This window comes from Rhizobium sp. GW821-FHT14E12 (genome assembly GCF_058803745.1).
In genome coordinates this window covers 278,785-323,426 of sequence record NZ_JBXAPH010000006.1, presented here as the reverse complement: position 1 = coordinate 323,426, position 44,642 = coordinate 278,785, and the positions used below count along the sequence as shown (strand labels likewise).

The window sequence follows — 44,642 nt, the reverse complement described above, 5'->3', positions numbered from 1 at the left end:
GCTTCCGGCAAACCAAAGATCGTCGCCATCGTCGCAACCATGCGAAAGCTTCTTACCATCCTCAATGCCATCATCCGAGATCAAAAACCATGGCAATCAGCTTGACCAACAAGACAGTCGCTCTCCCCGCAAGCGGGGCGAGGGGACGATTTGCCAAATGCGGAGCCCATGCATGCCCCAATCCCTCTTCCTCATTACCCTCGTTGTCGACGACTACGATCACGCCAAGACTTTCTATTGCGATTGCCTCGGCTTCGACTGCCTGCAGGATGAAGTGCAGCCCGAAGACAAGCGCTGGATCGTGGTAAAGCCGAAGGGTGGTGAGGGTGCGGCGTTGCTGCTGGCGCAAGCTGCCGATGATGGGCAACGGGCGGCCATCGGTAACCAGACTGGCGGCCGTGTCGGCTTCTTTCTCAACACCGATGATTTCGCCCGTGATCACGCGGCGATGGTCGCAAAAGGTGTCCGTTTTCTCGAGGAGCCGCGCCATGAGGTTTACGGCACCGTCGCGGTCTTCGCCGATCCCTACGGCAACACCTGGGATCTGATCCAGCATTCTACCTGATGCGGGATACCGATTCGAATGGTTGCGTCGGCGAAAATTGCGATTCTGTGTAGCAAATGCCGCTGACAGCAGCTTTCAGTCCAACCCGGACTCTGGGCTGCCGCAAAAATCTCTCGCGAATAGAATACCCGACTTTTGCGAATGATATTTACGACAAGGAACGGCTCTTTGTCTGCCGGGTAGCCTCTGCAATCCAAAAGAGCGCGAACAACGGCAGCGGAAGTAGTTTCTGGACAGCGACCCATGCGTCAATATTCAAAATCACCGCTGAAATGCAGGAAATGATCACGATGCTGAAAGCGCATGCGGATAATCCAAAATATGTCTGTTGCCATTGCACAATTGACATAGGTGATCGCTGTTCGAAGAGGATGTTTTGAATGCTTGTGATCTGCATAGCCAACATTGCGAACATGATGGCGGCTGGTAGGAACATGAGCGAACGCCGAACCCTGACAGAATTACTTGTCACCCCGAACAGTGAATGATCCAATTTGTACAGCATATAGGCGATGCCGCCGTTCAGGGCCAAGATAATGATTGAACGCCAGAGGATACTCCAAAACACATGGACAAATCTGGCCATTCTTCTCCCCCATCGCGAAACTCCCGACTAAAGCGACTGTTTTGCATTTGATATTTGCGATGTCGCAAATTGATGACGTTCATAAGCTTTCGCAATGATTGCAATTGAGGCAATCTCATTGTCTTGGAGCGGGTTGGTGGTATTTGCTACACAATTCCGGAAAATTGTGTAGCTGTTTTCGAATAAGATCACGTCTAATCGAATCCGCCACATATCCTCTTGATCCCCGCCTGTCCGCCGTGCATAAGCCGCTCGAAACCAAGGGTCGAGCGCCGCTCGACCAGGCCCTCCACAAGCCTTTCGAGGACGACATGACCGAATTCAAGCCGCTCGTATTCTCCGGCGTCCAGCCGACCGGCAATCTCCATCTCGGCAATTATCTCGGCGCGATCCGTAAGTTCGTGGCGCTGCAAGAGAAGAGCGACTGCATGTATTGCGTCGTCGACATGCATGCGCTCACCGCCCAGCTTGTGCATGAGGACATGCGGAGCCAGACGCGGTCGATCACCGCCGCCTTCCTTGCCGCCGGCATCGATCCGGAAAAGCATATCGTCTTCAATCAGTCGACCGTGCCGGGCCATGCCGAACTCGCCTGGATTTTCAATTGCGTCGCCCGCATCGGCTGGATGAACCGCATGACGCAGTTCAAGGACAAGGCCGGCAAGGACCGCGAGCAGGCCTCCCTCGGCCTCTATGCCTATCCAAGCCTGATGGCCGCCGATATTCTGCTTTATCGCGCCACGCATGTGCCTGTTGGTGACGACCAGAAGCAGCATCTGGAATTGACCCGCGATATCGCCATGAAGTTCAATCTGGACTTCATGGAGCACATTCGCCGCTCGGGCTACGGCATCGACATCACGGTCGGCGACGAGCCGGTGCATGCCTATTTCCCGATGGTCGAGCCGCTGATCGACGGCCCGGCGCCGCGCGTCATGTCCTTGCGCGATGGCACCAAGAAGATGTCGAAGTCGGACGCCTCCGACCTGTCGCGCATCAACCTGCTCGACGACGAGGAAAACATCTCGAAGAAGATCCGCAAGGCCAAGACCGATCCGGATGGCTTGCCGAGCGAGATTGCCGGTCTCGCCGGACGCCCGGAGGCCGACAATCTCGTTGGCATCTATGCCGCCCTTGCCGACAAGTCGAAGGCGGACGTGCTCTCGGAATTCGGCGGTCAGCAGTTCTCCGTCTTCAAGCCGGCCCTGGTCGATCTCGCCGTCAATGTGCTGTCGCCGATCACCGGCGAGATGCGCCGCCTGATGGCTGATCCCGGCCATATCGATGCCGTCCTGCGCGATGGCGGCGCCCGCGCCCGCGCCCGCGCCGAGGTGACGATGAACCAGGTCCGCGACATCGTCGGCTTCATCTACTGACCATCTTATGAAGGCAGCCCCCGTTGAGAAACGGGGGCTTGCAAAACGCCGCCTTCAGGTGTCAGAGTTGCCGCATGGTATCAAAACGTCTCTCACGGCTCGAAGGTCATCGCCGCAAGTTCATGGCGGTCATCGACGGCACGCCTGAATGCCAGCGTGCCGTCCATTATGCCGGCCGGCGGGCCAAGAATTCCAATGGCGGCCTTGTGCTTCTCTATGTGATCCCCGAGGGCGATTTCCAGCAATGGTTGGGTGTCGAGGAGATCATGCGGGCGGAAGCGCGCGAGGAGGCTGAGGCAACGACGGCAAAGGCGGCGCAGATCGTGCGCGAGAATATCGGCATCGATCCGGAGATCGTCATTCGCGAAGGGTCGGCCGCCGATGAGATCAATGCGATGATCGAGGAAGACCGGGATATCGCGCTTCTCGTTCTGGCCGCCGGCTCAGCCAAGGAAGGACCGGGGCCGCTGGTGTCTTCGATCGCGGGGCGTGCTGCTGCCTTTCCGATCCCGGTGACGGTGCTGCCGGATACATTGACGAACGAGGAAATCGACGCTCTAAGCTGAGTTGGCAAGGGCTATTTCTTGAGGCCTGGTCTCTTGATTAGAGCGGCCAAAAAGCCTATCTTCTTTTGAAGTATTCTAAAGTCGGCGCAGGGCTCTAGCCCGCCGCATGGAGATCAAGATGTTCATTCAGACCGAAGCGACGCCGAACCCCGCGACCTTGAAGTTCCTGCCGGGCAAGGTGGTGATGGAAAGCGGCACGGCCGAATTCCGCAGTGCCGACGAGGCGGAAGTCTCGCCGCTTGCCGCTCGCCTGTTCGACATTCCCGGCGTCAGCGGCGTCTATTTCGGCTATGATTTCATCTCCGTCTCCAAGGACGACCAGGAATGGCAGCATCTGAAGCCCGCCATTCTTGGCTCGATCATGGAGCATTTCATGTCCGGCAAGCCGGTCATGGGCGCAGCATCGGTCCTTTCCGAAGCGCAGGATGCCAGCGGCGAGTTCTTTGATGAAGGCGACGCGACGATCGTGCTGACGATCAAGGAACTGCTCGAGACCCGTGTTCGTCCGGCCGTTGCCCAGGATGGCGGCGACATCACTTTCCGCGGTTTCCGTGATGGCAAGGTCTACCTCAACATGAAGGGATCCTGCGCCGGTTGCCCGTCGTCCACGGCGACGTTGAAGCATGGCATCCAGAACTTGCTGCGCCATTTCGTTCCGGAAGTTCAGGAAGTCGAAGCCGTTTAATCTTCGCATTTCGGAAAAACAAACATGATTGTACTGGCGCTCGACACGGCAGGTGTGGATTGCGCTGCCGCGGTGTATGATAGCGGCAGTGATTCTGTGATGGGGGAGGTCACGGAGACGATCGGGCGGGGGCATGCCGAGCATTTGATGGATGTTGTCGACGCGGCGCTGGCGAAAGCCGATATAGCGCTCGCAGCGGTCGAACGCATCGTCGTGACCGTCGGTCCCGGCTCTTTCACCGGCATCCGCATCGGCGTCGCCGCCGCTCGGGGTTTCGCGCTCTCCCTCAACATTCCCGCCATCGGCGTCACGACCCTAGAGGTCATGGCCGCTAGCGCGCGGGAGCAGAATCCGGGTCAATCGGTTCTGGCCGCCATCGACGCCAAGCGCGAGGAGATCTATCTCCAGTCCTTCGACGCCGATGGCCGCCCGCTGGACGAGGCCCGTGCCGTGACAATCGATGAAGCGCTCGTGATCGCTGGCGCCTTCGACGGTATCGTCACCGGTACGGCCGTCGCCCGGCTCAGCGATGCGCCGCCCGCGGAGCGGCCCGACGCATTTCCGATTGCCGTCGTTGCCCGGCTGGGCGCTGCCAAACCTGTCAGCGACAAGCCGAAACCGCTTTATCTTCGCGGACCCGATGCCAGACCGCAGGCCGGATACGCTGTTGCCAGGCTATAGACATGCTCGAATCTTATCTAACCTTGAAAGCCGAATACGAGATCGTCCCGATGCAGCTGCGGGATTGCATTGAAGTAGCCGCCCTGCATGGCGAGCGCTTTGCGCGGGTCTGGAGCGATACCGAGTTCGAGGATCTGCTGTCGCAGGACACGACCTTCGGCTTCGTCGCCCGGCAGACCAATGCCATCCTGAAGAAGCCGCTTCCGGGCTTCGTGCTGGCGCGGCATATGGCTGATGAGGCCGAGATCCTGACGATTGCCGTCAGCGCCAAGCTCGGACGCACCGGCCTCGGCTGGCGGCTGATGCAGGCGGCGTTGCGTGAGGCGCGCAATCGCGGTGGCGAAACCATGTTTCTTGAGGTCGACGGCGTCAATCAGCCGGCCATCGGGCTCTACCGCAAGCTCGGTTTCGAGACGGTCGGCGAGCGCAAGGCTTATTATGTCGATGAAAACGGCGCGAAATCGACGGCGCTTGTCATGCGGCGCGTTCTTCGCTAGTCCGTTGTCATAGACGAAGTGACCGAAGACCGTATTCCATGACCGATGCCGTAAAATCTCTGGAAGAGCTTTGCGCCGAGCGCGGCATGCGTATGACGGAGCAGCGCAAGGTTATTGCCCGCATCATTGAAAGTTCCGAGGATCATCCCGACGTCGAGGAGCTGTACCGCCGCTCCGTCAAAGTGGATGCGAAGATCTCGATTTCGACGGTCTATCGCACGGTGAAGCTTTTCGAGGACGCCGGCCTTCTCGCCCGTCATGATTTCCGCGACGGTCGCTCGCGTTACGAGACCGTGCCGGAAGAGCATCATGATCACCTGATCGATCTGAAGAGCGGCGAGGTGATCGAGTTTCACTCGCCGGAGATCGAGGCGCTACAGGAGCGCATCGCCCGCGAACATGGTTTCAAGCTCGTCGACCACCGGCTGGAACTCTATGGTATCCCGCTGAAAAAGGACGAACGCTGACGTGATGACTGTCGTGCCGGAGCAAAAGATTTGGTGACCTGGCTGCGCGTCGGCTGTGCCGCCATCGTTATCTTTGCCGTCAGTCTCGTCATGCTGCCGTTGCAGATCCTCTGCCTGCGCTTCGACTGGAAGCTCAGGCGCTATCTGCCGCGCTACTGGCACCGCATCGTCTGCTATTGGCTGGGCGTCCGTATCCATGTCGTCGGGCAGCCGGAAAGCCGCCGGCCCTTGATGCTTGCCGCCAACCATTCGTCCTGGCTGGATATCCTCGTGCTGTCCGCCGTTGCCGATGTCGCCTTCATCGCCAAGTCGGAAGTGCGGGACTGGCCGATCTTCGGCCAGTTCGCCCAGTGGCAGAAGAGCGTCTTCATCGAGCGCGAGCAGAAGCGCAAGACCGGCGATCAGGTGAACGAGATCGCCGAGCGCATGGCCAATGGCGAGATCATGGTGCTGTTTCCCGAAGGCACGACCTCAGACGGCAACCGCCTGCTGGAGGTCAAATCCTCGCTGTTTGGCGCTGCCGCCGCCGCCCTGCCGAAAACGCCGGATGCGGTCGTGCATGTCCAGCCGGTGGCGGTCGCCTATACCCGCATTCACGGCATCGCCATGGGCCGCTACTATCGCCCGATCGCTGCCTGGCCCGGCGATATCGAACTGGTGCCGCATCTGAAGGACATCGTCGCCTGTGGCGCCATCGATGTCGACGTCTGTTTCGGCGAGGCTGTGGAGTATCGCGCCGACACCAAGCGCAAGGATGTCAGCGCCACGATCGCGCGGCGCATCCGCACCATGCTCGCAAGCCGGCTGCTCGGCCGCGAGATTGCCTGATATCCGGGCGATTCCAACTTTTTGATTTTCTCGGCGAGCAAAAGCCACTACATAGCGGCCATGACCAAGGACAGCTTAACTCTCGACGCCCCGGAGCCGACCGCCCTGCAGCTCGGCATCCGCGATGGCTCCAACAGCCGCAAGGTTTTCATCAAGACCTACGGCTGTCAGATGAACGTCTATGACTCGACGCGGATGAGCGATGCGCTCGCCCGCGATGGCTATGAGCCGACTGAGGACATGGAAGAGGCGGACCTCGTTCTATTGAATACCTGTCATATCCGCGAGAAGGCGGCCGAAAAGGTCTATTCCGCGCTCGGTCGTCTGCGCGATATGAAGAAGCGCAAGGCTGCCGACGGCCGCGAGATGATGATCGGCGTGACGGGCTGCGTCGCCCAGGCCGAAGGCGAGGAAATTCTTCGCCGCGCGCCTGCCGTCGATGTTGTCATCGGCCCGCAGACCTACCACCGCCTGCCGGACGCGCTGCGTCGCGCCAAGGAAGGCCATCGCGTCGTCGATACGGAATATGCGCTCGAGGACAAGTTCGAACATCTGCCGACGCCCGAGAGGTCGAAAATCCGCGCTCGCGGCGTTACCGCGTTCCTGACGGTGCAGGAAGGCTGCGACAAATTCTGCACTTTTTGCGTTGTGCCCTACACGCGCGGCTCCGAAGTCTCCCGTTCGGTCGCCCAGATCGTCGAAGAGGCTGAAAAACTTGTGGATGGCGGGGTGCGCGAAATCACGCTGCTCGGCCAGAATGTTAACGCCTGGCACGGCGCCGGCCCCAATGGCGAGGCCTGGAGCCTTGGCGATCTGCTGTACCGGCTGTCGGACATTCCGGGTCTTGCCCGGCTGCGCTACACCACCAGCCACCCCCGCGACATGGACGACCGGCTGATCTCGGCGCATCGCGATCTGCGCACGCTGATGCCCTATCTGCATCTGCCGGTACAGTCCGGCTCCAACCGTATTCTGAAGGCGATGAACCGCCGGCATACGGCGGCCGAATATTTTGCCCTGATCGAGAAAATCCGCGCTGCACGGCCGGATATCGCCCTTTCCGGCGATTTCATCGTCGGTTTCCCGGGGGAGACAGAACAGGATTTTGCGGATACACTCCGTCTGGTGGAGGAGGTGAACTATGCGCAAGCCTTCTCGTTCAAATATTCGACGCGTCCGGGTACGCCCGGCGCGGAGCTGAAAGACCAGGTGCCGGAAGAGATCAAGGCGGAACGGCTTGAACGGTTGCAGGCGTTGCTATTGAAGCAGCAGCACGCTTTCGCGGATGCCTGTGTCGGCAAAGTGGTCGATGTGCTCCTGGAAAAGCCTGGCCGGATGCCGGGACAGTTGATAGGTCGCTCTCCCTGGCTTCAGTCTGTGAATATTGATGCAAAAGCATCGCAAATCGGTGACATTATAAACGTACGAATCACCGGGACCAGCACCAACAGCCTTTTTGCTGAGTTGCTCTAGGTTTCGGACGGCACAAGGAGCCACACCGCTTGAACGGACAGGAATTGGTTTCTTCATCATCGCGCCAGCCCCGCATCGCGAGCGACGCCAATCACTTCATCCTGACGTTCGAGAATAATCGGTTCGCCAGCGAACTTTTCGGACAGTTCGATCAGAATCTGAAGCTGCTCGAGGAGCGTCTCGGTATCGACGCCCGCGCCCGCGGCAACTCCGTCGTCATCACCGGCGATGTCTCGGCCACCAACCAGGCGCGCCGCACCCTCGATTATCTCTATGACAAGCTGCAGAAAGGTGGGAATGTGGAGCGCTCCGACGTGGAAGGGGCAATCCGTATGGCGGTTGCCGCCGACGACCAACTGACGTTGCCGACCATGGAGAAAAAAGCCAAGTTGACGATGGCGCAGATTTCGACGCGCAAGAAGACGATCATTGCGCGCACGCCGACACAGGATGCCTATATGCGGGCGCTGGAGCGTTCCGAGATGGTCTTCGGCGTCGGCCCGGCCGGCACCGGCAAGACCTATCTCGCCGTTGCCCACGCCTGCCAGCTTCTGGAGCGCGGCGCCGTCGAGAAGATCATCCTGTCCCGCCCGGCCGTCGAAGCCGGCGAGCGTCTTGGCTTCCTGCCCGGCGACATGAAGGAAAAGGTCGACCCCTATCTCCGTCCGCTCTATGACGCGCTCTACGACATGATGCCGGCCGACAAGGTCGAACGTGCCATTACCGCCGGCGTCATCGAAATTGCGCCGCTCGCCTTCATGCGCGGCCGCACGCTCGCCAACGCCGTCGTCATTCTCGATGAGGCGCAGAACACGACCGCTATGCAGATGAAGATGTTCCTGACCCGCCTCGGCGACAATGGGCGCATGATCATCACCGGCGACCCGAGCCAGGTCGACCTGCCGCGCGGCATCAAGTCAGGCCTGGTAGAAGCCCTGGATCTGTTGACCGGCGTCGAGGGCATCACCATCGTCCGCTTCAAGGACGTTGACGTCGTCCGCCATCCGCTGGTGGCGCGCATCGTCAGGGCCTATGACGCGACCTATGCCGTCCCGGCTGTGGGTGGTGAGGCCGATCCGCAGATCTGATGGCCGAACTCGATATACAGATCAGCGTCGAGGAGGGCGATTGGCCCTCCGAAGACGTCTTGCAGGCTTTGGCCGAGCGCGTTCTTGGCGTAGCCGCCGCCTATCTCAAAAAAAATGAGAAGCAGCCTTTTCCGAAAACGGCGCCGGAGCTGTCGCTCGTCTTTACCGACGATGCCGCGATCCGTGAGATCAATGCGGAATGGCGCGAGCAGGACAAGGCGACCAACGTCTTGTCTTTCCCCGCTTTTCCGCTGGTTCCCGGCGGCAAGCCCGGCCCGATGCTCGGCGATATCATCATCGCCAGGGAGACGGTGGAGCGCGAGGCGGTCGAGCTGGAAAAGAGTTTTGACGACCATCTGACGCATTTGATGGTGCATGGTTTCTTGCATCTCTTCGGCTACGACCATATGAATAATAGCGAAGCCGAAAGAATGGAGGGGCTAGAGACTCGCATTTTGGCTGGTCTTGGCCTATCTGATCCCTATGCGGGGCAGGACCCCATTTGACTTGAACCCTGTCTGATCAGGAACAATGAGCGACTTTACGACAAGACCGGCCTCCGAGGCCAAAGACGGCGCCGACACCGCCTCCTCCGATGAGGCAGGCAGTAGTAGCAACGGCAAGCGATCGCAATCTTCCTTCTGGGCACGCGCAGCGCGCATTCTACGTCCGGCTCAAGGGTCGGCACGACTGCGCGAGGATCTTGCCGACGCGTTGATGACCAGCGCAACGGATGACGATGCCTTTTCGCCGGACGAGCGGGCGATGCTGCACAACATCCTCCGCTTTCGCGAAGTGCGGGTCGAGGACGTCATGGTGCCACGCGCCGATATCGAGGCGGTCGACCAGAATATCACCATCGGCGAGCTGATGATCCTGTTCGAGGAGAGCGGCCGCTCGCGCATGCCGGTCTATGCCGAAACGCTGGATGATCCGCGCGGCATGGTGCATATCCGCGATCTGCTCTCCTATGTCGCAAAGCAGGCGCGCAACAAGCGCCGCGCCGGCAATGGCAAGACTGCCGCAGCCGCATCAGCCGCGACCCCGACCGAAAAGCCGGCACGCTCGGCCAAGCCGAATTTTGACCTTTCGCGCGTCGATCTTCAGAAGACGCTGGCCGAAGCCGGCATCATCAGGAAGATCCTCTTCGTGCCGCCCTCGATGCTTGCCTCGGATCTTCTGCGGCGCATGCAGGTCAACCGCACGCAGATGGCTCTCGTCATCGACGAATATGGCGGCACCGACGGTCTTGCATCGCATGAAGACATTGTCGAAATGGTTGTCGGCGATATCGACGACGAACATGATGACGACGAGGTGATGTTCAAGCGCGTCTCCGAAGACGTCTTCGTCGCCGATGCTCGTGTCGAACTGGAGGAGATCGCCGCGGCGATCGGCTCCGATTTCGATATCAGCGAGCAGGTGGACGAGGTGGATACGCTGGGCGGATTGATCTTCTCCGCGCTCGGCCGCATTCCTGTGCGTGGCGAGGTCGTGCAGGCGCTGCCGGGCTTCGAGTTTCATATTCTCGACGCCGATCCGCGCCGCATCAAAAAGGTCCGCATCACCCGCAAGCGTCATGCCGTGCGCCGTCGTCCGGCCAAAGCGGACGGCGAGGGAGGCGGCCTCGACCGCGATCTGCCGTCGCCGGACGCGCTTTCCGAGGGATCTTCGGTCGAACGGAACGCCGCCAGCCAATAGAGCGGCGCTTCAACAGGACAAATCGCTGCTTTTTTGAAAGACTGCGGCCAATTGATTCGCAGTTTGACGGAGCGCGCGCATGGAACGGCTTTCGGGCAAGGTGATCCTCGTCTGGGGTTTCAAACGCGCGCTGCTTGCCATTCTCGCCGGAGCCATCGGTGTCCTGGCGCTGCCGCCCTTCGGCTTCTTCGCGGCGATGTTCGTATCCTTCACGCTGCTAGTCTGGCTACTGGACGGCGCCGCGGCTGGCCCTGACAGCGGCTTTCTTGGCCGTCTGTGGCCGGCTTTTATCACCGGCTGGCTATTCGGCTTCGGTTATTTCGTCGCCGGTCTCTGGTGGCTCGGCCATGCGCTTCTGATCGACGCCGATCAATTCGCCTGGGCATTGCCGCTGGCGATCCTCGGCCTGCCTGCCTTCCTGGCGATCTTTTACGGTGTGGCGGCAGCGCTTGCCCGCCTGCTCTGGTCCGACGGCATGGGACGTATTGCCGCACTCGCCTTCGGTTTTGGCCTGCTGGAATGGCTGCGTAGTTTCCTTTTCACCGGTTTTCCCTGGAATGCCATCGGTTACGGCGCCATGCCCATACCGCTGATGATGCAATCGGCGCATGTGATCGGCGTGCTCGGCGTCACCGTGCTTGCCGTCTTCGTTTTCGCCGCCCCGGCCTTGCTGGGAACGCGCCAGGGCCGAGTACCGGGGATCGGGTTGGCGGTGCTCATCGCCGCCGCGCATTTCGGTTACGGCTATTATGCGCTCAACCTGCCGGCGCTGCCGCCGGTGGCCGGCAAGGCGGCTCCGGTGGTGCGTATCGTGCAACCGGCGATCGACCAGGAAGCCAAGATGGATACGACCGCCGACCGCAACGCCATCTTCGACAAGCATCTTTCGCTTTCGGTCCAGCCGCCTGTGAATGGCGGCAAGCGGCCCGATATCATCGTCTGGCCGGAAACCGCCATACCCTTCATTCTGACCGATAATCAGGATGCGCTCACCCGCATCGCGGACCAGCTCGACGACGACCAGATCCTGATCACCGGCGCGGTTCGGGTCGAGGATATGGGGCCGGGCGTCGAGCCGCGCTATTACAATTCCGTCTACGTCATCGACGGTCGGGGCCAGATCATCGGCGCCTCCGACAAGACCCATCTCGTTCCTTTCGGCGAGTATGTGCCCTTCGAAAATATCCTTGGCTATCTCGGTATCGAGAATGTCGTTGAGCTGCCCGGCGGCTTTTCTGCCGCCGCGAGCCGGCAGTTGTTGACGCTGCCTGATGGCATCAAACTCTACCCGCTGATCTGCTACGAGATCATCTTTCCGAATGAGATGACGCCGGAAATCCGGCAGGCGGATGCCATTCTGAACGTCACGAACGATGCCTGGTTCGGGGATACGCCCGGTCCCTACCAGCACTTCCTGCAGGCGCGGGTGAGAGCGGTCGAGCAGGGCTTACCGCTGATTCGTAGCGCGAACACCGGTGTTTCAGCCTATGTCGACGCTCACGGACGTTTGATTTCTGGAATCGATTTTAATGAGCAGGGGTTCGTCGACTCCACTATGGGTGGTGCAACCGTATCGCGAATCGACGATAGCGTACGGAAAGCCTATTTCTGGTTGATCATCGGGATAATCGGTATGATCGCTGTGATTTCACGCATGGGTTTTATTTCAAGGGCGAATTGACCAAAAAACCCTAAAATTGCATAGTGCATGCCGAACGCTGTTTTGCACGTAGATTAGAAGCCGGGTGGGCGTCGGCTGCAACGTGGCGTTAATAGGGGCGGTTAAGGGCACCGGGTGACAGGACCTGTATTCAACCTATGTTAGGGTAATGAGATGATTGAGAATAAAAAGAAGCCTAACCCGATCGACATTCATGTCGGTAGCCGCATTCGCCTCCGCCGCACCATGCTGGGCATGAGCCAGGAAAAGCTCGGCGAGAGCCTCGGAATTACATTCCAGCAGATCCAGAAATACGAGAAGGGCACCAACCGCGTTGGCGCCAGCCGCCTTCAGAATATTTCCAGCATTCTTAACGTTCCCGTTTCCTTCTTCTTCGAGGATGCGCCCGGCGATCACACGACGACCGCCGGCGGTTTGGCCGAGGCCTCCAGCTCCAACTATGTGGTTGATTTCCTGTCGTCCTCCGAAGGCCTGCAGCTGAACCGCGCCTTCGTGAAGATTTCCGACGGCAAGGTACGCCGCAAGGTCGTCGAACTTGTCAAAGCTCTCGCGGCCGAGGCCGACGCCGAGTAGTCGTTTCGACGCAGCGCCATGATAGCAATGTCGAAAGGCGGCCATTTTGGTCGCCTTTTGCGTGTTTGGCGGAAAAATTTATCACGTTCACCGGGATATAAAGATATATTTATGTCCTTCTGTGGCTTGTTTTTCGGCCCCGACACGAATATCAAAAGAGGAGATTTGTTCTTTGAGGGGAATCCCGCATGCGCGCGAATTATCTGTTTACCAGCGAGTCTGTTGCCGAAGGTCACCCGGATAAAGTTTGTGACCGTATCTCCGATGAAATCGTCGATCTGGTCTACCGCGAAGCTGCAAAGACCGGCATCAACCCCTGGGGCGTACGCATCGCCTGCGAGACCCTTGCCACCACCAACCGTGTCGTCATCGCCGGCGAGGTTCGCCTGCCGCCGAGCCTGATGAAGAAAGACAAGGACGGCAACGACGTCATCAACCCCTCGAAGTTCAAGGCTGCCGCTCGCCGCGCCATCAAGGATATCGGCTACGAGCAGGACGGCTTCCACTGGAAGAAGGCACGCATCGACGTGCTCCTGCATTCGCAGTCCGCCGACATCGCCCAGGGCGTCGACAGCGCCTCCGACCAGCAGGGCGACGAGGGTGCCGGCGACCAGGGCATCATGTTCGGCTATGCCTGCCGCGAAACCCCGGATCTCATGCCGGCGCCGATCTATTATTCGCACAAGATCCTGCAGCTGCTCGCGACCGCCCGCAAGAAGGGCGACGGCGATGTTGCCAAGCTCGGTCCGGACGCCAAGAGCCAGGTGACCGTCCGCTACGTCGACGGCAAGCCGTTCGAGGCAACCTCGATCGTGCTGTCCACCCAGCACCTCGACGAGAGCTGGGATTCGAAGAAGGTCCGCGCCGTCGTCGAACCCTATATCCGCGAAGCGCTCGGCGAGCTGAAGATCGCGCATGATTGCAAGTGGTACATCAACCCGACCGGCAAGTTCGTCATCGGCGGCCCGGACGGTGATGCCGGCCTGACCGGCCGCAAGATCATCGTCGACACCTACGGCGGCGCAGCCCCGCACGGCGGCGGTGCCTTCTCCGGCAAGGACACGACCAAGGTCGACCGTTCCGCCGCCTATGCCGCGCGCTATCTGGCAAAGAACGTCGTTGCTGCCAGCCTTGCCGATCGTTGCACGATCCAGCTTTCCTACGCCATCGGCGTTGCCCAGCCGCTGTCGATCTATGTCGACCTGCACGGCACCGGCAACGGCGTGACCGAGGATCAGGTCGAAGAAGCGATCCGCAAGAACATGGATCTTTCGCCGACCGGTATTCGTCGCCATCTCGACCTCAACAAGCCGATCTACGCCAAGACCTCGGCCTACGGCCATTTCGGCCGCAAGGCGGGCCGTGACGGCTCGTTCTCCTGGGAGCGAACGGATCTCGTCAAGGCGCTGAAGGAATCCGTGAAGATTCGGGAAGCTGCATGATCGATACGGAGCGCCGGTCGCGGGCGACGGAAGCATTCTTTGGCCGGCGCAAGGGTAAAGCCTTGCGCGGCCAGCAGGCCGAAAAGCTTGAAACGCTGCTGCCGCGGTATATCGTCGACCTCTCAACACCGGCGCCTCAGCCGCTGAATGACCTGTTTCCGGAACAGACCGAGCGTCTGCGCCTGGAAATCGGTTTCGGCGGCGGCGAGCACCTGATCCACAGGGCGCTCGAACAATCGACGACCGGCTTCATCGGCGTCGAGCCTTTCGTCAATTCCATGCAGAAGCTGCTTGCCAGCATCGATGAGACCGGCGCCAGCAATATCCGCGTCTATAACGACGACGCGACGCAGCTACTGGACTGGCTGCCGGATGCCTGTCTCGACCAGATCGATCTGCTCTATCCCGATCCCTGGCCGAAGAAGAAACACTGGAAGCGCCGCTTCGTTTCGCAGGTGAACCTCGAACGCTTCCACCGTGTCCTGAAGCCCGGCGCGCGCTTCTGCTTCGCCTCCGACATCGACACCTATGTCAACTGGACGCTACAGCATTGCCACGCCCATGGCGGCTTTGAATGGACGGCGCAGAATGCCGCCGACTGGCTGACGCCCTATGAGGGCTGGCCGAGCACACGCTATGAGGCGAAAGCCCGGCGTGAAGGGCGGTCTTCCGCCTATCTGACGTTCAAGAAGGTTTGAGCGGCCGTTTCGGGGTCGCCGGAGATTGATCTCCAGACATTCAGGCTCTCATGCCGCATCGGGCCTGACGCAGCCCTGCCGGGCTGCGCGCATCGAAGTTGCGAAAGTCGCGGCGATTTCGTTCCGCCGCCTCGTCTTACCGGCGCTTAATGCAGGCTGACCGTCTTCAACTCGTCCTCGGCTGCCTTGTAAAAGGTGCTGGACCGGTTGTCGGTCAGAAGAATCGGGGTGCCGTCGGCGCCGAAGAGCGCCCAGAGGTCGACATCGGGATCGATATCGGAAGGCGCTTCCGGGAAGCAGCGGGATACTTCTTCGGAGCGAATTTTCCGGATATAGGCAACCTCACCGCTGCCCAGATGGGCAAGTTCGGATTGGGTCAGGCGGGCAGTGGCTTCTCTCATAAGCATGTTCGTACCTCCAGTATGAGGGACCAACGGCAATCAGCCGTTGTCCTACTGTGAGACCGAAATGTTAATTTTCTTTACCATACGCGCCGGCTCCGGCCGAATGAGGTCGACGGAGAGCAGTCCGTTCTTCAAAACGGCGCCAAGCACCTGCATGCCGTCCGCCAGAACGAAGACGCGTTGGAATTGCCGGGCCGCAATGCCGCGATAGAGATAATCGCGTTCTTCCTGCTCCACCTGCCGGCCGCGGATGAGAAGCTGGTTTTCTTCCGTGGTGATGTCGAGTTCGTCTTCGGAGAAGCCGGCAACCGCAAGCGTGATGCGCAGGCGTTCGGGCTCGCCCGAAATACGATCGGGGCGCATGCGTTCGATATTGTAGGGGGGGTAACCATCGCTGGTCTTGGAAATCCGCTCCAGCGTCTTTTCCATGGTATCGAAGCCCAGAAGAAGAGGGCTGGCAAAAGGCGTCGTCCGGCTCATCGTCAAGTCCTTGGGTAGCAAGCGACCTTTCCGGACCTGATCGTCAGCACCCGGCTGCCGCTAATATGGGGGCATGGGGAGGGGAGTGCAAGACGGCCCGGCTTCGCAGCTGCGAAATCAGTTTCGCTCAGGAAACGTCAGGCGTCATTCCGCCCTTGTGGCTGCTTGACAAAGCTCCGGCGGGCTCGCATCAAGTCATGCCGATCTGCACCGGAGGGAAGCCACAGACATGACCGAGCCCAGAAAAATCATCATCGATACCGATCCCGGCCAGGATGACGCCGCCGCGATCTTGCTTGCCTTCGGAAGCCGCGAGGAGCTCGACGTGCTCGGCATCACGACGGTTGCCGGCAACGTGCCGCTGGCGCTGACAAGCCGCAATGCCCGTATCGTCTGCGAGCTCTGCAATCGCCGCGACGTCAAAGTCTTTGCTGGCGCCGATGCGCCGATCAAGCGCAAGCTGGTCACCGCCGAGCATGTGCATGGCAAGACCGGCCTTGACGGTCCCGAACTGCCCGAACCGACCATGCCGCTCCAGCCGGGTCATGCCGTCGACTTCATCATCGAGACGCTGCGCAGCGAGCCCGAAGGGGCGGTCACACTCTGCACGCTCGGTCCGCTCACCAATATCGCACTTGCCTTTCAGAAGGCCCCCGATGTCGTTGGCCGTGTTCGCGAGCTGGTGATGATGGGCGGCGGCTTCTTCGAGGGTGGCAACATCACGCCGGCCGCCGAGTTCAACATCTATGTCGATCCGGAAGCCGCCGATGTCGTCTTCCGCTCCGGCGTGCCGATCGTCATGATGCCGCTTGATGTCACCCATCAGCTGCTCACCCGCAAGGATCGCGTTGCGCGCATCGCTGCGATCGGCTCGGCGCCGGCCAAGGCCATGGTCGAGATGCTGGAATTCTTCGAGCGCTTCGACATCGAGAAATACGGCTCCGACGGTGGCCCACTGCACGACCCGACCGTCATTGCCTATCTGCTGAAGCCGGAACTCTTCAAGGGTCGCGATTGCAATGTCGAGATAGAAATCACTTCGGAACTGACGGTTGGTATGACCGTCGTCGATTGGTGGCACGTCACCGACCGCAAGCACAACGCCAAGGTCATGCGCAACGTCGACGCCGACGGTTTCTTCGCGCTGCTGACGGAGCGTTTCGCGCGCATCTGACAGCCGCATCTGCTGCATAAATGCAAAAGGCCGCCGGGATGAACCGGCGGCCTTTTGCATTTCTCTTTGGTTGGCTCAGAACTCTTCCCAGTCGTCCCGCGCCAGCGCATTGGCGCCCTGCGTCTGGGGCTGTGTCTTGCGGGCAGGCGGAGCCGGGGGTGCGCGACGGGTAGGTGCGGGTGCTGATGCTGTTGCGCGCATCTGCTGGGCCGTGGCACGCAGCGCTGTGGCGTTGTCCTGGCCGCTATGCGACGTGCTGAAGCGGGCGACAAGCGCCCTCAGCGTCTGCGCCTCGTCGTTCAGTGCCACGCTGGCGGCAGTGGTTTCCTCCACCATCGCCGCGTTCTGCTGCGTCACCTGGTCCATCTGGTTGACCGCCGAGTTGATTTCCTTCAGCCCGACTGCCTGCTCGCTGGCCGACGCCGAGATCTGGCGGATCAGGCCGTTGATCTGCATGACCTGCTCGGCGATTTTGTGCAGCGCATTGCCGGTGTGGCCGACAAGATCGACCCCTTCCTTCACCTGGCCGGCCGAGGTGTTGATCAGGGTCTTGATTTCCTTGGCGGCGTTGGCGGATCTCTGCGCCAGTTCACGCACCTCCTGCGCCACGACGGCAAAACCCCTGCCGGCCTCGCCGGCGCGGGCGGCTTCGACACCGGCGTTCAGCGCCAGCAGATTGGTCTGGAAGGCGATCTCGTCGATGACGCTGATGATGCGCGAGACCTCCTGCGACGATTGCTCGATGCCTCGCATGGAGGCGATCGCCTTCTGCACGATCTCGCCGGAGCGTCCTGCATCCTCGGACGCCGCGTTGACGCTGTTTGCCGCCGTGCGGGCATTGTCGGCGCTGGAATTGACCTGGGCGGTCAGCTGGTTGAGCGCGGCTGCGGTCTGTTCCAGGCTCGCCGCCTGCTGTTCGGTGCGGCGGGCAAGGTCGGAGGCGCTGTTGCTGATTTCGCCGGTGCCGTTACCAATATTGCCGACGCCGAGGTTCATCGTGTGCACGGTCTCTTCGAGGCTTGCCAGCGCCTCGTTGAAATCCTGTTTCAGGCTGGCATATTCGCCCGGAAACTCCTCGGCGATGCGATGGCCGAGATTACCCTTGGAAAGCTCCGCCAGGCTCTGGCCGAGAATGGTGACGATGCGCCGCTGCAGCGCGACAGTTTCGCCGCGTTCCGTCTCCGAACGATAGCGCTCGCCTTCCGCGGCGCGGCGCTGGTCGTCGGCCTCTGTTTCCAATCGCTTTGCATCGGCAAGCCCAAAGCGGAAGCCCTCGAGCGCCTTGGCGACCGAGCCGATCTCGTCGGTGCCGGTCTGGCCAGTGACGGGTTCGCCATAGTTGCCGGCGCTGAGGCTGTTGACGCTGGCAACCAATCCGCCGAGCGGCTTCTGCACGAAGCGGCGGACGGCGGCATAGAGGGCCAGCATGACGGCGGCAAGCACCAGGATGCCGCCAATGATCATCATGTAGGTCTGATCGCGCACGGGTGCTTCGATCGCGCTATGCGGCACATCGACGAGAACGACCCAGGTAGCGTTGAGGCCCGGCACGGCGAAGGGATAGACCACCCGGTCGAATGCCTCCCCACTGCCATCGGCAAGGTTCTTCAGCAGGCCCGCCGTCGACGAGGTCAGCGCGGCCTTGATGGCCTCGGAGCCATCGCCGTTATACTCCTTCATCAGCAGTTCCTTGCTCGGGGCCACCAGCCACTTGTTATCCTGCGAAACCAGGAGGACGCGGCCCGAGCCGAAGGGGTGCAGGCTCTGCAGCTTGGTGGACAGAGAGGCGAGCGAAATATCGACGCCGGAAACGCCGATCATCTTGCCACCGGACATGACCGGATAGGCGATTGAGATCATGGTCGTCGGAACTTCGGTGCCCTCGGCCATGTAGGGCGGCGTGATCGCGCCCTTGCTGCTGTCGGCGGCGAGCTTCCACCAGGCGGCGGTGTAGTCGTTGTCGAAGGTGGAGTACAGGATACCGCCATCCTTGGTCTTCGACCAATAGGGTGTAAACGCGCCCTTGTCGTTGACGCCTTGATCCTTGTTGCCGGCAAGCTCCGTCGTCTTGCCGTCGAATGTGCCGAGCTGCTCGCAGAACCAGCTGCCGAAGGCGAAGGCGTTCTGCTCGACATTGGCCTTGAGGATATTGATGACGCCCTTGCGGTCGAAGGTGTGGCCCTCGTGGCCACGGCCGATCACGGCCGCCATCGAGCGGGCGGCGCTGGCGAGTTCACCGACATTGGCGGCGATCTCGTTGGAGATGGACTTGGCCTCGCTATTGGCCTGGTCCATCGTCAGCGTCTGGACGCGATCGCGTGTCTGGGAAATCAGCAGGAAATTGGAGACGAACAGGACAAGCGCAATCGCCAGCCCGGTGACCAGGATGAGCTTGGCCGCAAGCGACTTCATACGAAAAATGGACATCATTTCCTCGAGAGCGATGCGTCGGATGCACATTATCCGAATGCAAGGTCGGCACAGGATGGCCCTGTCATGGGGCCGCCGGGAAAATGCCTGCCGCCGCGAGACGATGATACACGGCAGACGAGAGGAGGATGATGGCGAAGCGGAAAATTTTAATTAACTTGCTTTGCTGAAATATCCCGTTTTCAGGCGGAATCGCCTGCAAACGGGATAGTCAGCACGGTGGGTCTCAAAGACGCGCGGCGACGTCGCTTGCAACCGGAATGGCAGGCTGGGCGCCGGGCTGAAGGCAGGCAAGCGAACCGGCGACGGCGGCGCGGCGCAGGCTCGTGTGAAAATCCAAACCCTGGTCGAGGCTGGCGGCGAAATAACCGCAGAAGGTGTCGCCGGCGCCGACGGTATCGACCGGCTCGATGACGAGGCCCTTGGCGCGCGAAAGCTCGCCATTGCGGATGGCGATGACGCCGTCGCCGCCGAGCGTGACGATCAATGTCTGCCCGGTCTCAGTATGCAGGCGGGTGAGCGCCGCCTCACGATCGCTGGCCGACATATTGTCTTGGCCGGCGAGCAGCTCGAACTCGGTTTCGTTGGCGATGACGATATCAGCGAGGCGCCCGAGGCGTGCTGCTTCGGGGATGAGCGGCGCAAGATTGAGAACCGTGCGAACGCCCTTCGCCTTTGCGGCTGTAAGCGCCGTTTCGACGGCCGCGACCGGGATTTCGAATTGCAGCATCAGCGTATCGCTGGGGCTCAGTGCATCGACGACAGCAGTTGCGTCTTCGGCCGTCTTCGTGCCGTTGGCGCCGGGGACGACCGCGATCATGTTCTCGCCGTCACCGCCGACCAGGATCAGTGCCGTGCCGGTCGGCTCGGAAACATGAGCAACGGTGGAAAGATCGGTGCCGGCAGCATCGAGCAGGGCAAGGGCAGGCTCGGCGAAACCATCATTGCCGACGGCGCCGGTCATACGCACCGTCGAGCCGGCGCGGCGCGCGGCCAGCGCCTGGTTGGCGCCCTTGCCGCCAGCGGCGGTGGAAAAGCCGTTGCCGGCCACCGTCTCGCCCGGCTTCGGCAGACGGTCGGTAGTGGCGATGAGGTCCATGTTGATGGAGCCGAAAATGGTGATCATGGGATGTCCTGCCCTGCTTGCTGGTCTTGCACGCTCCCATCCAAGAATTGCTTCATCCTTTGGCAGGGCACGCATTGATTTGGCGCGACACTGCCCGAAGCGGTCAGTCCTCGTCAACCACCCTTAGCTTGAGTTGGCCGGTGCGATTGTCGATAGGTTTCGGCCGGTCCTCGGCGGCGGGCTTTGCCGGCTCGGCGGCGGTCTCGAATTCCAGCGCTTCTATCCGCTCGCCGCGCCGCGCCAGCTTGTCGGCGGAGGTTACGATCATATCGACATCCTTCTGCGCCATGGCGAAATGCCCCTGCAGCTTGCGCACCCGCTCGTCGAGGCGGGAAAGATCGTCCATCAGATGCGCCACTTCACCCTGGATCACATGCGCCTGCTCGCGCATGCGCTGGTCCTTCAGTACCGCCTGGATGACCTGGATCGACAGCATCAGCAGCGACGGCGAGACGATGACGATGCGCGAGCGTTGCGCCTTCTGCACGATCGCCTCGAAATTCTCGTGTATCTCGGCAAATATCGATTCGGAGGGGACGAAGAGGAAAGCGGTATCCTGCGTCTCCCCCTGGATGAGGTATTTCTCGGCGATATCGCGGATATGCACTTCGAGATCCCGGCGGAACTGCTGCGCGGCGATCTTGCCTTGCTCCGGGCTTGTCGCGGTGGCGTTGCGGATGGCGTTCCAGGCTTCCAGCGGAAATTTGGCATCGATGACCAGCGGCGGTGAGCCGTTCGGCATACGGATGGTGCAGTCCGGCCGCGAGCCGTTCGACAGCGTCGGCTGGAAGGCATAGGCGCCCATCGGCAACCCGTCGGCGATGATCGTCTCCATGCGTGCCTGGCCGAAGGCGCCGCGCGTCTGCTTGTTGGAGAGGATTGCTTGAAGCCCGACAACATCCTTCGCCAGCGACTGGATATTGGTCTGTGCCGCATCGATGACGGCGAGCCGCTCCTGCAGGCGGCGCAGGTTCTCATGTGTCGAGCGCGTCTGTTCGCCGATCGTCGCCGTCACCCGCTGCGACATGCCGTCGAGCCGCTGACCAATAGCTTGATTGAGCTCCGCCTGCCGCGAGCCGAACACCTCGGTCATGGCGGCGAGCCGCCCCTGCATCTCCGACTGCGCTCTGAGGATCGCCGCCATGTTATGCTCGGCATCCTCGGCTCGCAGCATATCCTCCTCCGACTGCCGCCCTCTGCCGTTCATGACAAGAACGATGACAATGATCAGAAGAAAAATAACAAGGCCGGTCAGAGCCGGGACCGCGGGAATTGCTTGGCCGAGCAGGGTAAAGGACATGATATCGTATATACTCGTGGAACTCTTGCCGGCACCATAACAAAACCGCGAAGAATATCCAGATCAAAACGTGAACAAAATTTCAAGCCGGCTGTGTCGACCCGGAACTCGGATCGTTGAAAAAACACGCTTCGACTGCCAACTAGATAATTCCATCGCACCAAAAGATGCGTTATGGGAAACGTCATGACGATCAAGCCACTCATCATTTTGCCCGATCCGCTGCTCCGCCAGGCCTCCAAGCCCATCGAGCGCGTCGATACCGAAATTCTGCGCCTTGCCGACGACATGCTGGAAACCATGTACGATGCGCCGGGCATCGGCCTTGCCGCCGTCCAGATCGGCGTTGCCCGCCGCATGCTGGTGATCGATGTGGCGCGCGAAGGCGAGGACAAACAGCCGCTGGTCTTCATCAATCCCGAGGTCGTCGCCTCGTCCGACGAGCGCTCGGTCTACGAGGAAGGCTGTCTCTCCATTCCGGACTATTACGCCGAAGTCGAGCGTCCGGCCCGCGTCACGGTCAAGCATATCGACCGCGATGGCAAGGAACAGGTCATCGAAGCCGACGGCCTGCTCGCCACCTGCCTGCAACACGAGATCGACCACCTGAACGGCGTGCTGTTCATCGACTATATCTCGCGTCTGAAGCGCGAGATGGTGATCAAGAAGTTCACCAAGGCGGCCAAGTCGAAGGCGCTCTGAGGCGAACGTTGAAAAATGGCCCCGGCGCGCCTATGATATCAGTGATATCATAATGGAGGTGCCGAATGAGCGACCTTTTGATTCGCGATATTTCCGATGCGATGAAGCAGGATATTGCCGAGCGGGCAAAGCAGACGGGTCGCAGCCTGTCGGAGGAAGCAAAGGTGTTGCTTCGTAAAGCTCTGTTGACTGACAATGATAACCACCGCGGTGGACTATCAGCTTGGGAGGCGCTGCGTCCGATCTTCTTTGACGAGAGTGATCCTGAGGCGGGTGAGGAATTTGCGCGCATTATGGACGAGATCGAAGCGGAACGGAAAAAGGATTTCGGCCGGCCGGTCGAAGAATTTGAATGATCGTTCTCGATACGAATGTCGTCTCGGAGCTGACTAAGCCTGAGACAAACCAGCAAGTCAAAGCATGGATGTTGGCTCAGCCTGAAACGGATGTTTACCTGTGTGATGTGGTCGTGATGGAGCTGTCGTACGGGGCAGAGCGCTTCCATCTTCGAACGAATTCCAGTCGCTATATCGAGATTTTCAACGCGCTTCTGGGTGCGTTCAGAGGCAAAATAGTGAGCTTCGATCATCGTTGCGCGATCGAAACAGGCCGCATCCGTGCGCGCTGGGAACGCGCAGGCCACCAGATTTCCGTTCGGGACGCCATGATCGCCGCCATTTGTCTTGCGCATGGCGCGACACTGGCGACGCGGAACACAAAAGATTTCGAAGGGCTTGATCTTAAGCTCGTAAACCCGTTTGAAGGCGGCTCGGCATGATCCCAAAAAGTGTGAAGCGGTTTTTAGACAAGATCATGCCAAACTAGATACCTCTTAGCCGGACGGATCGCATGTCGCTCAGCATCATCTTTATGGGAACGCCCGAATTTTCCGTGCCGACGTTGCGGTCGCTGATCGATGCCGGTCATAAGATCAGGGCCGTCTACACGCAGCCGCCGCGTCCCGGTGGCCGGCGTGGGCTCGATCTGCAGAAGTCGCCGGTGCATCAGGCGGCGGAGCTGTTGGGCCTGCCGGTGTGCACGCCGGTCAATTTCAAGGGTCCCGACGAGCGCCAGCGTTTTCGCGAGCTCGATGCCGATGTGGCCGTGGTGGTCGCTTACGGCCTGCTGCTGCCCGAGGCAATCCTCACCGGCACGCGGCTCGGCTGCTACAACGGCCATGCCTCGTTGCTGCCGCGCTGGCGCGGGGCCGCGCCCATCCAGCGGGCGATCATGGCCGGCGACAGGAAGACCGGCATGATGGTGATGAAGATGGACAAGGGCCTCGATACCGGCCCGGTCGCCCTGACCCGCGAAGTCGAGATCGGCGATACCATGACTGCCGGCGAGCTGCACGACAAACTGATGCTAGCCGGCGCCAAGGCGATGGCCGAGGCGATGAACAAGCTGGAATATGATGAGCTGCCGCTGACGGAGCAGCCTGCCGAGGGCGTTCTCTATGCCGCCAAGATCGACAAGGGCGAGACCCGCATTGATTTCAGTAAGCCGGCCGCCGATGTTCATAATCACATTCGCGGCCTGTCGCCCTTTCCTGGCGCCTGGTTCGAAATGGAAATCACCGGCAAGCCGGAGCGTGTGAAGGTGCTTGGGTCTGAACTCGCCGAGGGCGAGGGCGCGTCTGGCAAAGTGCTGACCGACGATCTGGTGATTGCCTGCGGCTCCGGCGCCGTCAGGCTGACGAAGTTGCAGAAGGCCGGTGGCAAGCCGATGGCGGCGGCTGATTTCCTGCGCGGCACGCCAGTCGCGGCGGGCACAATGCTGGCGACGGGATCCATCTGATGCCGCGTTACCGCATGACCGTCGAATATGACGGCATCCCCTATGTCGGCTGGCAGCGTCAGGACAACGGTCCTTCCGTACAGGGCGCGATCGAGCGTGCCATCCTGTCCTTGACGGGGGAGAAGGTTTCCATTCGCGGCGCGGGACGCACCGATTCCGGCGTGCATGCCATGGGACAGGTGACCCATGCCGATCTTTCCAGGGAATGGAAGCCGCACACGCTGCGCAATGCGCTCAACGCCCATCTGCGGCTTGCCGGCGACCGTGTTGCCATTCTGAATGTCACGGAAGTCGATGCCAGCTTCGACGCCCGCTTCTCGGCGGTCCGCCGGCACTATCTCTACCGCATTATCGTCCGCCGGGCGCCGCTGGCGCTGGAGGCCGGGCGTGCCTGGTGGGTGCCGAAGGATATGGATCACGAGGTCATGCATGCTGCGGCGCAGACATTGGTCGGGCTGCACGATTTCACGACATTCCGCTCGGTGCATTGCCAGGCCAACAGCCCGGTACGCACGCTCGACCGGCTGGACGTGACGCGTAATGGGGAGTTGATCGAGATCCGCGCCACGGCGCAGAGCTTCCTGCACAACCAGATCCGCTCCTTTGCCGGAACGCTGAAGCTTGCGGGTGAGGGTAAGTGGACGCCGGACGACGTCCGTGCCGCATTGGAGGCGCGCGACCGCAAGGCCTGCGGCCCCGTCGCCCCGCCGGACGGGCTCTATTTCATGCAGGTGGATTATCGCGACGATGCCGGTTCCGCGCCGCCGATCCTCGACGACGAATCCGACGATTCGTGAGGTACCCCAGCTAGGTCTGGGGGAGTGATACATTATGTCGCGCGCATACTTGTCACAGCACAATCGATGGCTTATAGCCCTGCCCGGGAGGATCGATAGCCGAATGATATGAGGCAGGATTAGCGATGCCCAATAATCCCAAGAGCAGCAAGACGCGACCCGAACGCTCTCCCACTATTGAGATGAGCCGGCGGCAACTTCTTGGATCCGCAGCCGCCAGCGCCGCTGCTTTCAGCCTTCCCGCACTGCCCAGCTGGGCTGCCCCTGCCGAGAGGGCAGTGGATGTTCTCCTTGTCGGCGGTGGCATCATGAGCGCGACGCTCGGTGTTCTCCTGACCGAGCTGGAGCCGTCCTGGACGATCGAAATGATCGAGCGGCTCGACGACGTCGCATTGGAAAGCTCCAACGGCTGGAACAATGCCGGGACCGGCCATTCGGCTCTCGCTGAACTCAACTACACGCCCCAGGACGAAAACGGTGTCGTCCACATCAGCAAGGCGGTCGAGATCAACGAATCCTTCCAGATCTCCCGCCAGTTCTTTGCTCATCAAGTGGATGTGGGTGTTCTGAAAAACCCGCGTTCCTTCATCAATTCGACGCCCCACATGAGCTTTGTCTGGGGCGACAAGAACACGGACTTCCTGGAAAAGCGTCATCAGGCGCTGAAGGCAAGCCCGCTCTTTTCCGGCATGAAATTCTCGCGCGATCATGACGAGATCGCGAAATGGGTTCCGCTGATGATGGAAGGCCGTGATCGTTCGCAGAACATCGCGGCGACATGGTGCCCGCTCGGAACCGACGTGAACTTCGGCGAGATCACCAGGCAATATGTCGCGCATCTCAAGAGCCAGTCGACCTTCAAACTGCACACCTCTTCGGAAGTGCACGCGATCGAGCGCAACGAAGACGGCACCTGGCGCGTCACCTACGCCAATACCAAGGACGGTTCCGGCAAGGGCACGATCAACGCGAAGTTCCTCTTCCTCGGTGCCGGCGGCGCCGCACTGCCATTGCTCCAGATGTCGGGCATTCCCGAAGGTGACGATTATGCTGGCTTCCCCGTCGGCGGCTCGTTCCTCGTCTGCGACAATCCCGATGTGACAAGCCTGCATCTGGCAAAGGCCTATGGCCAGGCGTCAACCGGTGCGCCGCCCATGTCCGTGCCGCATCTCGACACGCGCATGCTGGACGGAAAGCGGGTGGTTCTGTTCGGACCCTTCGCCACCTTCTCCACCAAGTTCCTGAAAGAGGGATCCTACCTCGACCTGCCGGCTTCGGTGACGCTCGACAATATCTGGCCGATGATCCGGGTGGCCCTGGATGAGTTCAGCCTTGTCGAATACTTGGCAGGCCAGCTGATGCTGTCCGACGAGGACCGCCTGGCGGCGCTGCGCGAATATTTCCCGCATGCCAAGGCTGAGGATTGGCGCCTGTGGCAGGCCGGCCAGCGTGTTCAGATCATCAAGCGCGACGAGGAAAAAGGTGGCGTCCTGAAGCTCGGGACCGAAATCGTTGCGTCGAAAGACGGCAGCATCGCCGCGCTGCTCGGCGCTTCGCCCGGAGCATCCACCGCGCCGCCCATCATGCTCGATCTGCTCAAGAAGGTATTCGCCGATCGGCTCGCGACGGCCGAATGGCAGGAAAAGATCCACAAGATCGTTCCGAGCTATGGCGTGAAGCTGAATGAGACCCCACAGGTGCTTGCCGACGAATGGGCCGCAACGGCCGATCGGCTACAGCTGGCTATCGCTTCGCCGGCCATCGATCCGTCTGTGCTCGCAAACCCGGATGGAACGAGCACTCCGAAGGGTACAGTCAAGCAGGTTCCGGATATGGCGCTCTGATTGTGCTTTGGCACGATCAGCTCTGAAGACCGTCTGTGGAATTAGGTCGCGACGCCGTAGCGCTTTGAAAGAGCGCTACGGCTCTTTTTATTTGCTGGTATCGCTTGAGGGACGGCTTTTGCCGTCGTCGTGCACCTCTCCATGCCCATGGAAATAATGCGCTGCCCTCTGCTGGGACCAATCAGTGTCAGCCCGGCGGATAGATGCCGAGGAAGCGCTGCAGAAAATCGGTCAGCAGCATCGTCGGGATCAGCAGCACCAGCGTCAAGGTGCCGATGAAGAGCGGATGCGTGCCGCAGATCATCCTCAGCATGCGGGCGAGCGAAAAGACGATCGCCATCATCAGCCCCAGCCACAGGATAGCCACCAGCCCGCTGGAACCGGGGATGAAGGCAAGCAGCGCGATCAAGAGGGCATTCAGATAGGACGTCGGCAGGCCGAGCCAGTTGACGACGACAACAATAGGCGCGAATTTGTCGCCGAAGCGAAAAATCATCAGCAGCACGCCGGCGAGAACCAGCGGCGTCAGCCAGCTTGCCGCCTCGACCAGCGCCAGGCGCAGGAAGAAGGCCATGCCGGTCGAGGTTTCCGGCGGCATGGCGGTGAGATAGGCCTGCTGCCACCAGAGCCAGGAAATACCGATCGACGGCAGGCTCCAGAGGATCGCCCAGAAGGAGCGCAGCATGCCACGGTCCGATATGTCGAGATATTGGAAGCCGCGCGCGTCCATGCGCAGCAGAAGCCACAGGCCTGCCAGATAATATTGGACTTCCTTAAAGCTCGGCATTCGCAAACCAGCGCTGGATGAAAGTCTCGTAGATCTCGGTCAGGGTTTCGAGATCCGCGACAGCCACCCGTTCGTCGACCATATGCATGGTCTGGCCGACAAGGCCGAACTCCACCACGGGGCAATAGTCCTTGATATAGCGGGCATCCGAGGTGCCGCCGGTGGTCGAAAGCTTCGGCGTATGGCCCGTGACGTTTTCGACTGCCGAGGAGAGCGAGGCGATCAGCGCGTTGTTGCGTGTCAGGAATACCTGGCTCGGGCGCTCTGACCAGGTGATGTCATACTTAGTCGGCTTACGACCGGGGCGCAGTGTCTGGTCGGCAGCAGCGGCGTCGAGGCGTGCGAGGATCTCCGCCTTCAGGGTCTCGACGGTCCATGTGTCGTTGAAGCGGATGTTGAAGGCAGCGGTCGCCTTGGCGGGAATGACGTTGGTGGCGGCATTGCCGACATCGATCGTCGTCACTTCAAGGTTCGATGGTTGGAAATTGTCGGTGCCAGCGTCGAAAGGCGGGTCGAGCAGCGCCTCGGTCAATTTGACGATGCTGCGCACCGGATTATCGGCGAGGTGCGGATAGGCCGCGTGGCCCTGTACGCCATGAACGGTGATGAAGCCGGAGATAGAACCACGACGGCCGATCTTGATCATGTCGCCGAGCTGATCGGGATTGGTCGGCTCGCCCACGAGCGAAGCGTCCCATTGCTCGCCGCGCTCGGCCGCCCATTGCAGCAGCTTGACCGTGCCGTTGATAGCAGGGCCTTCCTCGTCGCCGGTGATCAGAAAGGAGATGGAGCCGGCAGGCGGCCCGTGCTTTTCGATATGGCGGGCGACGGCGGCGGCAAAGCAGGCGATGCCACCCTTCATGTCGACCGCGCCGCGGCCGAAAAGTTCGCCACCGGCGATATCGGCGGCAAAGGGCGGATGGCTCCAGGAAGCAGCGTCGCCGATGGGCACGACGTCGGTGTGGCCGGCGAACATCAGATGCGGCCCCTCGGTGCCGAGACGGGCATAGAGGTTCTCGATATCGGGCGTGCCCGGCTCGCTGGCCGTCATGCGCTCCACCTTGAAGCCAAGCGGCAGTAGCAGGTCGGCGAGCGCGGTGAGCGCGCCGCCTTCGGCCGGCGTCACGGAGGCGCAGCGGATCAGGGTTTGCAGATTGGCGACGGGATCGGTGGCGGTCATCGGAGGCTACTTATCCGGGGAGAGATGGCAAGGCGATGGCGAGGCTATGGCAACTGATGGGCCATTATTGTCTGAAAATTTCCGCCGTGGTTCCAGCCGATCATATGGGGCTGTTAGCCAACCGGGGAAGGGGAGCGCGACCCGGAAGGTGCGCTCCCGGAACCATTAATCGCGCAGCAGCTCGTTGATGCCGGTCTTGGAGCGGGTCTTTTCATCGACGCGCTTGACGATGACGGCGCAATAGAGGCTCGGAGCCGGTTGACCATTTGCCATGATGTTGCTGTTCGGCAGCGCGCCGGCAACGACGACGGAGTAGGGCGGCACTTCGCCATAGGTGATCTCGCCGGTGGCGCGGTCGACGATCTTGGTCGACTTGCCGATGAAGACGCCCATGCCGAGCACCGAGCCTTCGCGGATGATGCAGCCTTCGACCACTTCCGAACGGGCGCCGATGAAGCAATTGTCCTCGATGATCGTCGGACCGGCCTGCATCGGCTCCAGCACGCCGCCGATGCCGACGCCGCCCGAAAGATGCACATGCTTGCCGATCTGCGCGCAGGAGCCAACGGTCGCCCAGGTATCGACCATGGTGCCTTCGCCGACATAGGCGCCGAGATTGACGAAGGACGGCATCAGGATGGCGTTCGGGGCGATGTAGGCGGAGCGGCGGACGACGGCGTTCGGCACGGCGCGGAAGCCTGCCTCGCGGAAGCGATTCTCACCCCAGCCTTCGAACTTCGACGGCACCTTGTCCCACCAGGTCGAGCCGGCGGGGCCGCCGTCGACGATCTGCATGTCGTTCAGGCGGAAGGAGAGCAACACGGCTTTCTTGAGCCACTGGTTAACGGTCCAGTTGCCGTCGGAACCACGCTCGGCCACGCGCACCTTGCCGCTATCGAGCAGGTTCAGCGCGGTTTCCACGGCGTCGCGAACTTCGCCGCGTGTCGAGACGTTCACATTGTCGCGATTTTCAAAGGCCGCCTCGATGGCGTTTTCGAGAGAGGCGAGATCGGTGGCGCTCATGAGAATTCCTTAAACTTCAATGGCTATCGTTGCGATCGGAGGGGTGTCCGCAGATACGGTTGATTGGTCCTACAGCATGGGCCTGAAAAATGGAATGATTTTTCGGTGCGGATTGAGCTTGGATTCAAGGCGTTAGAGGGGCATATGCGATACTCGGCCGCTCGCGCTGCGGTGTATGGCGGCCCTTGAAGGATCGATCGAAAGGCATTGGAAATGAGCAAGGCGAAGAATGGCAGGCTGAGGCGCAAGGATGGGGTTTGGGATCCCTTGAAGACGAGCTCGGCCGACAAGCAGCGGGCTGAATCCGTTCCGAAGACACCGCAGTCGATGTCGCCGTCCTATCGTCTCGCCTATGCCGATGAGGATTTTCTCTGCCGCGAGGAGCTGCGGCCGATCCGCCTTCAGCTCGAACTCCTGAAGACCGAGATGTCTCTCACCGAGCGCGGCATCAAGTCGACGGTGGTGATGTTCGGCGGTGCTCGCATTCCGGCCCCCGGCACCAGCGCCTGGGCGGCGCGCAACGAGGTGCAGCGCGCCAATCTCGAAGCCGCTTCCGTCTATTACGAGGAAGCGCGCAAATTCGCGCGTCTGTGCTCGCGCTATTCCGCTGGCTTCGATTTCCATGAATATGTCGTGGTCACCGGCGGCGGCCCCGGCGTCATGGAGGCGGGCAATCGCGGTGCGTCGGAAGAGGGTGCCCCCTCCATCGGCCTCAACATCGTGCTGCCGCACGAGCAGGCGCCGAATGTCTATGTGACGCCGGAGCTCAGCTTCAATTTCCATTACTTCGCGATCCGCAAGATGCATTTCATGGTGCGCGCCAAGGCGATCGCCGTGTTTCCGGGCGGGTTCGGCACGCTGGACGAGCTGTTCGAATGCCTGACGCTGATCCAGACCGGCCGCATGGAGCGCCTGCCGCTGATCCTGTTCGGCGAAAAATTCTGGCGCGACATCATCAATTTCGATGCGCTCGCCGAATTCGGCACCATCGCGCCCGACGACGTCAAGCTGATCAGCTTCGTCGATACGGCCGAGGACGCCTGGAAGATCGTATCGGATTTCTACGAGCACGATAACGGACACTGACGAGAAAAGCCCGCCTTTCGGCGGGCTTTTCGGTTCAATGGTCAATCATACCCGATCGGATGTTCAGAGCAGCGGGCGGTCCGGCATGTCGTCCAGCGAGATCACGCCGTCATGGTTGCGGTCCATGCGGTCGAAGAACTTGTTGGCGGCGTCTTCGGCTTCCTGCTTGCTGATCTGACCGTTTTCGTCCTTGTCGATGCGGTGGAACAGCATCATGCCACGCATCAATCCGGCTTCATGCATGAAGCGGCCATGATGTCCGTGATGACGCGGGCCGTTGTCGCCCTTGTTGTCGTCGTTTTGAGCCTGGTCGCCCTTGGTCTGATCGTTCTGGGCCTGGTTGTTGGTCTGATCGTCGTTGGTCTTGGCGTGCGCGTCCTTCCACTCCTTGATGCGCTCCTGACGATAGGCGCGCACTTCACCGGGGGTGATCTGGCCGTCGTGATTGGTGTCGATCTGATCGAAGATCTTGTCGACGCCGGCCTTGACTTCGTCCCTGGTGATTTTCGTGTCGCCAGGCTGGCCGAACTGCTTCAGCATGCGAACATAGGCGATTTCCGGCGAAAAGCGCGGTCCATCGCGACCATCCCTGCCGTCGTGGCCCCGTTGCGCCGCAAAGCTTACCTGCGCGGCAGCGCCGACCATAAGGGCTGCGGAAAGGCCCGCCAGAAGAAGTTTTTTCCCGTTCATCGTTTTTCCTTTCGTGTCGAGGAATGGTCAAACGATACGGCTGGCGGTCAGAAACGACCAATTAAACATCTGTAAGGCGGATGAAACTTTCGTAACCCGATCCTAATAAATCCTTAAACCAAAGTTTTGAGGAAGGCCGTGAGATCGTCGGTCACATAGTCGATGTGCTCGTCTTCGCCGGTGGTCTTTTCCCACCATTCGACAACGGTGCCCTCGAGGTTCTGCGGCACGAGCAGGACCGTCTTCATGCCGAGCGCCTTCGGCACGGTGAGATTGCGCGGCAGGTCTTCGAACATGGCTGCCCGCTTCGTATCCACCCGGTTAAGGCTCATGAATTTGTCATAGGTGCTGCCGGCCGGTTTCGGCACGTAGTCGGCGGCGACGATGTCGAAGATATCGTCGAAGTGATCGAGGATGCCGAGGGCGCCGGCGGTCGCCTGCGCATGGCTGACGCTGCCATTGGTGAAGATGAACTTGCGCCCCGGCAGCGCCTTGATGGCGGCGGCCAGTTCCGGCTGCGGCATCAGCGCCGAATAGTCGATCGCATGCGCCTTCTCCAGGAAGTCGTTGGGGTCGATGCGATGATGGATCATCAGACCCTGCAGGGTGGTGCCGTGCTCGAGATAGTACTGTTTCTGCAGCTTGCGCGCCTCGTCTCGTTCCATCTGCAGGAGCGCTGAGACATAGGCGGTCATGTTCTTGTCGATCTGCGCGAACAGATCGACATGATGCGGATAGAGCGTATTGTCGAGGTCGAACACCCAGTCACGGATATCGGAGAAATCAGCGGGCGTGGGCTGCGTTTTTGTCTGGGTCATGCCGGCCTTATGGCATGCGGTAGCACCCGAGGAAAAGCAAAATATGATTCCGGCATAGAGGGGCAAGATTGCGGACATTGCCGGGCATTCCAATGCAGGCTATGGTTTTGCAGGTTGATTTTCGGGGCCTTGCGCTAGTTGTCAGGTGGAAGAGGAGCCCCTGTTGCCGGGCGCAAGGGGCAGGATGTGCCCGATCGGGCTTTTGCGGAGGGGGATGAGATGAGTCAGGTGGAAAAGGCGGAGGAGTTCGCGCAGCTGCACAAGAAGGGTGATCCGCTGGTCCTCTTCAACATATGGGATGCCGGCTCGGCCAAGGCGGTGACCGAGGCGGGCGCCAAGGCGCTGGCGACGGGCAGCTGGTCGGTCGCCGCCGCCAATGGTTTCGGTGACGGCGAGGCCGTGCCGCTGTCGCTGCTGGCGGTCATCACCCGCCTGATTTCAGTAACAAGTCCCCTGCCGGTCTCCGTCGATTTCGAGGGCGGCTATGCCTTGGAGCCCGATGCTGTCGCCGCCAATGTCGAAAAGATCATGGATCACGGCGCCATCGGCATCAATTTTGAGGATCAGGTGATCGGCGGTCGCGGCGTTCACCCGATCGAGACGCAGGTGCCCCGCATCCGCGCCATCCGCGAGATGGCCACCCGGCGGGAAATTCCGCTTTTCATCAACGCCCGTACCGATCTGTTCCTGCAGGAAAGTGATACGGCGCATCACCAGCTGTTGCTTGACGAGGCCTATCGCCGGGCTGACGCTTTTGCCGAGGCCGGAGCCAGTGGCTTCTTCGCGCCGGGCCTTGTCGACGCGGAGCTGATCGAAGCGCTCTGCGATCGTTCGCCCCTGCCGGTCAACATCATGGTGCGCCCGGCGACCCCCGATAATATCACCATGGCTGGCCTCGGCGTCAGCCGCATCAGCTATGGCCCCGCACCCTACCGTACAGTGATGGGAATGCTGAAGAGCGAGGCCGAAGCCTTGTATCAGCAGGACTGATCATCAGAGTTCAGCTGTGGTTGCCAGCACGCGCGCGAGGAAATTCTGCACAATAGCCGAGCGCTCGTCTCGGCGTGTCGCAAGCGTCAGCCGTGCCATGGGGCCATCGCCTGCGATGGGAATATAGCTGACGCCCGGAACCCGGATCTGCGCCACCGCCGATGGCACCACCGAAACGCCGAGTTCCACTGCGATCAGATTGGCGATCGACGTGATTTGCGGCGCGATCTGCCCCAGGATCGGTTCGAAGCCTGCCCGTCGGCAGGCGGCAATGATCTCGTCGAACAGGCTGGGGCCGGCAGCGCGCGGAAAGAGCACAAACGGCTCGTCGGATAGAGCCGACAGGGGCAGGGTGTCCGCCTCTGCCAGGGGATGGCCGGAGGGCAGGGCGATAACCATGCTTTCCTCGCCAAGCACATGCGAGCGGAAACCCGGCGGATCGGCGCGGCCCGGTCGGATGAAGACGGCATCCAGTTCCTCGGCGTCAAGCCGCTCCAGCAGCCTCGTCGTAGGCGCCTCCGCCAGCGTCAGGTCGATTTCCGGATAGACACGGCGAAAGCTGCGCACGGAGGACGGCACGATAGGGCTGAAAGCCGCCGAACCGGTAAAGCCCACCCGCAATCGTCCGAGCTCTCCGCGCGCTGCCCGCAGCGCCAAGGCCTTTGCCTGCCCGGCCTTGGCCAGGATTGCGCGTGCTTCCGGCAGGAAAACCTGTCCCGCCTCCGTCAGCTCCGCGCCATGCGGCAAGCGGCGAAACAGCGGTGCGCCGATTTCCTCTTCCAGATCGCGGATCTGATTGCTGAGGGGCGGTTGACCGATGCCGATGCGTCGGGCTGCGCGCGTGAAATTCAGCTCCTCGGCGACGGCGAGAAAATATCTGATGTGACGTAGTTCCATCCTGCTCTCTTCCGGCTGAGTAGTGCAATACCTTTAGGATATGAACGAAGCCACCGCAATATATTGGACTGTCAGTCGCGCCGTGTCCACATAAGCAACACGCGACCGCTTGGCCAAGCGTCGAGCGCGCTGACAGCAAGGAGCTTCCCCATGAATTCGATAGAGAGCAAACTTTTCCTGATCACCGGCGTCAGTTCCGGCTTCGGCCGTGCCTTCGCCAAAGCGGCCCTTGCCGCTGGCCACCGAGTTGCCGGCACAGTCCGCAACGCTGCCGGCCAATCGCAGTTCGAGGCCATGGCGCCGGGGCGCGCCAGAGCCATACTTCTGGATGTGACCGATTTTGCGGCGATCGAGCCCGCCATTGCGCGCATCGAAGCCGAACTCGGTCCGATCGACGTGTTGATCAACAATGCCGGCTATGGTCACGAGGGCACATTGGAGGAATCGCCACTCGACGAGATGCGGCACCAGTTCGACGTTAACGTCTTCGGCGCTGTGGCGATGATCAAGGCGGTGCTGCCCTTCATGCGTCGCCGTCGTGCCGGTCACATCATCAACATCACTTCGATGGGCGGTTTCATCACCATGCCCGGCATCGCGTACTATTGCGGCAGCAAGTTTGCGCTGGAGGGTATTAGCGAGGTGCTGGCGAAAGAGGTGAAGGATTTCGGCATCAAGGTCACGGCTGTCGCGCCCGGCTCGTTCCGTACCGATTGGGCCGGCCGTTCAATGATCCGCTCCGGTCGCAGCATCGCCGACTATGACGCGCTATTCGATCCGATCCGAAAGGCGCGCGAGGAGAAAAACGGCAATCAGGCGGGCGACCCGCAAAAGGCAGCCGCGGCCATATTGGCGCTCGTGGCGTCCGACAACCCGCCCGCTCATCTGCTGCTCGGCACGGACGCGCTGAACCTGGTGCGCGGGAAAATCGCTGCTCTCAGCGAGGAGATCACCGCCTGGGAAGACCTGACGCGCTCGACCGATTTCGGTTGAACGTGTCGCCGGCAATAACGGGAAAAATGCACCCTTTCTCCGTGCGGAAAGGGCGCGTTTCTATCAGGGAACGATCAGCGTGCCGGCGCCGTGTTCGGTGAAGATCTCGAGCAGCACGGAATGGGCGGTCTTGCCGTTGAGGATGACGACGCCCTGGACGCCGGCCTTGATGGCGTCGATGCAGGTCTCGACCTTCGGGATCATGCCCCCGGAAATCGTGCCGTCGGCGATCAGCGCATGCGCCTGGGCGACGGAGAGTTCCTTGATCAGCTGGCCCTGCTTGTCGAGCACGCCCGGAACATCGGTGAGGAAGAGCAGGCGGGTGGCGCTGAGCGCGCCGGCGATAGCGCCGGCAAAGGTGTCGGCATTAATGTTGTAGGTGGCGCCGTCGCGGCCGGGAGCGACCGGCGCGATCACGGGGATCATCTCCGACTTGGCAAGCAGGTCGAGCAGGGTGCGGTCGACTTCGACCACTTCGCCGACGAAACCGAGATCGAGCACGCGCTCGATGTTGGAGTCCGGATCCTTGAAGGTCTTGTGCGCCTTTTCGGCGAAGACCATGTTGCCGTCCTTGCCGCAAAGGCCGATCGCCCATTCGCCGGTCTGGTTGATCAGCGCGACGATTTCCTTGTTGATCGAGCCGGCGAGCACCATTTCGACGATCTCGACCGTTTTTTGGTCGGTAACGCGCAGTCCGCCTTCGAATTTCGATTCGATGCCCATCTTCGTCAGCATGGCGCCGATTTGCGGGCCGCCGCCGTGGACGACGATCGGGTTGACGCCGGACTGCTTCAGGAGCGCGATATCGGCAGCAAAAGCCTTTCCGAGCTCGGCATTGCCCATGGCGTGGCCACCGTATTTCACCACTATGGTCTTGTTTTCATAACGCTGCATGTAGGGCAGGGCCTTGGCCAGCAGGCTGGCCTGGAGTTCGCTTTGGGCTTCGGACATGGGGCACCCCGTGAAATCGTTCGCGGCCTTTTATCTCAAGTTTTTGACAGAGGGAATAATGATGACAAGATTAGTTTTTATTGCGTCGCATCGCCTCTGTCCTGTTTCATTCATCAAGTGCGCTTGCCGTGTGGTGATTTTGCCCTGAAGATAGCGAGGGAGCGGCGATCGGGGGGTGGATGGCGAGTGAGGAGATAGAGACGCTGATCAGCCGGGTCGCTATGCGCGACCAGAAGGCCTTTGCTGCGCTTTACAGACGGACCAGCCCGAAACTCTATGCCGTCTGTTTGCGTATCCTTCGTAGCAAGACTGATGCAGAGGAGGTTTTGCAGGAGGTCTATGTGAAAATCTGGCAGCGGGCCGAGCGTTTTCTCGCCTCGGAAGGACCGGCGATGCCGTGGCTGACGACGATTGCACGCAATCAGTCGATCGATGCCATTCGTGCCCGAAAACCCGTAGCCGACGAAATAGACTCAGCCTATGATCTCGCTGACACCGAACCCGGTCCGGAGGAGCAGGCAATCGTAAAGGGAGAGGGAAGGCGCATTGACAGGTGCATGGAAGAGTTGGAAGCTGGTCGGGCTCAAGCTGTTCGTAGCGCCTATGTCGAGGGCCTGAGCTACCAGGAGCTTGCCGAGCAATATTCGGTGCCTTTGAATACCATGCGTACCTGGCTGCGCCGAAGCCTGATCAGACTGAGAGAGTGCTTGGACCGATGAGTTCGTCCGATCAAAGCAAGGGAGGCCGCTCCCGCGATGAAGTCCTGGCCGGAGAATACGTGCTCGGCGTATTGTCATTGGAAGATCGGCAGAAGGTAGAGCGGCGCATGCGCAGCGACCGTCAGTTTGCCGCGATCGTCAGCCGCTGGGAGCAGAATCTCTCGGGATTCAATGACGATTACGAGATGGTCGCGCCGCCGGCCTCGGTGTTTCCCAAGGTCGAGAAGCGTGTCTTCGGTGAAACCGCGTTCGGCGCCCATGTCTGGGGCTCGCTGCTGCTCTGGCGCTCGGTCGCCTTCGGTTCGCTGTTTCTCGCGATCGGCGTCCTGATGTTTACCGTCACCAACAATACCTCGCAGCCATCGCCGGGCAAGCAGCTCAGCGCATCACTTGCCGGACAAAACAGCCCCATCAATTTGCTTGCCAATTATGATGCCACCAATGGCCTGCTGAGGGTAACGCCGGTTGCCGCAGGCCAGCCCCAGGAAAAATCGCTGGAACTCTGGCTGATTCGCGGCAGCGATCCGGCCGAGGCGCTTGGCATCCTGCCGCAGACCGGCGAGGGCGAGATCGTCTTGCCGTCGGAGCTTCACAGCAAACTCACCGAAGGCGCGATCATCGCCGTCAGCGTCGAGCCCTTCGGCGGCTCGCCGACCGGCAAGCCCACGGGCAATGTCATCGCCTCTGGCACGATCCGTCTGCCCTGAGATCATCTTTCTTCCGAAAAAGGAACTGCGGCTGAAACTCTTCCGCCTGTGCCTCCGTACCTTGCTTTGACCCCGCAAGATCGGGGCAAAAGAGGAAGAGGATAGACCTATGATCAAGACCGTGATCCGCATCGCCGCAGTTGCCTTAACGCTCGCGGCCGCGACCGGCCTCGCCTATGCCAAGGACCCGATGGTCGGCGGCGCGCCAATGTTTGCCAGTAAGAACATCATTCAGAATGCGGTGAACTCAAAGGACCACACGACGCTGGTTGCCGCCGTTAAGGCTGCCGGCCTTGTCGATACGCTGGAAGGCAAAGGCCCGTTCACCGTCTTTGCGCCGACCAACGAAGCCTTCAAGAAGCTGCCGGCCGGCACGGTCGAGACGCTGCTGAAGCCGGAGAACAAGGCGATGCTGACGAAGATCCTGACCTGCCATGTGGTGGCCGGTGACGACATGGACGCAGCTATCAAGAAGATGGCGATGGCCAATGGTGGTGAATACGACCTGAAGACAGTCGGCGGCTGCGTGATCAAAGCCACGGAAAAAGGCGGCAAGCTGACGCTGGTCGACGAGGCCGGCGGCACCGCTCACATCACCATCGCCGACGTCAAGCAGTCGAACGGCGTGATCCATGTGGTCGACAAGGTGTTGTTGCCGAAAATGTAAAGAACGTCGGCAGCAGGGCCGCCGTTTCCCGGGGCGTCGGGGACGGCGGCTTCACTTTGTTCGTATCAGCTGTTCAGAAGGGAATGCCGACCGTCAGCCGGATCGCTTGGCGCACCTCTTCGAGGCCATCGCCCTTTTCCGAGGAGGTGGAGAGAATGCCCGGATACGCAGCGGGACGCTTGCGGATCTTCTCGGCGGTATCGGCTAATAGCTTCGGAAGGCCCGCTTCCTTGATCTTGTCGGTCTTGGTCAGCACGATCTGATAGGAAACGGCGGCCTTGTCGAGCAGGTTCAGGACGTCCTCATCATTCTTCTTGATGCCGTGGCGGCTGTCGATCAGCACATAGACGCGCTTCAGCGTCGTGCGTCCGCGCAGATAGTCGAACACCAGCTTCGTCCAGGCATCCACCTGTTCCTTCGGCGCTTCGGCATAGCCGTAGCCCGGCATATCCACCAGGGCCATCGGCGGCAGGTCGCCGCCCTCGCCGGAAAAGCCGTCGGGAACGAAGTAGTTGAGTTCCTGCGTGCGGCCCGGCGTGTTCGAGGTGCGCGCCAGACCCTTATGGCCGACCAGCGCATTGATCAGCGACGACTTGCCGACATTCGAGCGTCCGGCGAAGGCCACTTCCAGAGGCCCTTCCGGCGGCAGGAATTTCATCGCCGGCACGCCGCGGATGAAGATCCACGGGCGGCCGAAAAGCGGCTTGTCGTCTTTTGTCGTCTGTTCTGCCATGCTGCTTCAGGTCTTCCGGTTCAATTGTTGACTGGCTTCGAGGTTTTGCCGCCGAAAGTCAAGTTTTGATCGGTGTGCCCGTCGATGATCTTCTGGCGATGCATTCTGACTGGCACTCGAAAAAATCCGCAATTGCTGCGCCGCGCGTCCGTAAAGGCCATGCTATTCCTTGGCCTCATGAAGACCAGCACAGAAGAAAACTATCGCCGGCGCATCGCCCGCGTCATCGAAGCGATCATGGTTGATCCATCGGCGCCGCATTCGATCGAAAGCCTGGCTGCCATCGCTCATTTCTCGCCATTCCATTTCCATCGGCTCTATCGCGCGCTGACCGGCGAAAGCATTGCCGCCACGATCCGCCGGGTTCGGCTCGCCCAGGCGGCGCATCGACTGGCCGGCCGCACCGTCTCGGTTACGGAAACGGCATTGGATGCAGGCTACGACAGCTCGCAAAGCTTCGCGCGCGCCTTTCGCAATCTGACCGGGCTTAGTCCGACCGATTTCCAGATGCAGCAACAGTCGATCACGACGAGCCTTCCTCCGGTGACGATCGTCGACCGGCAGCCGGTGACTGTATTCGGTGTGCGTCACGATGGGCCGCTCACAACGATTCCACATAGCTATCGGCGTTTACGGCAATGGTCGTCGGAGCGTGGGATAGCATGGAACGATGTTGCTCGTATTGGCGTCTGCTATGGCGATCCGGATCAGGGTGACGGTTTCCGATATTTTGCCGGGTTGATCCTGTCGAACGATGCGGTGGCGACGGACGGACTTGAACGATGCGACGTGGCGGGCGGGCGCTATGCGCGGCACCGGCTGATCGGCCCCTATGCGCTCATTTCTCCAACGTTTCAAACGCTTTTCGGCGGATGGCTACCGCAAAGCGGCCTCGAGCCTGACGATCGCCCGGCGCTCGAGATCTATCTCAATCACCCAAGGCACGTAGCCAACAGCGAACTCGCTACCGATCTGCTGATTCCGCTTCGCGACGCAGCCGAGTGATGCATTGCGCCAACCCCGTTCGATTTTCATTTTGGGAAAAGAAAATGCGTTTCACAAAGATTCTATGCTTCATTGCCGTCAGCCTGACCGCAACGTGGGCTCACGCAGCGGGCCTGAAATCGTTTGAAGTCCCAGCGGACGCAAGCGGTCCTGCTCTCCGTGCCTTCATCTGGTCGCCCTGCGCCGTTGCGCCGGCGGACATCACGCTTGGACCGATCGTCGTTTCTGGTGTCCGGAATTGCCCAATCGTGGGCGACAATCTGCCGTTGGTCGTCATTTCGCACGGTCATGCCGGCAGCTCTCTCGGCCATCACGATACGGCGGAAACCCTGGCGGATGCGGGCTTCGTCGTCGTCGCCTTGAACCATCCGCGCGACAATTTTTCCGACATGAGCCAATCGGGCGATATATCCGTCTTCGTCGAGCGACCGACAGATATCAAACGTCTCATCGATTTCATGCTGAACGCCTCTCCGGAAGCGGCAAAGATCGATCCGAGCCGCATCGGCTTCTTCGGCTTTTCGCGCGGCGGCTATACCGGCCTGGTTCTTGCCGGAGCGATCCCGGATTTTCACGATCCGCATGTCTCATGCCCGGAACCGGCGCCGATTTGCGGACAGATCCGCCGCAACGAGCTTCCGACGCAGCCGCTGACCCAAGATGCGCGCATCAAGGCTTTGGTCATTGCCGATCCCTTCAGTTTCTTTTCGACCAAGGACAGCCTGAAGAATGTCAAGGTACCCGTTCAGCTCTGGGGCTCGCAACATGGCGGCGACGGCGTGCTGCCGGAAAACGTCGTCGTTCTCACGGGCGACTTGCCGGCAAAGCCCGAATTTCATGTCGTCGCCAATGCGGCACACTTCGCCTTTCTCGCGCCTTGCTCGGCGGCGCTCACCCGGTTGCAGCCGGAGATTTGCAAGGATGCCAACGGCTTTGACAGGGTCGCCTTTCACAAGTCGTTCGATGCGGACGTTCTGTCATTCTTCCGGCGGAACCTGATCGAAGCGGGCAAGCCCTGACCGGCGGCCGGCTTTCAAGGCTACCGGGATCACGAGGAAAACAGATAGCCTCGCGCACGCGATATCCCCCAAAAAGAAAAGCCCCGCTCTCGCGGGGCTTTTTTCGTCATTTCGATGGTGCCGGTTTTCGTTTGAAGAGGCCCTTCAGATTGTCGAAGAGTTCCACCTTCACGCCATGGCGCTTCATGATGAGTGCCTGCTGGATCACCGAGAGCGTATTGTTCCACGCCCAGTAGATCACGAGACCGGCCGGGAAGCTGGCCAGCATGAACATGAATACCAGCGGCATCCAGGTGAAGATCATCGCCTGAGTCGGATCCGGCGGTGTCGGGTTCATACGCATCTGCAGGAACATGGTGATGCCCATGATCAGCGGCCAGACGCCGAGATGCAGGATGGTCGGAGCCGTGAACGGCAGCAGGCCGAAGAGATTGACGATCGAGGTCGGATCGGGAGCGGAAAGGTCCTGGATCCAGCCGAAGAACGGCGCATGGCGCATCTCGATGGTGATATAGATCACCTTGTAGAGCGAGAAGAAGATCGGGATCTGCAGGAGCACCGGCCAGCAGCCGGCGATCGGGTTGATCTTCTCTTCCTTGTAGAGCTGCATGGTTGCCTGTTGCAGCCCCATGCGGTCGTCGCCGAACTTGGCCTTCAGCTCTTCCATCTTCGGCTGCATGCGCTTCATGTTCGCCATCGAAGCGTATTGCTTGCTGGCGAGCGGGAAGAACAGACCCTTGACGACGATAGTCGTGCACAGGATGGCGACGCCGAAATTACCGAAGTAGCGGAAGAAGAAATCCATCAGCTTGAACATCGGCTTGGTGATGAAATAGAACCAGCCCCAGTCGATCAGGCGGTCGAATTTCGGGATCGAATAGCTCGTCTCGTAGCGATCGATGACCGGTACTTCCTTGGCGCCGGCGAAGACGAGGCTCTTCAGCTCCTGCGACTGGCCGGGGGCGACGGTGACGGCGTCCTGCTTATAATCGGCCTGGTAGCGCGGCTGACCATCAGCGAAATGCGAGAAATGCGCGTCATAGGCACCCGACTGCGGCGGCACGATCGTGGCGGCCCAGTACTTGTCGGTGATGCCGAGCCAGCCGCCCGTTGCCTTCGCCGGATTGACGGCTTCCTTTTCGGCGGCGGTATACTTGGTCTCGATCAGGCCGTCGTCGCCGATGACGCCGATGAAGCCTTCATGCAGGACGTAAGCCGATGGCGTGGTCGGCTTGTTGTAGCGGGTCACGCGGCCATAGCTCGACAGCGACACCGGTGCCTGGCCGGCATTGGCGATCTTGTCGGTGATCGTGAACATGTAGCGTTCGTCGACCGAAATGGTGCGGGTAAAGGTAATGCCCTTGTCGTTGGTGTAGGAGAGCGTCACCGGCGTGCTGTCGGTCAGCTTGTTGCCGCTCGCAAGCGTCCACACCGTCGAGGGGCCGGGAACGGCGCCGGTTGCATCGCTGCCGACATAGCCGAGTTCGGTGAAGTAACCGTCCTTGGTGTCGGCCGGGCTGAACAGTGTGATGATCGGGCTGCTCTTGTCGACCGTTTCATGGTAGGCCTTGAGCTGCAGATCGTCGAAGCGGGCGCCTTCCAGATTGATGGAGCCGGACAGCGCGGGCGTGTCGATGGCGACGCGCGAGGCGGCCGACTTGGCAACCGATTGATCGTGGGTCAGCGTCGTCGGTGCGCTCTGGCCGCTCGAGGGCGCTGCGCCGTCTACGGTAGCGCCGGCGGCTGGGTTCTGCGTCGTCTGAGCCTGCTGCGTCTGCTGCTGCAGCTTCGCGGCCTGGTCGGCCTTGCGCTGCGCTTCGAGACGCGGGTTCATGTAGAAAAACTGCCAAGCGAGAACAATCAGCACAGACAGGGCAATTGCTATGAAGTAATTGCGTTTATTTTCCATCATACTTTCCTGGAACGGTCCGTTTCCGGCCGCCGATGTTTCGGCCTGGTTTCGATGCGCTGAACGAGTTCGTTCGCGAGTTTCTCGAAGGATGCGGTCAGCACTTCGCGCCGCGCGACAACCACATAGTCGTGTCCGGGCTGCATTGCAAACCCGGCATGAAGCCGCACGGCTTCCTTCAGCCTGCGCCGCATGCGGTTGCGTTCCACCGCGTTGCCATGTTTTTTGGTAACGGTAAAACCGACGCGGGGTTCGGCATCGGTGAGCTTGCGGTCCAGCGCCTCGATCAGGAAGAGACTTCCCTTGCGCTTTTCGCCCTGGCGGACAGCAAGAAACTGCGGCCGGCTTTTCAGCCGCCCGACAGTCTTTTTGGATCGTTCATTCGTCAATTCGCCCGCCATCTTCTCGGGCATTCCGGCCCTTAGGCCGAAAGACGCTTGCGACCGCGGGCACGGCGGGCGGAAAGAACCTTGCGGCCGCCAGCGGTTGCCATGCGCGCACGGAAACCGTGGCGACGCTTGCGAACAAGCTTGGATGGTTGGTAAGTACGCTTCATTTATTTGATACCGCGGAGTGCGGCCCTTCTTGAGCTTTGCCTTAAAGGCAAGCAGCGTTGTTGATTATGACGAACGGACTTGGCCCGCAAATGCAGGCTCCATACCGAACGTGCGCGGGCTTATACGGATCATGGCCCCGGAAGTCAATTATACGCCCGCAGATTCCTGAAAGCCGGCGTCCTGGGGTAAGGCACCGTTTGTTTTGCCGGCGCAACGGCATTGAGATTCCGGATAGTTGGTAGTTTCGTATTTTATAATATTAAAAGTGTTATTTTTAAATATATACTAAGTACAGGAAAGTGTTTCGAAATTTATATTAAAAATAGCGCAATATAACATTAATGATTTTAGTGGATATTTAGGGGTATTGCGGAAAGCCCAAGTTTTTCGAGGGGATGGCTTCCGCTTGCAGGAGGCATGTCGTTGAAGATTCGTGGCAAGATTAATCTGCTTGTATGTGTGATGGCCGGTGCCGCGCTTTTGATCGGCGTAACCGCCATCTATGCCGTGCACCGATATGAGCGGCAGATGCGGGCCTACGAACAGGCAGCGAGCCGCGCCTATCAGGGCGAGCATCTGAACCGTGTCGTGACCGCCGTGGTCATGGAGGCGCGCGGTATCTATGCATCCGCCACCGCCAAGGATGCCAAGGGCTTCGCCGATGGATTGATGAAGGATCTCGACGAAATCGACAGCACATTCGCCGCCTGGCTGCCAATGGTTCCCGAGGGACAGAAGGCGGAATTCACCAAATTACAGGATCGGGCCAAGGAATTCCGCACATTCCGGTCAGAGACCGTGAGGCTTGCCTTGTCGGACGGTCCGGATGCCGCCAGCAAGCAGGGCAACAATGAGGCCAACCGCGCCAACCGCAAGGCCTTCCAGGCCGAGATCGATGCCGTCGTCAAGGCTGACAAGGCCGAGCTCGCGGCGATCAGCGCCGAAATCGA

Annotated in this window: 49 protein-coding genes and 1 pseudogene (1 of these 50 running past the window's edge); 33 read left to right on the top strand and 17 right to left on the bottom strand. The window is 60.6% G+C overall.

Annotated features, from left to right (window positions below; translation table 11 throughout):
* Both AC1RO0_RS22620 and AC1RO0_RS22615 read left to right on the top strand, forming a co-directional pair.
* A pseudogene (locus AC1RO0_RS22620) lies at window positions 1-105 on the top strand (IS110 family transposase); the annotation flags it as partial.
* 67 nt (window positions 106-172) lie between these two features.
* The gene (locus tag AC1RO0_RS22615) at window positions 173-565 is read left to right on the top strand and encodes a VOC family protein (RefSeq protein ID WP_498594999.1); all 393 of its coding nucleotides are present in this window, start codon (window positions 173-175) and stop codon (window positions 563-565) included.
* A 148-nt stretch (window positions 566-713) separates the two neighbouring features.
* Here AC1RO0_RS22615 and AC1RO0_RS22610 read toward each other — a convergent pair whose 3' ends face one another.
* Window positions 714-1,151 carry a hypothetical protein gene (locus AC1RO0_RS22610; protein WP_498594998.1) on the bottom strand — a complete coding sequence of 146 codons (438 nt, stop codon included), beginning with the start codon at window positions 1,149-1,151 and terminating at the stop codon, window positions 714-716.
* 311 nt (window positions 1,152-1,462) lie between these two features.
* On the opposite strand from AC1RO0_RS22610, the gene trpS reads away from it, so the two are divergent.
* The 15 genes from trpS to trmB all read left to right on the top strand — a co-directional run bounded on the left by trpS (window position 1,463) and on the right by trmB (window position 14,907).
* The gene (gene trpS / locus AC1RO0_RS22605) at window positions 1,463-2,527 is read left to right on the top strand and encodes a tryptophan--tRNA ligase (protein ID WP_498594997.1); all 1,065 of its coding nucleotides are present in this window, start codon (window positions 1,463-1,465) and stop codon (window positions 2,525-2,527) included.
* A 74-nt stretch (window positions 2,528-2,601) separates the two neighbouring features.
* Window positions 2,602-3,093 (top strand): universal stress protein, encoded by a 492-nt coding sequence (locus tag AC1RO0_RS22600; RefSeq protein WP_047461320.1) that lies wholly within the window; start codon window positions 2,602-2,604, stop codon window positions 3,091-3,093.
* Window positions 3,094-3,211: 118 nt separating this feature from the next.
* The gene (locus AC1RO0_RS22595; RefSeq protein ID WP_007695391.1) at window positions 3,212-3,778 is read left to right on the top strand and encodes a NifU family protein; all 567 of its coding nucleotides are present in this window, start codon (window positions 3,212-3,214) and stop codon (window positions 3,776-3,778) included.
* A gap of 24 nt (window positions 3,779-3,802) precedes the next feature.
* Complete coding sequence (gene tsaB / locus AC1RO0_RS22590) at window positions 3,803-4,459, top strand: tRNA (adenosine(37)-N6)-threonylcarbamoyltransferase complex dimerization subunit type 1 TsaB (protein ID WP_498594996.1); 657 nt, start codon at window positions 3,803-3,805, stop codon at window positions 4,457-4,459.
* 2 nt (window positions 4,460-4,461) lie between these two features.
* Window positions 4,462-4,956 carry a GNAT family N-acetyltransferase gene (locus AC1RO0_RS22585; protein ID WP_498594995.1) on the top strand — a complete coding sequence of 165 codons (495 nt, stop codon included), beginning with the start codon at window positions 4,462-4,464 and terminating at the stop codon, window positions 4,954-4,956.
* Window positions 4,957-4,994: 38 nt separating this feature from the next.
* Window positions 4,995-5,423 (top strand): Fur family transcriptional regulator, encoded by a 429-nt coding sequence (locus AC1RO0_RS22580; protein ID WP_498594994.1) that lies wholly within the window; start codon window positions 4,995-4,997, stop codon window positions 5,421-5,423.
* Between the two features lie 30 nt (window positions 5,424-5,453).
* Window positions 5,454-6,251, top strand: a complete 798-nt coding sequence (gene olsA, locus AC1RO0_RS22575) for a lyso-ornithine lipid O-acyltransferase (protein WP_498594993.1) — start codon at window positions 5,454-5,456, stop codon at window positions 6,249-6,251.
* Between the two features lie 60 nt (window positions 6,252-6,311).
* Window positions 6,312-7,724, top strand: a complete 1,413-nt coding sequence (gene miaB / locus AC1RO0_RS22570; protein WP_498594992.1) for a tRNA (N6-isopentenyl adenosine(37)-C2)-methylthiotransferase MiaB — start codon at window positions 6,312-6,314, stop codon at window positions 7,722-7,724.
* 29 nt (window positions 7,725-7,753) lie between these two features.
* On the top strand, window positions 7,754-8,812 hold the full coding sequence (locus tag AC1RO0_RS22565; protein WP_498594991.1) for a PhoH family protein: 1,059 nt from the start codon (window positions 7,754-7,756) through the stop codon (window positions 8,810-8,812).
* The gene (ybeY, locus tag AC1RO0_RS22560) at window positions 8,812-9,318 is read left to right on the top strand and encodes an rRNA maturation RNase YbeY (RefSeq protein WP_498594990.1); all 507 of its coding nucleotides are present in this window, start codon (window positions 8,812-8,814) and stop codon (window positions 9,316-9,318) included. The genes AC1RO0_RS22565 and ybeY overlap by 1 nt, the downstream gene beginning before the upstream one ends.
* 25 nt (window positions 9,319-9,343) lie before the next feature.
* Window positions 9,344-10,513, top strand: coding sequence for a hemolysin family protein (locus tag AC1RO0_RS22555; protein ID WP_498594989.1), 1,170 nt, complete (start codon window positions 9,344-9,346; stop codon window positions 10,511-10,513).
* 79 nt (window positions 10,514-10,592) lie between these two features.
* Window positions 10,593-12,194, top strand: coding sequence for an apolipoprotein N-acyltransferase (lnt, locus tag AC1RO0_RS22550; RefSeq protein WP_498594988.1), 1,602 nt, complete (start codon window positions 10,593-10,595; stop codon window positions 12,192-12,194).
* A 153-nt stretch (window positions 12,195-12,347) separates the two neighbouring features.
* Window positions 12,348-12,767, top strand: a complete 420-nt coding sequence (locus AC1RO0_RS22545; RefSeq protein WP_007695410.1) for a helix-turn-helix domain-containing protein — start codon at window positions 12,348-12,350, stop codon at window positions 12,765-12,767.
* A gap of 188 nt (window positions 12,768-12,955) precedes the next feature.
* Window positions 12,956-14,209, top strand: a complete 1,254-nt coding sequence (metK, locus tag AC1RO0_RS22540; RefSeq protein WP_498594987.1) for a methionine adenosyltransferase — start codon at window positions 12,956-12,958, stop codon at window positions 14,207-14,209.
* A complete protein-coding gene (gene trmB / locus AC1RO0_RS22535; RefSeq protein WP_498594986.1) occupies window positions 14,206-14,907 on the top strand; it encodes a tRNA (guanine(46)-N(7))-methyltransferase TrmB in 702 nt (233 codons plus the stop codon). Before metK ends, trmB begins: the two co-directional genes overlap by 4 nt.
* A gap of 146 nt (window positions 14,908-15,053) precedes the next feature.
* Here trmB and AC1RO0_RS22530 read toward each other — a convergent pair whose 3' ends face one another.
* Together AC1RO0_RS22530 and AC1RO0_RS22525 are read right to left on the bottom strand one after the other, a co-directional pair.
* Window positions 15,054-15,314, bottom strand: coding sequence for a BQ00720 family protein (locus AC1RO0_RS22530; protein ID WP_007695413.1), 261 nt, complete (start codon window positions 15,312-15,314; stop codon window positions 15,054-15,056).
* A gap of 45 nt (window positions 15,315-15,359) precedes the next feature.
* Window positions 15,360-15,791: an Hsp20 family protein gene (locus AC1RO0_RS22525; protein ID WP_498594985.1), complete on the bottom strand. Its 432-nt coding sequence runs from the start codon at window positions 15,789-15,791 to the stop codon at window positions 15,360-15,362.
* 229 nt (window positions 15,792-16,020) lie between these two features.
* On the opposite strand from AC1RO0_RS22525, the gene AC1RO0_RS22520 reads away from it, so the two are divergent.
* Entirely contained in the window at window positions 16,021-16,965 is a 945-nt protein-coding gene (locus tag AC1RO0_RS22520) for a nucleoside hydrolase (protein ID WP_498594984.1), read from the top strand.
* 75 nt (window positions 16,966-17,040) lie between these two features.
* On the opposite strand, the gene AC1RO0_RS22515 is transcribed toward AC1RO0_RS22520, so the two are convergent.
* The 3 genes from AC1RO0_RS22515 to AC1RO0_RS22505 form a co-directional block, all read right to left on the bottom strand.
* Window positions 17,041-19,392: a methyl-accepting chemotaxis protein gene (locus AC1RO0_RS22515; RefSeq protein ID WP_498594983.1), complete on the bottom strand. Its 2,352-nt coding sequence runs from the start codon at window positions 19,390-19,392 to the stop codon at window positions 17,041-17,043.
* A gap of 229 nt (window positions 19,393-19,621) precedes the next feature.
* Entirely contained in the window at window positions 19,622-20,521 is a 900-nt protein-coding gene (locus AC1RO0_RS22510) for a ribokinase (protein ID WP_498594982.1), read from the bottom strand.
* Window positions 20,522-20,624: 103 nt separating this feature from the next.
* Window positions 20,625-21,821 carry a DNA recombination protein RmuC gene (locus AC1RO0_RS22505; RefSeq protein ID WP_498594981.1) on the bottom strand — a complete coding sequence of 399 codons (1,197 nt, stop codon included), beginning with the start codon at window positions 21,819-21,821 and terminating at the stop codon, window positions 20,625-20,627.
* Between the two features lie 186 nt (window positions 21,822-22,007).
* Here AC1RO0_RS22505 and def point away from each other — a divergent pair, with 186 nt between their 5' ends.
* The 6 genes from def (at window position 22,008) to mqo (ending at window position 26,961) form a co-directional block, all read left to right on the top strand.
* The gene (def, locus tag AC1RO0_RS22500) at window positions 22,008-22,523 is read left to right on the top strand and encodes a peptide deformylase (protein ID WP_498594980.1); all 516 of its coding nucleotides are present in this window, start codon (window positions 22,008-22,010) and stop codon (window positions 22,521-22,523) included.
* Window positions 22,524-22,588: 65 nt separating this feature from the next.
* Window positions 22,589-22,879: a FitA-like ribbon-helix-helix domain-containing protein gene (locus tag AC1RO0_RS22495; protein ID WP_498594979.1), complete on the top strand. Its 291-nt coding sequence runs from the start codon at window positions 22,589-22,591 to the stop codon at window positions 22,877-22,879.
* Window positions 22,876-23,301 (top strand): type II toxin-antitoxin system VapC family toxin, encoded by a 426-nt coding sequence (locus AC1RO0_RS22490; RefSeq protein WP_498594978.1) that lies wholly within the window; start codon window positions 22,876-22,878, stop codon window positions 23,299-23,301. The genes AC1RO0_RS22495 and AC1RO0_RS22490 overlap by 4 nt, the downstream gene beginning before the upstream one ends.
* Before the next feature lie 71 nt (window positions 23,302-23,372).
* The gene (fmt, locus tag AC1RO0_RS22485; protein WP_498594977.1) at window positions 23,373-24,320 is read left to right on the top strand and encodes a methionyl-tRNA formyltransferase; all 948 of its coding nucleotides are present in this window, start codon (window positions 23,373-23,375) and stop codon (window positions 24,318-24,320) included.
* Window positions 24,320-25,117 (top strand): tRNA pseudouridine(38-40) synthase TruA, encoded by a 798-nt coding sequence (truA, locus tag AC1RO0_RS22480; RefSeq protein ID WP_498594976.1) that lies wholly within the window; start codon window positions 24,320-24,322, stop codon window positions 25,115-25,117. The genes fmt and truA overlap by 1 nt, the downstream gene beginning before the upstream one ends.
* Before the next feature lie 125 nt (window positions 25,118-25,242).
* The gene (gene mqo, locus AC1RO0_RS22475) at window positions 25,243-26,961 is read left to right on the top strand and encodes a malate dehydrogenase (quinone) (protein WP_498594975.1); all 1,719 of its coding nucleotides are present in this window, start codon (window positions 25,243-25,245) and stop codon (window positions 26,959-26,961) included.
* A gap of 187 nt (window positions 26,962-27,148) precedes the next feature.
* Here the strand turns inward: mqo and AC1RO0_RS22470 are convergent, their stop codons facing one another.
* The 3 genes from AC1RO0_RS22470 to dapD all read right to left on the bottom strand — a co-directional run bounded on the left by AC1RO0_RS22470 (window position 27,149) and on the right by dapD (window position 29,951).
* Complete coding sequence (locus AC1RO0_RS22470; RefSeq protein WP_368509871.1) at window positions 27,149-27,748, bottom strand: hypothetical protein; 600 nt, start codon at window positions 27,746-27,748, stop codon at window positions 27,149-27,151.
* The gene (gene dapE, locus AC1RO0_RS22465; protein ID WP_498594974.1) at window positions 27,735-28,928 is read right to left on the bottom strand and encodes a succinyl-diaminopimelate desuccinylase; all 1,194 of its coding nucleotides are present in this window, start codon (window positions 28,926-28,928) and stop codon (window positions 27,735-27,737) included. Before dapE ends, AC1RO0_RS22470 begins: the two co-directional genes overlap by 14 nt.
* Window positions 28,929-29,093: 165 nt before the next feature.
* Window positions 29,094-29,951, bottom strand: a complete 858-nt coding sequence (gene dapD, locus AC1RO0_RS22460; protein ID WP_498594973.1) for a 2,3,4,5-tetrahydropyridine-2,6-dicarboxylate N-succinyltransferase — start codon at window positions 29,949-29,951, stop codon at window positions 29,094-29,096.
* Window positions 29,952-30,164: 213 nt separating this feature from the next.
* Between dapD and AC1RO0_RS22455 the strand changes: the two genes are divergently transcribed.
* Window positions 30,165-31,037 (top strand): LOG family protein, encoded by an 873-nt coding sequence (locus AC1RO0_RS22455; protein WP_498594972.1) that lies wholly within the window; start codon window positions 30,165-30,167, stop codon window positions 31,035-31,037.
* A gap of 63 nt (window positions 31,038-31,100) precedes the next feature.
* Here the strand turns inward: AC1RO0_RS22455 and AC1RO0_RS22450 are convergent, their stop codons facing one another.
* Together AC1RO0_RS22450 and AC1RO0_RS22445 are read right to left on the bottom strand one after the other, a co-directional pair.
* The gene (locus tag AC1RO0_RS22450; RefSeq protein WP_498594971.1) at window positions 31,101-31,727 is read right to left on the bottom strand and encodes an EF-hand domain-containing protein; all 627 of its coding nucleotides are present in this window, start codon (window positions 31,725-31,727) and stop codon (window positions 31,101-31,103) included.
* Between the two features lie 113 nt (window positions 31,728-31,840).
* Window positions 31,841-32,545, bottom strand: a complete 705-nt coding sequence (locus AC1RO0_RS22445) for a pyrimidine 5'-nucleotidase (protein ID WP_498594970.1) — start codon at window positions 32,543-32,545, stop codon at window positions 31,841-31,843.
* Window positions 32,546-32,764: 219 nt separating this feature from the next.
* Here AC1RO0_RS22445 and AC1RO0_RS22440 point away from each other — a divergent pair, with 219 nt between their 5' ends.
* Entirely contained in the window at window positions 32,765-33,535 is a 771-nt protein-coding gene (locus tag AC1RO0_RS22440; protein WP_498594969.1) for an isocitrate lyase/PEP mutase family protein, read from the top strand.
* A 3-nt stretch (window positions 33,536-33,538) separates the two neighbouring features.
* On the opposite strand, the gene AC1RO0_RS22435 is transcribed toward AC1RO0_RS22440, so the two are convergent.
* The gene (locus AC1RO0_RS22435; RefSeq protein ID WP_498594968.1) at window positions 33,539-34,432 is read right to left on the bottom strand and encodes a LysR family transcriptional regulator; all 894 of its coding nucleotides are present in this window, start codon (window positions 34,430-34,432) and stop codon (window positions 33,539-33,541) included.
* A 150-nt stretch (window positions 34,433-34,582) separates the two neighbouring features.
* On the opposite strand from AC1RO0_RS22435, the gene AC1RO0_RS22430 reads away from it, so the two are divergent.
* Complete coding sequence (locus AC1RO0_RS22430) at window positions 34,583-35,425, top strand: oxidoreductase (RefSeq protein WP_498594967.1); 843 nt, start codon at window positions 34,583-34,585, stop codon at window positions 35,423-35,425.
* A gap of 63 nt (window positions 35,426-35,488) precedes the next feature.
* Here AC1RO0_RS22430 and argB read toward each other — a convergent pair whose 3' ends face one another.
* Window positions 35,489-36,376, bottom strand: a complete 888-nt coding sequence (argB, locus tag AC1RO0_RS22425; RefSeq protein WP_498594966.1) for an acetylglutamate kinase — start codon at window positions 36,374-36,376, stop codon at window positions 35,489-35,491.
* A 179-nt stretch (window positions 36,377-36,555) separates the two neighbouring features.
* Between argB and AC1RO0_RS22420 the strand changes: the two genes are divergently transcribed.
* From AC1RO0_RS22420 to AC1RO0_RS22410, 3 genes are all read left to right on the top strand, one after another.
* Window positions 36,556-37,095, top strand: coding sequence for a sigma-70 family RNA polymerase sigma factor (locus AC1RO0_RS22420; RefSeq protein ID WP_498594965.1), 540 nt, complete (start codon window positions 36,556-36,558; stop codon window positions 37,093-37,095).
* Complete coding sequence (locus tag AC1RO0_RS22415) at window positions 37,092-37,802, top strand: anti-sigma factor (protein WP_007695455.1); 711 nt, start codon at window positions 37,092-37,094, stop codon at window positions 37,800-37,802. Before AC1RO0_RS22420 ends, AC1RO0_RS22415 begins: the two co-directional genes overlap by 4 nt.
* A 109-nt stretch (window positions 37,803-37,911) precedes the next feature.
* Window positions 37,912-38,469 (top strand): fasciclin domain-containing protein, encoded by a 558-nt coding sequence (locus AC1RO0_RS22410; RefSeq protein WP_498594964.1) that lies wholly within the window; start codon window positions 37,912-37,914, stop codon window positions 38,467-38,469.
* Window positions 38,470-38,542: 73 nt separating this feature from the next.
* Here AC1RO0_RS22410 and yihA read toward each other — a convergent pair whose 3' ends face one another.
* Window positions 38,543-39,202, bottom strand: coding sequence for a ribosome biogenesis GTP-binding protein YihA/YsxC (yihA, locus tag AC1RO0_RS22405; RefSeq protein ID WP_498594963.1), 660 nt, complete (start codon window positions 39,200-39,202; stop codon window positions 38,543-38,545).
* A gap of 177 nt (window positions 39,203-39,379) precedes the next feature.
* Here yihA and AC1RO0_RS22400 point away from each other — a divergent pair, with 177 nt between their 5' ends.
* Both AC1RO0_RS22400 and AC1RO0_RS22395 read left to right on the top strand, forming a co-directional pair.
* On the top strand, window positions 39,380-40,207 hold the full coding sequence (locus tag AC1RO0_RS22400) for an AraC family transcriptional regulator (protein ID WP_498594962.1): 828 nt from the start codon (window positions 39,380-39,382) through the stop codon (window positions 40,205-40,207).
* A gap of 44 nt (window positions 40,208-40,251) precedes the next feature.
* On the top strand, window positions 40,252-41,226 hold the full coding sequence (locus AC1RO0_RS22395; protein ID WP_498594961.1) for an alpha/beta hydrolase family protein: 975 nt from the start codon (window positions 40,252-40,254) through the stop codon (window positions 41,224-41,226).
* A gap of 106 nt (window positions 41,227-41,332) precedes the next feature.
* Here the strand turns inward: AC1RO0_RS22395 and yidC are convergent, their stop codons facing one another.
* Genes yidC through rpmH form a run of 3 tightly spaced genes read right to left on the bottom strand, consistent with a single transcriptional unit; the run spans window position 41,333 to window position 43,691 of the window.
* Window positions 41,333-43,135 carry a membrane protein insertase YidC gene (gene yidC, locus AC1RO0_RS22390; protein ID WP_498594960.1) on the bottom strand — a complete coding sequence of 601 codons (1,803 nt, stop codon included), beginning with the start codon at window positions 43,133-43,135 and terminating at the stop codon, window positions 41,333-41,335.
* Entirely contained in the window at window positions 43,135-43,536 is a 402-nt protein-coding gene (rnpA, locus tag AC1RO0_RS22385; RefSeq protein WP_034520160.1) for a ribonuclease P protein component, read from the bottom strand. Before rnpA ends, yidC begins: the two co-directional genes overlap by 1 nt.
* Window positions 43,537-43,556: 20 nt before the next feature.
* Window positions 43,557-43,691, bottom strand: a complete 135-nt coding sequence (gene rpmH / locus AC1RO0_RS22380) for a 50S ribosomal protein L34 (protein ID WP_046794124.1) — start codon at window positions 43,689-43,691, stop codon at window positions 43,557-43,559.
* Between the two features lie 424 nt (window positions 43,692-44,115).
* On the opposite strand from rpmH, the gene AC1RO0_RS22375 reads away from it, so the two are divergent.
* On the top strand, window positions 44,116-44,642 hold the 5' end (the start) of the coding sequence (locus AC1RO0_RS22375) for a HAMP domain-containing methyl-accepting chemotaxis protein (protein ID WP_498595008.1). It continues 1,462 nt past the right edge of the window; only the first 527 of its 1,989 coding nucleotides appear in the window; its start codon is at window positions 44,116-44,118; its stop codon lies beyond the right edge, outside the window.

What these genes read in the sequence shown, in the direction of transcription:
- mqo (WP_498594975.1), top strand. Translation starts at nt 25,243, where the DNA reads ATGCCCAATAATCCCAAGAGCAGCAAGACGCGACCCGAACGCTCTCCC.
- AC1RO0_RS22435 (WP_498594968.1), bottom strand. Translation starts at nt 34,432, where the DNA reads ATGGAACTACGTCACATCAGATATTTTCTCGCCGTCGCCGAGGAGCTG.
- AC1RO0_RS22595 (WP_007695391.1), top strand. Translation starts at nt 3,212, where the DNA reads ATGTTCATTCAGACCGAAGCGACGCCGAACCCCGCGACCTTGAAGTTC.
- miaB (WP_498594992.1), top strand. Translation starts at nt 6,312, where the DNA reads ATGACCAAGGACAGCTTAACTCTCGACGCCCCGGAGCCGACCGCCCTG.
- AC1RO0_RS22520 (WP_498594984.1), top strand. Translation starts at nt 16,021, where the DNA reads ATGACCGAGCCCAGAAAAATCATCATCGATACCGATCCCGGCCAGGAT.
- AC1RO0_RS22505 (WP_498594981.1), bottom strand. Translation starts at nt 21,821, where the DNA reads ATGTCCTTTACCCTGCTCGGCCAAGCAATTCCCGCGGTCCCGGCTCTG.
- yihA (WP_498594963.1), bottom strand. Translation starts at nt 39,202, where the DNA reads ATGGCAGAACAGACGACAAAAGACGACAAGCCGCTTTTCGGCCGCCCG.
- rpmH (WP_046794124.1), bottom strand. Translation starts at nt 43,691, where the DNA reads ATGAAGCGTACTTACCAACCATCCAAGCTTGTTCGCAAGCGTCGCCAC.
- rnpA (WP_034520160.1), bottom strand. Translation starts at nt 43,536, where the DNA reads ATGGCGGGCGAATTGACGAATGAACGATCCAAAAAGACTGTCGGGCGG.
- AC1RO0_RS22445 (WP_498594970.1), bottom strand. Translation starts at nt 32,545, where the DNA reads ATGACCCAGACAAAAACGCAGCCCACGCCCGCTGATTTCTCCGATATC.
- AC1RO0_RS22440 (WP_498594969.1), top strand. Translation starts at nt 32,765, where the DNA reads ATGAGTCAGGTGGAAAAGGCGGAGGAGTTCGCGCAGCTGCACAAGAAG.
- AC1RO0_RS22495 (WP_498594979.1), top strand. Translation starts at nt 22,589, where the DNA reads ATGAGCGACCTTTTGATTCGCGATATTTCCGATGCGATGAAGCAGGAT.
- AC1RO0_RS22615 (WP_498594999.1), top strand. Translation starts at nt 173, where the DNA reads ATGCCCCAATCCCTCTTCCTCATTACCCTCGTTGTCGACGACTACGAT.
- dapE (WP_498594974.1), bottom strand. Translation starts at nt 28,928, where the DNA reads ATGACCGCCACCGATCCCGTCGCCAATCTGCAAACCCTGATCCGCTGC.
- AC1RO0_RS22515 (WP_498594983.1), bottom strand. Translation starts at nt 19,392, where the DNA reads ATGTCCATTTTTCGTATGAAGTCGCTTGCGGCCAAGCTCATCCTGGTC.
- tsaB (WP_498594996.1), top strand. Translation starts at nt 3,803, where the DNA reads ATGATTGTACTGGCGCTCGACACGGCAGGTGTGGATTGCGCTGCCGCG.
- trmB (WP_498594986.1), top strand. Translation starts at nt 14,206, where the DNA reads ATGATCGATACGGAGCGCCGGTCGCGGGCGACGGAAGCATTCTTTGGC.
- AC1RO0_RS22420 (WP_498594965.1), top strand. Translation starts at nt 36,556, where the DNA reads ATGGCGAGTGAGGAGATAGAGACGCTGATCAGCCGGGTCGCTATGCGC.
- AC1RO0_RS22430 (WP_498594967.1), top strand. Translation starts at nt 34,583, where the DNA reads ATGAATTCGATAGAGAGCAAACTTTTCCTGATCACCGGCGTCAGTTCC.
- AC1RO0_RS22555 (WP_498594989.1), top strand. Translation starts at nt 9,344, where the DNA reads ATGAGCGACTTTACGACAAGACCGGCCTCCGAGGCCAAAGACGGCGCC.
- AC1RO0_RS22585 (WP_498594995.1), top strand. Translation starts at nt 4,462, where the DNA reads ATGCTCGAATCTTATCTAACCTTGAAAGCCGAATACGAGATCGTCCCG.
- truA (WP_498594976.1), top strand. Translation starts at nt 24,320, where the DNA reads ATGCCGCGTTACCGCATGACCGTCGAATATGACGGCATCCCCTATGTC.
- AC1RO0_RS22530 (WP_007695413.1), bottom strand. Translation starts at nt 15,314, where the DNA reads ATGCTTATGAGAGAAGCCACTGCCCGCCTGACCCAATCCGAACTTGCC.
- AC1RO0_RS22450 (WP_498594971.1), bottom strand. Translation starts at nt 31,727, where the DNA reads ATGAACGGGAAAAAACTTCTTCTGGCGGGCCTTTCCGCAGCCCTTATG.
- AC1RO0_RS22455 (WP_498594972.1), top strand. Translation starts at nt 30,165, where the DNA reads ATGAGCAAGGCGAAGAATGGCAGGCTGAGGCGCAAGGATGGGGTTTGG.
- AC1RO0_RS22600 (WP_047461320.1), top strand. Translation starts at nt 2,602, where the DNA reads ATGGTATCAAAACGTCTCTCACGGCTCGAAGGTCATCGCCGCAAGTTC.
- argB (WP_498594966.1), bottom strand. Translation starts at nt 36,376, where the DNA reads ATGTCCGAAGCCCAAAGCGAACTCCAGGCCAGCCTGCTGGCCAAGGCC.
- AC1RO0_RS22610 (WP_498594998.1), bottom strand. Translation starts at nt 1,151, where the DNA reads ATGGCCAGATTTGTCCATGTGTTTTGGAGTATCCTCTGGCGTTCAATC.
- lnt (WP_498594988.1), top strand. Translation starts at nt 10,593, where the DNA reads ATGGAACGGCTTTCGGGCAAGGTGATCCTCGTCTGGGGTTTCAAACGC.
- yidC (WP_498594960.1), bottom strand. Translation starts at nt 43,135, where the DNA reads ATGGAAAATAAACGCAATTACTTCATAGCAATTGCCCTGTCTGTGCTG.
- metK (WP_498594987.1), top strand. Translation starts at nt 12,956, where the DNA reads ATGCGCGCGAATTATCTGTTTACCAGCGAGTCTGTTGCCGAAGGTCAC.
- trpS (WP_498594997.1), top strand. Translation starts at nt 1,463, where the DNA reads ATGACCGAATTCAAGCCGCTCGTATTCTCCGGCGTCCAGCCGACCGGC.
- AC1RO0_RS22510 (WP_498594982.1), bottom strand. Translation starts at nt 20,521, where the DNA reads ATGATCACCATTTTCGGCTCCATCAACATGGACCTCATCGCCACTACC.
- fmt (WP_498594977.1), top strand. Translation starts at nt 23,373, where the DNA reads ATGTCGCTCAGCATCATCTTTATGGGAACGCCCGAATTTTCCGTGCCG.
- AC1RO0_RS22415 (WP_007695455.1), top strand. Translation starts at nt 37,092, where the DNA reads ATGAGTTCGTCCGATCAAAGCAAGGGAGGCCGCTCCCGCGATGAAGTC.
- AC1RO0_RS22580 (WP_498594994.1), top strand. Translation starts at nt 4,995, where the DNA reads ATGACCGATGCCGTAAAATCTCTGGAAGAGCTTTGCGCCGAGCGCGGC.
- ybeY (WP_498594990.1), top strand. Translation starts at nt 8,812, where the DNA reads ATGGCCGAACTCGATATACAGATCAGCGTCGAGGAGGGCGATTGGCCC.
- AC1RO0_RS22525 (WP_498594985.1), bottom strand. Translation starts at nt 15,791, where the DNA reads ATGAGCCGGACGACGCCTTTTGCCAGCCCTCTTCTTCTGGGCTTCGAT.
- dapD (WP_498594973.1), bottom strand. Translation starts at nt 29,951, where the DNA reads ATGAGCGCCACCGATCTCGCCTCTCTCGAAAACGCCATCGAGGCGGCC.
- AC1RO0_RS22490 (WP_498594978.1), top strand. Translation starts at nt 22,876, where the DNA reads ATGATCGTTCTCGATACGAATGTCGTCTCGGAGCTGACTAAGCCTGAG.
- AC1RO0_RS22410 (WP_498594964.1), top strand. Translation starts at nt 37,912, where the DNA reads ATGATCAAGACCGTGATCCGCATCGCCGCAGTTGCCTTAACGCTCGCG.
- AC1RO0_RS22400 (WP_498594962.1), top strand. Translation starts at nt 39,380, where the DNA reads ATGAAGACCAGCACAGAAGAAAACTATCGCCGGCGCATCGCCCGCGTC.
- AC1RO0_RS22395 (WP_498594961.1), top strand. Translation starts at nt 40,252, where the DNA reads ATGCGTTTCACAAAGATTCTATGCTTCATTGCCGTCAGCCTGACCGCA.
- AC1RO0_RS22470 (WP_368509871.1), bottom strand. Translation starts at nt 27,748, where the DNA reads ATGCCGAGCTTTAAGGAAGTCCAATATTATCTGGCAGGCCTGTGGCTT.
- AC1RO0_RS22545 (WP_007695410.1), top strand. Translation starts at nt 12,348, where the DNA reads ATGATTGAGAATAAAAAGAAGCCTAACCCGATCGACATTCATGTCGGT.
- def (WP_498594980.1), top strand. Translation starts at nt 22,008, where the DNA reads ATGACGATCAAGCCACTCATCATTTTGCCCGATCCGCTGCTCCGCCAG.